Consider the following 57671-nt stretch of genomic DNA (forward strand, 5'->3'; position numbering starts at 1 on the left):
AGCCTTTTCTATTAACAATTTTCCTGCATTGGTTTCTATCATTACAGTTCCTTCGTTAATTTCTACTAACTTTCCATGAATTCCTCCTGTAGTAACTACTTTGGTTCCTTTTACCAAAGATTCCTTAAATTTTTTCTCGTTTCTAGATTTTCTTACTTGTGGTATAATCATAAAAAATACGATGAAAATTACCATTACAACTAAAAACATAGGACTCATTGGACTTTCTTGTAATACTATCATTTTAAATTTATTTTGTTTTATTATATGTTGCTATTTGTTTATCAAATATATGTAGAAAAGTAAAAAATTAATCTATAAAATTAATTTTATAACATTCCTCTTCCTATTTTATTCAACCTATTGTTTGCCTGAAATTCTTTCCAAATTTTATCTAAAACACCATTAATAAACACACTACTTTTTTCAGTTGAATAGTCTTTTGCAATTTCTAAGTATTCATTAATGGTAGCTTTTACAGGTATTGATGGGAATTTTAAAAATTCGCAGATAGCCATTTTAATTAAAATCATATCTAAATCTGCAATTCTATCTGTTTCCCAGTTTGGTGTTTTGTCTGTAATTTCTTCTTCGAACTGTGGTAAGTTTAACACTGTTTTTTTAAACAAATCAGAAGCAAATTCTTCGTCATCGCTATTTTTATACAACTTTCCTAAAACAAAAGTGCTATTTGCTTTTAATTCTTGAAGCGTTTTTACAACCCAAGTGTTTACAAAAGGAATGTCATCTGCCCAACTAATGTTTTCACCTTCGTAGTATTCTGATAATTTTTCGTTTGGAGCAATAAACTCTGCAAAAAACTTGACCACAAATTTTACATCGTCTTTGTAGTTTGTTTCTTCTTGTGCCATGTATTCTTTATACAAAGAACTGTCTATTAATTCTTTATAAATATTGGCTACATATTTATCATCTAAATACCAGTTATTTAACTTATTTTCTTCTATATAACTTTGTAAAGAAACACTCTCTTTTAAAATGTTAATTACAGCGTTGTTTATAAATTTTTTATTAGGGTTTAGCTCTTCGGCTGTGGCCAAATGCTTTTTTTTAGCCGCTTCTTGTGTTAGGGTTGCTAATTGATTAACTCTTACAATCATATCTAAAGACAATACATACAAGTCGTATAATTTGTCAATACTTTGTCTTAAGAATTTTTCTTCTTTTACAATATTATCACTTTTAGAATGGGTTATCGCATAAACTGATTGCATCACCTTTACACGAATATGTCTTCTGTTAATCATTAGAAAGAACTTATAGTTTTTATGGCTACAAAAGTAATACTTAATTAAGTTATGTGAAAAGATTACGTTTAAAAAATTAATTAAGTTTTAACATGCTTGGCATATAAATTGACAGTCTTAAATTATAAAATTCCACTATCTTCGTAAACACAAATACTACGCTACCTTTCCATGAAAGAATTAAAATATATCAATCAATTTTTTTACAAATACAGATATCGTCTTTTACTCGGTATTTTAATTTCTATAGCTTCTAGATACTTGGCTGTAAAAGTTCCTGAAATTGTTAAAAACTCTATTAATGCTGCCAGCGATTATCAAAAAGGAATTGTTACAGATTTAGATATTGTTAAAAAAGAATTACTTTTTAACATACTCCTAATTATAGGGTTGGCTTTTCTATCTGGTTTTTTTACTTTTTTAATGAGACAAACCATTATTGTTACCTCTAGATTGGTAGAGTTTGATTTAAAAAACAAAGTATATGAACAATACCAACGCTTAAGTTTAAACTTTTACAAAAAGAACAGAACCGGTGATTTAATGAACCGTATTAGTGAAGATGTTGGTAAAGTACGTATGTATGTGGGGCCTGCTATTATGTACACCATTAATATGTTGGTTATGTTTTCTGTTGCAATTTATAAAATGATACAGATAGACATTAAACTAACCTTGTACACCTTACTACCATTTCCTCTTTTATCGGTTTCTATTTTTGTATTAAGCAAACACATACATATAAAAAGCACCATTGTTCAAGAACAACTCTCTAAATTAACCACTTATACACAAGAAATTTTCTCGGGTATGAATGTGGTCAAATCATATGCTATTGAAGGCATTACCAAAAAAGATTTTTTTGAAATTGCCGAGGACAACAAAAATAAAAATGTAGACTTATTTAAAGTTCAAGCTTTGTTTTTTCCTTTAATGATTTTATTAATTGGAGCATCTAACCTAATTGTACTTTATGTTGGAGGAATGCAGTACATTAAAGGACACATTAGTATTGGTGTAATTGCAGAGTTTATTATGTACACCAACATGCTAACTTGGCCAGTAGCTATTGTTGGCTGGGTAACCTCTACCATTCAACAAGCAGAAGCTTCACAAAAAAGAATCAACGAATTTTTAAATCAAGAGCCAGAAATTACCAACCCTAGTAATGATATGATTCCTATACAAGGAGCTATTAAATTCAACAATGTATCTCTTACCTATCAAGACACCAATATTACAGCCCTAAATAGTATAAGCTTTAAAGTAAACCCTGGCGAAACCTTAGCCATTCTAGGAAAAACTGGTTCCGGAAAATCTAGTATTTTAAACCTAATTAGTAGACTGTACGATACTACTACAGGTAGCGTTTCAATTGATGATTTACCTATAAACAAACACAATATTTACAATTTAAGGAATCATATTGGTTTTGTTCCTCAGGATCCTTTTCTGTTTTCAGACACCTTAGCAAACAACATTCGTTTTGGAAAAGAAGATGCCACACAACAAGAAATAGAAAATGCAGCTAAAAATGCAGTTGTTCACGATAATATTATTGGGTTTAATAAAAAATACGAAACAATTTTAGGGGAAAGAGGGGTTACGTTATCTGGAGGACAAAAACAACGTGTTTCTATTGCAAGAGCAATTATTAAAAAACCTCAAATTTATATTTTTGACGATTGCTTATCGGCAGTAGATACAGAAACCGAAGAAAAAATATTGCGCAATTTAAAATCTATTAGCGCACAAAACACCACTATTATTGTTAGTCATCGTATAAGTGCAGCACAACATGCAGACAAAGTTATTGTGCTAGACAATGGTACAATTGCACAACAAGGAACTCATTCAGAACTAGTTAACAAACCAGGGCTGTATCAAGAAATGTACAAACAACAACTAGAAGAAAAAGAAATAGAATAATTTACTGTAAAATAATTATTTTTATATATTTGAGTAGATAACAGTAATCAATAAAAAATGAAAGAAAGAGAAGGGCAAGAAGAAATTTTTTCTCAAATCCTAAGAGCTGGAAGAAGAACCTATTTTTTTGACGTTAGATCTACCAAAGCAGGTGATTATTACTTAACAATTACGGAAAGTAAAAAATTTACACATGATGATGGTAGTTTTCATTATCAAAAACACAAAATTTATTTATATAAAGAAGATTTTGTTGAATTTCATGAACAACTAAAACAAGCTACTGATTTTATTATTAATGAAAAAGGGCTTGAAGTTATTAGTGAAAGACATCAAAAAGACTTTAAAAAAGAAGAAACTGAAAACGATACTTCACAAGAATCTGATATGGCAACAGCCGATTTTACCCAAGTAAATTTTGACGATATATAAAAAAAAACTCAACTTAATCAGTTGAGTTTTTTTTTGTCCCCTAATAAATTATGTTTGTAAAAAATTATACGCTATGAATTACAAATTAATCTTATTGGGATTGTTACTTTCTTTTAACACTGTAATTTCTCAAATTAAAAAAACGTACGTTCCTACAACTATTCTCCTTAATAATGGGGAACAGCTAAACGTGTTCACTATTCCTCTAAAACTAGGAAACAAAACAACTGTTTTAAACTTTAAAAATCAACTAGAAACTGAAACCACAAAAACACTAAACCTAAATAACATTAAGAGCTTTGTTATCAACTCAGAACAAGAATATTTCGTTATCAAAATTAAAAACGAAACTCTAGTTGACACTTTTATTGCAAAAATCATGATTAAAGGTAAAGCATCCTTATATCAAACATATATAGATGATAAGATTTCTTATATTGTTGTAAATGATGACAAAACTTGTTTGTTAAGAGAAGATAAAATAAAATTTGGAGACAAACAATTAACCAAATATAATTTTTGGGGTAAACTTAATTATGTGCTTGATGGCTTTATTAACAACGACAGAGACAATGCTTATTTTAGTGAATCTTATTTTAAAAAAGTAAAGGAAGCAAAAGCATTAGTAGCAATATTATAAAAAACAAAAAGTCTTTTTTGATGTTTACTGCTTTGGGAAACTTTTGGGAAAAAGATCAAAGTGAATTCAATTTTCAATTAATTTACAGAAAATATTTAATTGACGTTAGCGATAAAACGTCTATCAATATTGGATTTTTATACAGTAGGCACAACGCGATGGAAGTTCCTGTTTCTTATTATTACATCCCAAATCAAGACAAAAAAAAATCGTGGGCTAATACATATAACGTTCCGCTTATAATACAACATGACTTACTACAATTTAAAAAATTAAGAGCCAATATTTATTCTGGAATACAATTTTCATATATAGATGTAAATGGATATGCCAAAGAAAATGATTACTACGGAAAATTTACGAATAATAAAGGTTTACAAAAATCTTATGGTTTTTCTTTCTTATATGGTGCTGGTTTAGAATTTGACATTACAAAACACATTATGCTAAATATAATTTATAAAAAATCTTTATACGACCATTTACCTATGGTAGGTTTAACTTATTATTTTGAAAAAAAATAAACTACAAAACAACTATATAAAAAACTCAGTCATTTTGATTGAGTTTTTTTATGCCCTTTTTTGAAAGTTATTTTTATTGAAACGACGAAAACATTAGTAATTAAAAACACAATCATTATGAGCTTAACAAAACAATTATTAGATAAAAAACAAGATAGTGCTGCTAAAATTCCTGCAGAAATATACAATCAAATGACCCAAGCAACACGAAATTTAATTAACCAACACTTATCTGCAAAAGCTCCACAAAAAGGTAATATTCTTCCTAATTTTAATTTACCTAATAGCAAAGGAGAGTCCATTTCACTATCTAATATTACAAGTAAAGGAAATGCTGTTATATCTTTTTACCGAGGAGGTTGGTGCCCTTATTGCAATTTAGAATTAAAAGCTTTAAACAATATTTTACCTCAACTTAAAGAATTAAATGCAGAATTAGTAGCAATTACACCTGAAACACCAGACAATTCCCTATCTACATCTGAAAAAAACAATATAAATTTTAATATTCTTACAGACTACAACAATAGTTATGCAAAAGAACTAAACTTATCTTTTGAGCTACCTGATGAAATTAAAACTATTTACAACAATTTTAATATTGATATAGAAAAACACAATGGTAATACAAATTTTGAATTACCAATGCCAGCAACTTTTGTCGTAGATAATCAAGGAATTATCCTACATGCATTTGTACCCGAAGACTATACCACAAGACTAGATCCCGACAAGATTCTTGAAGTTTTAAAAAAATAACCACAAAAAAAGGCTCTGTTATAAAACAGAGCCTTTTTTATATGTAGTTTTTTATAAATATTATCCTACCAATACTTCTTGTACTTTTTCAGCAGCTTCTTGAAATTCTGTAGCCGATATTACATCTAAACCTTCTTGTGCATCTATCAAAGCTTTTGCTTCTACAGCGTTGGTTCCTTGTAAACGTACAATAATAGGTACATTAATACTATCTCCCATATTTTTATAAGCATCTACAACTCCTTGTGCCACACGGTCACAACGAACAATACCTCCAAAAATATTTACCAAAATAGCTTTTACTTTAGGATCTTTTAATATAATTCCAAAAGCAGTTTGTACTCTTTCAGCATCTGCAGTACCTCCAACATCTAAAAAGTTAGCAGGTTCTCCACCAGCTTGCTTAATTAAATCCATGGTACCCATTGCCAATCCAGCTCCGTTTACCATACATCCTACGTTTCCATCTAAGGCAACATAATTCAATCCTGCTGCTTTGGCTTCAACTTCTGTAGGGTGCTCTTCTCTAATATCTCTATAATCAACGTAATTTTTATGACGATACAAAGCATTTTCATCTAAAGAAACTTTTGCATCTACCGCTAAAATTTGATCATCAGCTGTTTTAAACACAGGGTTAATTTCAAATAAAGAAGAATCAGACCCCTCATAAGCTTTGTACAAAGCCATAGCAAATTTGGTCATGTCTTTAAACGCTGCTCCAGACAATCCTAAATTAAATGCTATTTTACGAGCTTGAAAAGGTAAAATTCCTGTTGCAGGATCTATTTCTTCTGTAAAAATTAATTCAGGTGTTTTTTCTGCAACCTCTTCAATATCCATACCTCCTTCAGGAGAATACATAATCATGTTTCTACCTGTTGCTCTGTTTAACAAAACAGACATATAGTATTCTTCTGGTTTAGAAGGACCATCGTAATAAACATTCTCAGAAATTAATACTTGGTGTACTTCTTTTCCTTCTGCAGAAGTTTGAGGTGTAACCAACATCATTCCGATGATTTGCTCAGCATACATTTTAACTTCTTCGATAGATTTAGCGATTTTTACACCACCTCCTTTACCACGTCCACCTGCGTGTATTTGTGCTTTAACCGCAAAAACTGTGCATCCTTTCTCTGCATGAATCTTATTTGCAGCCTCTAATGCTTCCTCTGGTGTTGTAGCAACAAGTTCCATAGGTACTTTTACTCCAAAACTCTTTAAAATTTCTTTTCCTTGAAATTCGTGTAAATTCATAAAACTCTATTCTTAAAATATATAAATGTTTTCCAAAAATATAAATAACGTTTTACTAATGGTCTTATTCATATCTTTTTTTTGTTAAAAAATAAGTATTTAACAAAAAAGCCAGAATCGTATCTTTTTTAGTACTTTCGTTTTGATACTTTACTGAGTTATGATAATTGCCAAAAACATTCAAAAATCTTTTAACAACACTTTAGTTTTAAAAGGAATTGATCTGCATATAAAAAAAGGAGAAATAGTTGCTATTGTAGGCCCTTCTGGAGCGGGAAAAACGACTCTTTTACAAATTTTAAGTACGCTAGACAAACCCGATAGTGTTCCTAGCGAACTGCTTATTAACAACGTAAACCCTGTAGGATTAAAGGATAAAAAAATATCTGAATTTAGAAATCAACACATTGGTTTTGTATTTCAATTTCATCAATTATTGCCAGAATTTACCGCTTTAGAAAATGTATGTCTTCCGGCATATATTGCCCATAAAAAAAATAAAGAAGTACAAACTAGAGCTTTAGAGTTGTTGAATTTTTTAGGCATAAAAAATAAAGCAGAAAACAAACCTAGTCAGTTGTCTGGAGGAGAACAACAACGTGTTGCCGTTGCTAGAGCATTAATCAATCAGCCTGCAATTGTATTTGCTGATGAACCAAGTGGTAATTTAGATACTGAAAGTGCCAACAATTTACACGATTTGTTTTTTGACCTAAGAGATCAATTCAATCAAACTTTTGTCATTGTTACTCACAATGAAAAATTAGCCAACATGGCCGATAGAAAATTGGTTTTAAAAGATGGAAATATTGTTTCTTAAAACTTATAAATCAACTTTTTAAAACAAATTAATTACGATTAAATACCCAAAGTTTAAAATATGATTGGAATAATTAGTGCCATGCACGATGAATTGGCAGAACTTTTACTAATTATAAAAGACAAGCAAACAATAGTTATTGGAAATAGAGACTATTATACAGGAACTTTACACAACCAAAAAGTTGTTGTTGTGTTTTCTAAATGGGGAAAAGTAGCTGCTGCCATTACAACCACTCAATTAATTAGTCGTTTTTCTCCTTCAGAAATTATTTTTACTGGAGTTGCTGGAGCCATTGATGAAAATTTACATATTGGTGATATTGTGTACGGAACTGAATTGGTACAGCATGATATGGATGCGTTTCCTTTATTTCCCAAACTAGAAATTCCTTTACTTAACAAAACTTATATTGGTACAAGTTCTAACTCTTCTCTTTATCTTTCGGTAACTAAGTTCCAAGAAAACTACTTTAAACACATATCGGTTAATCAAGCTCACTTGTTTGGAATTCAAAACCCAAAAATAAAAAAGGGAATTATAGCTAGTGGCGATCAATTTATAAGTGATGCTACAAGTGTTCTTTCTATCAAAAATAAAATTCCAAACGTACAATGTGTAGAAATGGAAGGTGCTGCCGTTGCTCAAGTTTGTGATGAATATAAAGTTCCTTTTTCTATTATTAGAATTATATCTGACAAAGCCAACCATACTGCTCCTATAGATTTTCCTGTATTTACTAAAAAAATAGCTAGTAAATATGCAAAAGGCATTCTAGAAAATTATTGCAGTTAATTTTTGTTTGCGTATCTTTGACCAATCCTTAAACAATGACAAGAAACGCTAAACCTCTTTTTGCGAATTACTGCACAACTCAACCGAGTACAATTGTTTATTTTGCTAAGTACAGCAACACAAAATTTCTTTTTTCAACTATCTTGAATCATTTTATAGCATGAATATTTTACTAAAATCGGCTACTATTTTTGACCCAAAAAGTAAACACCACAAACAAACTACAGATGTTTTAATAGAAAATGGTCATATTTCAAAAATAGAAAACAACCTTACTTGCCCAAGCAATTGTCAAGAAATAAAACTAGAAAACTTAACCATATCTAACGGTTGGTTTGACCCTAGTGTAAGTTTTGGAGAACCAGGTTATGAAGATAGAGAAACCATAGCTAACGGAATAGAAGTAGCGGCCAAGTCTGGATTTACTCAAGTTGGTTTAAATTCCAATTGCTATCCGTTTACCGATTCTAAATCCATCGTTAATTTCTTAAAAACAAAAGCTATAGGAACAGGAGTAAACATTCATCCAATAGCAAGTTTAACCAAAGAAAGTAAAGGACAAGATATTGCTGAATTATATGACATGCAACAAGCAGGAGCCATTGCTTTTAATGATTATAAAAAAGGAACTAAAAATGCCAATCTTATTAAAATTGCTTTACAATACACACAAAGCTTTAACGGACTAGTAATGAGCTACCCAAACAATTGCAACATTGCCGGTGATGGTTTGGTAAACGAAGGTATAAACAGTACCCATTTGGGTTTAAAAGGGACTCCTGCCCTAGCCGAGGAATTACAAATAAGTAGAGATTTATTTTTATTAGAATACACTGGTGGTAGACTACATATTCCTACCATTAGTACTCAAAAATCGGTAGCGTTAATTAAAGAAGCCAAAAACAAAGGATTAAATGTTACTTGTAGCGTTAGTGCAGATCATTTAACAATTACAGATGATGAACTTCATGCCTTTGATGCCAATTACAAAATAGCTCCACCTCTAAGAACTCAAAAAGACATTTTAGCATTAATAGAAGGGGTAAAAGATGGAACTATTGATTTTATTACCTCTGACCACGACCCTATTGATATTGAAAATAAAAAACTAGAATTTAGCAATGCTATTGATGGTTCTATAGGTTTAGAAAGTTTTTTCATCAGCCTACAAAACATTTTTGATTTAGATATTTTAATCGATAAAATAACAACAAGCCCGCTAACTATTTTTGGATTAGAAACTTCTAGTATTCATGTTGGAGAAAAAGCAAATATTAGCTTGTTTACCACACAAGGAGAAGGTATTTTTAATAAAAATGCTATTTTATCTATCTCAACCAACAGTGCATACATCGGAAAAAAAACAATAGGAAAAGTATACGGATCCTACAACAATAGTATTTTAACCCTAGCCTAATGACAGATTTATCTTTAGAATACATAGTTAGAGAACCTTTATTTACGAAAGAAAAAGCCCCATTAATTCTATTAATCCACGGATATGGTAGTAATATGGATGATTTATTTTCCTTTGCAAACGAATTGCCCAAAAAAGCACTAATTGTTAGTGTACAAGCACCTACTGCGTTACCTTTTGGCGGCTATGCTTGGTACAGTATTACTTTTGATGCTGATGAAAACAAATTCTCAGATCCTGAGGAAGGAAAAGAATCGGTAGAAAAACTAAATATTTTTATTGATGAGCTTATTGATAAATACAACATAGATAGTTCTAAAATATTTATGACCGGATTTAGTCAAGGAGCCATTCTAAGTTATGCCTTTTCTTTTACCTATCCAGAAAAAGCAAATTATGTAGTTGCTTTAAGTGGTTACTTTAATCATGATTTTTTACAAAAAAAAGCCACCACAAATAAAGTAGATTATTTTATTTCTCACGGAACCGTAGATCAAGTAATACCTGTAGACTGGGCGAGAAAAGCACCAACTTTGTTAAACTCTTTAAACATTAAGAATACGTATAAAGAATATCCGGTAGGACACGGAATACATCCTAACAATTTTTACGATTTTAAAAATTGGATTACAGAAAGATTATAAATTAAAAAAGGCAGTGTGTTTTACACTGCCTTTTTTAATTTATTCTTGAGTTACTACCCAAAGTGAATGAATCACCCCTGGAACGAAAAATACAATGGACAAAATAACATTGATAACAAAGTGTTTTCCAATTCCTCTTTTTAAGAAAACGGCTAATGGTGGTAAAAAAAATGATAATACAATTAATAAAAGCTTATTCGTCATTGGTTTGTTTTTTGTTGATTACTATTCTTTAAATATAAAGAATATCTTTTACAATGTTATTTCCAAACCATCATAAGACAAAAAAACATTTTTAGGCAACGTTTTGCTTACCTCTTCATGAAAACCTAATCGGTGACTAATGTGGGTAAAATATGTTTTTTTAGGTTGTAGAACCGCAACCAAATCTAAAGCTTCTTTTAAATTTAAATGTGTAGGATGCTCTTCTATTCTTAAAGCATTTACCACCAAAACTTCTAAATCTTTTAGTTTATTAATTTCTAATTCATCTAAAGTTTTTACATCTGTTAAATACGCAAAATCATCAACCCTATAGCCTAAAATAGGTAAGTTACCATGGTTTACTTGTATAGGTATTATCTGTTTTACTCCCAAATTAAAAGATTGATGATCTATAACTGTAGGCAAAACAGCTGCTGCCCCTGGATATCTATTTTTAGTGGTAAAAATATACTCATACCTTTTACTCAAACTATCCATTACTCTTTGCATGGCAAAAATAGGCATAGGACCTTTTTTATAACAATAAGGTCTAATGTCATCTAAACCCGCAATATGATCAGAATGTTCATGCGTAAATAGAATAGCATCAATATTTGTTACCTTATTATCTAGCATTTGCATTCTAAAATCGGCTCCGCAATCTATCAAACACGTAAAATCATCCCACTGTATTAATACAGAAGAACGCATTCTTTTGTCTTTAGAATCTGTAGAAAAATTTACAGGTTCATCAGATAACAACATGGGAATTCCTTGTGAAGTTCCTGTACCTAAAAAAGTAACTTTCATTCTTAAAAATCTTATGTCAAAAATACGAAAACAGCGCTACTTAAATGTCTAAATTTGGTATATTTGATTTGTAACATAGAAATCATCAACATGGCAGTATCACACAAAGGAGATATTCTGGTAGAAAACATTTTAACAAGCAAAACCAAAGCACTTAAAATTAACCTTAACAAAAATATTTACGGTACTTTTTCAGAAATTGGAGCCGGACAAGAAACTGTTCGTCATTTTTTTAGGGCTGGAGGTTCTTCTGGAACCATTGCTAAAGCTATGAGTGCTTACGATAAAGATTTTTCTGATGCTATTTATGGTATTGAAGATGACAAACGATATGTAACTGAAAGTCGTTTGAAAAAAATGTTACGCCACGAAATTCAATTGATTGAAAGTCGTTTGAACAGAAGCAAGCATCCTGATAAAATGTATTTTAGTTACGCCAACACCGTAGCTACTATAGATTTTGCCAAACAATTTAAAGGACATGGTTGGGTAGGTATTCACTTTCAACTATCTCCTCATGAACAATACAACGAAATTGTTTTACATTTAAGATTTAAACAAACTGATGCTACTTTACAACAAGAAACTCTAGGAAAACTAGGAGTGAACTTAATTTATGGAGCATTTTACCATAACGACAATCCTAAAGATTTAATTGTTTCATTGTATGACAATATAGAAAAAGATGAGATTGAAATTGACATGATTAATTTCTCTGGACCTAGATTTACTTATGTAGACAATAGATTGATGAGTTTACAATTGGTTAAAAATGGAATGACCAATGCAGTAATGTTTAACGATAGTGGTAAAAACCTACTGCCTGCTCAAGAATTGTATAAAAAAAACATATTAGCTTTACGTGGTAGATTTAGACCTGTAACTAAAGTAAATATGGATGTTTACGAAGAATCTCAAAAACTATTTTTTGCTGATAAAAGAGTAGATCCTAAAAGAACCAAAACCATTTTTGAAATTACACTCTCTAACTTAAAAAACGAAGGAGAAATTAACGAACGTGACTTTTTAGACAGAGCCGACTTACTTTGTTCTTTAGGTCAAATAGTAATGATTACCAACTTTCAAGAATACTACAAATTGGTAGAATATTTTGGTGAATTTACCAACGAACAAATTGGTTTTGCCATGGGAGCAGATAGTATTATGAATATTTTTGACATCAAATATTATCACAATTTAAAAGGTAGCATTTTAGAAGGAGTTGGTAAATTGTTCTCTCAAAATTTAAAAATATACCTTTACCCTATTCTTGGCGATTCTGACAACACTATTATAGATAGCAACAACTTAAAATTAAACCATAGGGTTAAAGAACTGTACAGCTATTTTAAAACTTCTAATAAAATAATTGACATTACCAATTACAGAATAGAACACATGAAAATTCAAGCACCAGATGTGTTCAAAAAAATACGTACTAACGAACCAGGGTGGGAAGCTATGCTTCCAGAAGGAATTGCAGAAACCATTAAATTTAAAGGTTTATTTGGTTACCAAAAATAGATAATGTAGGTAGATTTGACAGACGAAGAACAACTTATTGCAAACCTAAAAGATTCTAAAAAAGCCTCTAAAGCTTTTGATGAACTAGTAAAACTATACAAAGAACGTTTGTATTGGCATATCCGTAAAATTGTGATCAATCACGATGACACTGATGATGTTTTGCAAAACACGTTTATTAAAGTTTATAAAAACATAGGTGGCTTTAAAGAAGAAAGTAAACTTTTTTCTTGGATGTATAGAATTGCAACCAACGAAGCCATTACGTTTTTAAATAAAAATGCAAAAAAAACAAATTTACCTATAGAAGATTATCAGAAAGAATTAAGATCTAGTTTGCAAGATGATGAACTTTTTGATGGAGATAGCATTCAATTAATTCTGCAAAAAGCAATTGCTGAATTGCCCCACAAACAGCAATTGGTATTTAACATGAAGTATTTTGATGAATTAAAATACGAAGAAATCTCAGAAATATTAGACACTTCTGTAGGAGCTTTAAAGGCTTCTTATCATCATGCTGTTAAAAAAATAGAAAGTTATATTAAAAATTATTAAACCTTTCACACAAAAAAACATCTAAGGTTTAACATGAATAAAGAAAACCAACATAGCGAAGAATTTTTAAAAGAGATTGTAGGTCACAAAAATCCTTTTAAAACACCCGAAAATTATTTTAATAATCTTTCGGAAAGAATTGCTACAGAACAATTTAAGGAAACACTTCCTAAAACATCCGGATACAAAATCCCAAATCAGTATTTTGAAACATTTAAAGTTCAAAAGCCAAAATCTAAGCTTAGGGTTTTTATGCCTTATATAGCTACAGCTGCTGCAATTGCTTTTGGTTTTTTTGTTTTTAAATCAAATAATAACATCAATCAATCTGATGAGTTAAACAATAGCGATATTATTAATTATTTAGCCATTGAAGAAAACATTGATATTAATGACATTTTAAATAATACAGAAGAAAGTGACCTATCTTTTATGTATTCTAACCTTAACGACCTTAATCCAACAGTAGAGCAATTGTCTACAGAATTAAGCGAGTACGAAATTATTGACTTTTAACTATGAATTATAAAACTACCCTACTACTATTTTTGTTTCTAACAAGTTTTACTTTTTACGGACAAAACAAAAATAAAGACAAAACATATGCACAAAAAATTGCTGCTGCTAGAATTAGTTTTTTAACAGATCAATTATCCTTGACATCCAAACAAGCAGAAAAATTTTGGCCTGTTTACAACAAAGGAAAAAACGAAATGTATGTTTTTAATAGAGAAAGAAACACTTTACAAAAAAAAATAAATTTAGAAACAGTTACCGAAGCTGAAGCAAAAGCCTTGGTTGATAAAATTGACAGTCTTGATGCTTCTTTTTTTAAAAGAAAACAAAAACTAAATATTGAATTGACAAATGTTTTAAGTTTTAAACAAATTTTAAAATTAAAAGATGCAGAAATTAATTTTAAAAAGAAATTATTAGAAAGAATTAAGAAAACTAAATAAGTACATTTTTAATTGTTCTACTTTTTGCAACCGTTTCTAACCACTCTTTTTCAGGATTGCTATCTTTTGTTATTCCACCACCAACATACAAGCTTACTTTATTGTTGTGAATAGAAAAACATCTTAAATTAACAAACAAAGAGGTTTCTTGTTCCAAATTTAAAACTCCTAAATATCCTGTATAAAAAGATCTGTAATAACCTTCATTTTCTAAAATATAACTTTTACTTTCATTTTTAGGCAATCCACATACGGCAGGTGTAGGATGTAATAATTTTACAATTCTTTCTAAATCTTTTTGTGCTCTTAACTTCCCCTTTACTTTGGTTTTTAAGTGTAGTAAAGTTCCTGCTCTTACGGTTTCTACTTCTGAAAACTCCAAACCATCAACCGTATGTTGTAAGTTTTGTTTTATAAAATCAGAAACCATTTGTTGTTCTTCTAGCTCTTTTGTTCCCCATACTGGATTTAAATCACCCTTAAAAGATTGCGTTCCTGCTAAAGACATGGTTTTAAAAACTCCTTTTTTTACTGTTATTAAGGTTTCTGGAGTAGCCCCCATCCACATTCCAACTTTAGGATGATACCAAACATACACATATGCATTGGTATAAGTTGTTAGTAGTTTTTTAAAAACAGTAATGGTATCAAAACAATTTACTTCTATCTCTTCTTTTCTAGAAATTACAACTTTAGACAATTGTGTGCTTTTAATAGTAGCAATAGCTTTTGCAACTTTTTGCTCATGTACAAACTGTGCTTTTGCATCTGTTTTAAGATCATCATTCCATTGAGAAAACACACTTGTAGATTCTATTTTTTCTGTAAAAACAAAATCCGGTTTTAAAATATACGCATCTTTATTGCTATCAAAAGGAGCAAATACATAACCGCTTTCATTAAAATCTGTAAACACATGTAGGTTATTTGTGTTTTGACTTATAAATGTTAACGTATTCTCGTTCGGTTTTTTATAGGCAACAAAAGGAATTTTTGCTTGTTCTGCCTCTCTAATTTTTTCTAATATATTCAAACTTACAGTTTACTTAGGTAATAAAACATTTGTCATTTTGCACATAGAAATCAATTTTCCTCTTTCATCTGTAACAGCAACTTGCCATAAATGCATTGTGTTTCCTCTGTGAATTAAGGTCGCTTTAGCAGTAATTATTCCATCTTTTTTACTTCTGATGTGATTGGCCGAAATTTCTATACCTTTTACAATATATTTACTGTTATCTACAAACAAATAAGAGGCTGCACTCCCTACACTTTCAGCCAAAGCCGCTGTAGCACCTCCGTGTAAAATTCCTAAAGGTTGATGCACTCTTGAGTTCACTGGCATAGTTCCTACAAGGTAATCTTCACCTGCCTCTGTATACTCAATACCTAATGTTTCCATTAATGTATTTTTACTAATTTGATTTAATTTTGCAACTGCATTTTCTAAATCCATTGTTTGATTTTTAATTGATGTAAAATTAAGTATTTATTGACTTTTATAACTATTTTTGTGGCATTAAAGTACCTATTTGATGATATACAAAATAAGAGTCATTTTAGACACCAAAGAAGATGTAATTAGAACTTTATTAGTCGATTCTAAAATTACATTAGAAGAATTTCATAAAATTATAGCTCAAGTATTTGGGTTTAACGGACAAGAAATGGCTTCTTTCTTTAGAGCAGATGATGAGTGGAACCAAGGAGAAGAAATTCCATTATTCTCTATGGATGATGCTCCAGATGCTTTGTGCATGTCTACCACAACCTTAGAACAAAACATAGAAGATCCTGAAGAAAAACTTATTTATGTATATGATTACTTAAATATGTGGACCTTTTATTGCGAGTTGATTGAAGTGACCAAAACAGCAGAATCTGAATTGCCTAAACTAATTTTGTCTATTGGAGAAACTCCAGACAAAGCTCCAGAAAAAGAATTTGTAGCAGACAAGTCTAAAGATAGTTTTGATTTTGATGACGATGATTTTGACAACGATTATGACGAGTTTAGTGATTTTGAAAATTTAGACGATATTGATTTAGACAAATATTAATCTAAAATCATATGGGTATAAGGAACTATTGTTTTGTAATTTTTAGCCGTAAAATATTCCTGAACATAAGATTCTTCACCTGTTACTAGAACAAAATCTCCTCCCCAAGCACCTAAGCTTTTAACAGCTCCTTTAAAATCAGTAAACAAACGTTCTTTTACAGGTTTTATATTTAAAATTTGTGAAAGAACCGTTTCGTGATTACAAATAATAGTCTCAAAATCTTGTAACGTTTTTGCTTCCATCATTTTTTGGGTTAGCTGATTTACTTTTTCTATACAATCAGACTTATCAAGAGACAACGATTTATACATTTGAATCCCCTCCTTACTATCTTGCTTTTGATTTAAGTACACAAAAAACAACTTACTTTCAAAACTCGGATTAAAATTAACTTGTGTAATTACAGGATGAATTCCATTTCGCTGATAAGTAATAGCTGTATTGTATTTGGCACAAGCAATATCATAACCACTTCCTCCAAAAGATTTTTCTAACAACTCAAACGCATTTACTTGCCCCCAAGTTGCTATGCTATTAATTAAGGTTGATGAAGTACCCAAGCCCCATTGGTTTGGAAATGTTAAATGCGTACTAACATTGACTCCCGTAGAATTTAAAAGAAAATTTGAATTTAAATTTCTAGTGGTTTTTAAAATTGTTTGTAAAGTAGTGGCTATTTTATTTGCATCAACCTCATCGGAATTACAAAATTTAATTGCAAATGTTGCCATGTCAAAAGAAGCTGTAAACCAACACTTTTTATGTACATTAAAACTTTTCCAGTTTAAAAGTTGTTCATCAGTTGGTAAAACCTGTAAATCTTGTCCATATTTGGTTGGCAATGCCAAAGCCAATGCACCATCTAAAACCAAATACTCTGCAGAAATCAACAATTTACCATTGCTATAATAGTTTTCCATTAAGCTCTTATTTTATTTAGTGTTTCTTCTACACCACTATAACTAACTAATTTTCCTTTTAATTTTTGAGTTACTTTTTCTTTTTCTTGCTCAGTTGCCTCTAGTTGATTTAAAATATTTACCAGGTGCATTTTCATGTGTCCTTCTTGAATTCCCGTGGTTGTTAACGCTCTTAAAGCGGCATAATTTTGTGCCAAACCAGCCACTGCAATAATTTGCATTAATTCTTTAGCACTAGGATTTCCTAGCATTTCTAAAGATAACTTAGATAAAGGATGCGTACTTGTTAAACCTCCAACTGTACCCAATGCCAAAGGAATTTCTATAGAAAAAGTAAAAATTCCATTTTGAACCTTACAAGATGTTAAACTTTTATACCTACCCGATTTTGAAGCATATGCATGAACTCCTGCCTCAATAGCTCTAAAATCATTTCCAGTAGCAATAACCACAGCATCTACCCCATTCATTACTCCTTTATTATGCGTTACCGCTCTATAAGGCTCTACGTTTGCAATAGCCACCGCTTGTTCCATTTTTTTTGCAAATAAAGCACCATCTGTAGTGTGTAATTTTTCAACTTCACAACTCACCTCTGCACGCACAACACAATTTGGAACATAATTAGACAAAATACTCATTACTATTTCAACTCCATCTTTCTTAAACTCTTGTGCCATTGCCTCTAGACAAGAATTTATAAAATTGGCTCCCATAGAGTCTTTAGTTTCAAAAGTTACATGCAATTGATAGTAATTTTCTAACTCTAAAGTTTTATCTCGCAATTCAATATCTAGAATTCCACCACCGCGTTTGCGCATATTCTTAGTAATGCTTTCAGTTGCTTTGTATAAAGCTTCTTTTTTAACAATAAAATAATCTTCTAAATCTTTTTTATCTCCTGTAAACATAAAATGGACTTGTCCAACTTTTACCATATCTATAACAGTAGCTTTAAATCCACCTTTATCCGACCAAAATTTTGCGACTAAAGAAGCAGCTGCAACCACAGAACTTTCTTCTATAGCCATAGGAATGGTGTAATTCTTTCCATTAATCACAAAATTAGGAGCAATCCCAAAGGGCATGTAATAATTAGAGATAGTGTTTTCTATAAAATCATCGTGCAATTGCTGTAATTGTTTGTCAGAATTCCAATACAAACTTAGAGTTTCAGTGGCATTTTTATTTTCTTGTAAAAAATTGGAAACCAACCAATTTATTTTTTCTTGCTTGGTAAATTTGGAAAAACCTGAGACTAACTGAGACATATGAATTGTAAAATTGTTTTAAAAAGCAAATATACATTCATAAATCTTAATATTATCATAACGATTATTATCATTTTAACATTTGTTAATCGACATATATTTCCTATTTTTGGGACTCAACTATACAAAAACAATATGAAAAACTTTACCCACCGCATAGGTATTCACAGTCTTTTAGTTACCGGACTGTGTTTAAACCTAATAGGATGTTCGGAAACTTTCGATACTTCCTTCTATGAAAAAGAAATTAATGACCCTAGCATTGCTGTAGGATTAAAAATTGGTTACTCAGAATACTCTGCCAAAGAACTATTTGAAGAAATTGGTGACGACATTGAAGTAGGTACTATTGACGATAACGGAAAATCTTTAGTTAGTTTTTCTTACTCTGAAACACTTAGTGCTGCCGGAAACGAAAGTTTTGTAAGTGTTGATGACCAAACATTTGCTGGAGACTTTCAATTCTTTGATAATGATGACTTTTCTGGTGGAGCAACAGAATATACCTACGGATCTAATGATACAGCGGATGATAAACTAGATGCTGTCAGCAAAAAAAAGTTTAGAAAAATTCAAGAATTCACAAAAGAAGGAGGAGCTTCTCTAGACTTTGATTTAACAAAGGCTAATTTTTCAGAAGGTACTTTTACAATTACGCTAAGCTCTAACAATCAATCTGAGGTTGAAGTGTTTTTTACAATTCCATCTATAAAAAGAAAAAACCCTGCTGATCCAGCTCATTTATATACAAACCCAAATTTCCCTAACAGTTATTACCAAAAATTCACACTTCCAAGAGACCAGACTGCTAGTGATCAAAATCGAAAAAACACCTCAATTACAGTAAATTTAAATGAATATGACTTTAATTTTACTTATGACGAATTATCTCCAAATGTTACCAAAAATGGTTTCAATAATATAGCTGTAGAATTAGATGCAACTATAGCTTATACTATCGACGATGAAATTAAAATTACAGATGACTTAACCTATACCATTACACTTGCAAACCCTAAAGTAAACAGTGCCGAAGGAGACTTTAAACAATCTGATTTTAATGTAGAGAATAAAACATTTGATTTAAACTTTTTTGAAGAACTAGGAGAAGGTTCTATAGACTTTGAAAATCCTAAATTTACAATTACAGCTACAAATGAATATGGATTTCCTGTTGGATTAACTTTAGATGATATAACTACAGATGCTACTGCTAACAATAAATTAGCTATCTCTCAAACTTCTGCAAACATTGTAGACAATACAGATACTCCTGGAAACACTACCGATCATTATGCTGTTATAAACGCAGGGGCTTCTGGTGCTGGTGTTTCTACAAGTATTACTTTTAGTAACGAAAACTCAAACCTAGGAAACTTACTTAAAGAAAAACCAACTAAGTTTAACATCAATGTAAATGCATTTTCTAACCCTAACTCTCCTTCAGGAAACAATAATACATTTGGAATAAATGATGCCTTAACGGTTTCTTTAGATGTAGAATTGCCTTTATATGTTAGTTTTGATGGTTTGGCATTTACTCCAGACCCTTTTGAGTTTGACTTTGATGATATTGACGACTTAGAAGATAGCGTTAACTCTTTATCTTTAAACCTTTACACAAAAAACTCTATTCCTTTAAAAGGTTCTATAAAACTAGAATTTATGGAAAATAAAGGAACTGAAGCTAATCCAAATTATGTATTGGTACAATATACAGATGCTAATAATAACACTGTAGACTTTGTAAAGCCTGCATCATTAATGGAAGCAGCTCCTATTGGACCTAATGGTTTTTCTAAATATGTTATAGATGCTAACGGAGATTTAAAAGAAGGAACAACAACTATAGATGCTACTACTACCACTGTACAATTTAACAGCGAAGAAATTAGTGCTTTAACAAACGTAACTCACATTCAAGCAATTATTGAATTTGATACAACAAACAAAGGAGCTGCTAAAATTCAAAGCACAGACAAGGTAAGATTAGATTTATCTCTTATAGGAGATTTTACAGTTTCTGAAGACGAAGATGACGATAACAACTAAAAACAAGACAATGAAAAATTCAATAAAATTAATAGCAGCAACTGCTTTCACTGTCTTGTTAACAAACAGTGCCAAAGCACAAAGTCAAATTTCATTTTTCCATTTAGGAGATTATGTACAACAATCTACAGATGTATCTCCCGTATACATTCCAAAAAACTCTTTTTCTTTTGGTTTGCCTGGGGTTTCTTTATCATTTAGTAATGGTTTTTCTAGTTCTGATTTACTTACTGTAGAAGCAGGAACAGAAAACACAACAGATCAATTTGGTAACGATACAGAAAGATTAGATTACAACTTTCAAAACATATACGATCTAACTGATGGTGATTACAATGACCTATCACTAATACAAAGTGTTAATATTTTAAACCTTGCTTTTAAACGTAAACACGGATCGTTATCTTTCTTTGTCAATCAAAAAAGTAATGTAAATTGGCAAATGAGTAAAAACGGATTGTTAAATTTATTTAATGATGGTTTAGCCAAAACAGGAAACAGTATTATTATTGATGACAATGTAGACGTAACTTCTTATGTTGAAGGAGGAGTTGGTTTTACACAACAATTCTTGAAAGACAAATTAGCTGTTGGTGTTAGAGTTAAATATTTAATAGGTATTTCTAACGGTTCTACCGAAGAAGATGGAACGGCACAAATAGACATAAACAACGATATGTCTTGGACCGTTAACACAAACAATGCTTTCGCAAGAAGTGCTGGTTTAACAGGAGATGAAGACGAAGAATTTAGTACAGCTAACTCAGGAATTGGTTTTGATATAGGTGCGAGCTATGAGATCATTCCTAACTTAGTCATTGAAGCTGCTGTTAACGACATAGGTTCTATTACTTGGAAAGAAAATGTAAAAGAATACTATTTAGAAGACGTTACAGACTTAAAGCACGATGGTACAGATTTAAGGTCTGATAATGATGTACTTGAGGAATTAGAAGCCTTGGTAGAAACTGGTAAACTAGATGCTAGTGAAAGAGAAGGTTCTTCTTACAAAACTTCTTTAATGACCACCTCTTATTTATCTGCTAGTTACAAATTAGCGAATGTTCACCAATTTAGAGCTACTATGTACAACAACCATAAATTAGAGGATAGTGAAGCTATTCTTGCTTTAGGGTACAACCTTGCTTTAGACAGAACTACTTATGGTGTAGCAGGTATTAAAAATGATCAAGGAGATATTGATTTAGGAGTAAACTTAGCTACAAAAATAGGTCCTTTGCAAATTTATTTAGCATCAGACAACCTAAACAAATTATTAGGACCTGTAGAAGATATAAGACAAGCCAACATTAGATTTGGTTTGAACTTTGTATTTGGTTACAATAAATGGTTGTAAAAAATAATCAATTTATATATTTAAAAAAGCTGTCTTTAATTAGACAGCTTTTTTGCTTTTGATACCTAATAAATTCTAGGTAAAAAGTGTATTTTTAGCTTTCTAAATAATTTAATGTATGGAATTTATATACGGCGGTAGCAAAACCAACCAAAAAACTGTATTAGGACACCCCTCGGGATTGTTTGTATTGTTCTTTACAGAAATGTGGGAACGATTTTCTTTTTATGGAATGAGGGTTTTGTTGGTTAATTTTTTAACCATGGCCATTACAGGTGTAAACAATCCTGGTTGGGGATGGAGTGCCGAGCAAGCGGGAGCCTTATTTGGTACCTATGCAGGTTTATTATACATCACTCCTATTTTGGGCGGAATTATTGCCGATAAAATTACAGGTTACAAATGGGCGGTTGTTATTGGTGCTGGTATTATGACTTTAGGCCATGCTGCCATGGCTCTAGAAACAGAAGCTACCTTATACATTGGTTTAACATTATTAGTTCTAGGAACTGGTTTTTTTAAACCTAACATGACTTCTATTATTTCTGAAATGTACACTCGTGTTCCCGAGAAAAAAGATGGTGCCTTTACCATTTATTATATGGGAGTAAATGCAGGTGCTTTTTTTGGAATGATGCTATGTGGTTATTTAGCAGAAACACAAGGTTGGGCTTATGGTTTTGGTTTGGCCGGAATTTTTATGCTCTTTGGTACTTTGCAATTTTGGTTGGCATCTCCTCTTTTTGGAAAAATTGGAGAAGTTCCTTTAAAAGTTGAAAAAAACACCATCCATCCCGAAAAGACAAATCATTTTACCAATATTGATAAAATTTTAATTGTCATTAGTTCTGTTATTGGATTGCTTTATTTATTAAATGACCCTAGTTCCAAAATAGCAAATGTCAATTTACTACCTCAAGTATTTCTAGGAATTTCTGATCATATTTCCGGAGCTACAGAACTCATTATAATTGCCTTGTTTGCCTTTTTATTTTTGGTAATTAGTAGAATTGTTAGGTGTCAAAAAATAGTTAGAGACCGAATGATTGCTTTAATTGTTTTTGCTTTATTTACTGTTTTCTTTTGGATGTCTTTTGAACAAGGAGCTACCTCACTTATTATTTTTGCTAGAGATTATACACAAAGAGAATTAACAGGTAATTACGCTGTGCTTTTTAACATTGTTAATACCTTATTAACTGTAATACCATTACTTATTATTTCTTGGGTTTTATGGTTGCTATACAAACAAACTCACAAAACCATTAAAATATCTAACTGGATTTTAATCATTAGTTTTTTGGTTATTTGGGGAATTGTTGGAGGTATGTTGTATCAAGAATTTTCTTCGGATCTTACTGTGGTTACTGTAGCTTGGTTTAGTACCTTAAACTCCTTTTTTATTATTGCTTTTGCATCCTTTTTTTCTAAGTGGTGGGAAAGTAAATACAACCCAACCTCTGCTCAAAAATATGGTTTAGGATTAATTTTATTAGGAATTGGTTTTGCCTTTTTATCTTACGGTGCTAACACAATTCCATCAGATGCTGTTGCAGGTTCTATTAAAGTAAGCATGATTTGGTTAATTATGGCATACCTATTCCATACATTAGGAGAACTTTGTCTATCTCCTTTAGGATTGTCACAAGTAAGCAAATTAGTGCCTGCAAAAATGATTGGTTTTATGTACGGAATGTGGTATTTAGCCATTGCTATAGGAAATAAATTAGCAGGTACTTTAGGAGGACAAATAGAAACTATTACCAAGGCATACGATTTATCTACATTCTTTTTAATTTTTACCGCTGTACCAATAATTGCAGGTATTATTATAGCTTTGCTAAACAAAACTTTGGTACGAAAAATGCATGGTATTACATAACATATTGTAAGTTTTTCAAACAAATACAGACTTAATTTCTAAATTTTTAATCTATACCTAAAATGAAAAATATATTCTTAACCCTTTTCTTAATTCCAACTCTATTACTTGCAAACCCAGAACCCAAAGAAATTAATTGGATTACTTTTGAAGAGGCCATTGCTAAAAACAAAACCAATCCTAAACCTATTATAGTAGATGTATACACAGATTGGTGTCATTGGTGTAAAGTAATGGATAAAGAAACCTATACAAACAATGTAATTATAGATTATATTAATACAAACTATTATGCTGTTAAGTTTGATGCTGAACAAAAAGAACCTTTAACCTTTAACGGACAAACTTTTAATTATATTACAAGAGGAAGAAGAGGACATCATGAGTTTGCTGAAGTAATTTTAAAAGGACAACTTAGCTACCCTTCAACCGTATTTTTTAACAAAGAAGAAAAAGTTGTTTATGTTGCACCCGGTTATTTAAAAAAACCTATTATGGAAAAACTAATCAACTTTATGCATCAAGAAACTTATTTAACGAAGGATTGGGAAGCTTTTGAAAAAGATTTTAAAAGCAAGCTTTAGTTTACCATATAAAATCCTTCTAAACGCACATCATAACAAAGCACTTGTAATTTTTTACAAGTGCTTTTCCATTTTAAAATATTAGACAAATAATTATTAGCTCCAACTATCACAATTTTAGGTTGCAGTTTTTTAAGTACTCGTTCTATATTTACCTTAGGATTGTTAGCTATTATTAAAATAACTCCTTTGATATTTAATTCAGAATAAGCAACATTACTATCTACAAACAAGTAAGTGTCTCCTTTGAACTTAATTACTTTAGCTTTTGTTTGGTATACATTTTTAATTCTATTTTTAATTCTGTTCTGATGAACTTGACTATGAATCAGAGAATCTGTAAACACCCACAATTGCTTTTGTTTTTTTACACTAACAATTGTGTTTATTGGATTGTTGTATACAATTAATTCCTCTTTTTGATGGGTATTGTATGTAAAACATACATCTATTATTTGCAAACAAAGAACTCCTATTAAAAAAAACAAACTTGTTTTTATTGTTTTCTTCTGAAAACACCACCAAATCAGGAATAACAAAATATAATATCCGTAAACATGAATACTTGAAATACTTATGTTTTTTAAAATCAAGTGCTCTAAAGAAGAAAAATAATCAATAACATAAATATATAGTGCTATAAACTCATCAAAATAAAATTCTATCCATGTAAAGTTTTTTATGACTAAAACTTTCATCAACACTAAAAAACCACCATACAACACTACAGGTAATAAAGAAACAGCTACAAAATTAGCCATTAAAAACTGTAAGGGTAATTGATGAAAATAATACAAAGTAATAGGTAGCACCCCTAATTGAGCAACTACAGATACAATAATTACATCTACAAAATATTTGATAATCTTATTGTTTAATTTTATTTTTTTAGTTAATAACGGATAAAAAACCACAATGCTAATAACTGCTGTATAACTCAATTGAAAGCCAACATCAGATAAATAATTGGGGTTTAAAATTAAAAGAACCAGCATTGAACTTATAATGGGCTCTAACAACAGTCCTTTTTTTCTGATTAACTTGGCCATAATAATAAAGCTAAACATGGTTACAGATCTTACAACAGAACTAGACAATCCTGAAAAAACAGCAAAACCCCACAAACAAATTACAACGGTAAAAACATGTATAAAGTTTCCGTATTTAATTGTATTTAAAAACTTAAAGGTATAGAACAGTAATATGTACAATACACCAACATGCATTCCTGAAATTGCTATTAAGTGAACAACTCCAGCATTGGCAAAAGAAACTTGTAATTCTTTAGACAATTGTTCTTTATCTCCTAAAAGCATTGCCATTAACAAACTCTTTGTTTTAGTAGACAAAACTGATGCTTGTAATTTATTTACAATTGTAGTTCTGTAATTTTGTATGGAGTAGAGTAAATTTGTACTTACACCTATTTTAATATAGTTCTTAAGTTTAATTTTTCCATATACTTTTTTGAAAGACAAGTATTTTTTATAATTAAAATCATAGGGAGAGCTAGGCTTTTTTATACGTTCAATTTGGGTTTTACACAAAAACTTATCGCCAACGTTTAACTTGTTTTCTTGGACACAATCTTTATAAACTTCTACCAATAACAAACCTGTTAGTACTTCTTTATTTGCTGCATTTACCGCTGCATAGTATCTAAAAAATTTCTTTGAAGATTTTAAGCGTTTTACAACTGTAACTTCTAACGTGTAAACGTTGCTTGGTTCTGTTTTATGTACGTAATGATTTTCTTTATGTAACGGATTGTTTATTGCAATAGAAAGCCAACCTACAACAATTCCTCCTAAAATAGTTACCCCTAAAATGCAGTAATTTTTAACCACAATATTCCTTACTCTTGTTAAAAATACAAGCAAGAGCAAAAACACAATTGTTAATAATAAAGTGCGATTATTATGAGGAAATAAAATCCCCAATAGCACACCTATTAGCACCTGAAAAGGCACATAGGACAATAATAATTTCATAGCTACTTAAAGCTATAAAAAATTATGCATTTAAAATACTGTCTGCTAGTTTTTTAGAAGCCCCTACGTTTCCTAACTTTTCTGCTAGTTCTTCGTAGTCAGATAACATCATTTCTCTTCCTTCACCAGAAAGAATATTGCTTAACTCTGTAATTAAAGTTTCTTTGTTAAAACTATGCTGTAACAATTCTGTTACAACCTCTCTTTGCATTACCAAATTAACCAAAGAAAAGAATTCTATTTTAACCAATAAATTCCCTATAAAATAGGTCAATCCGCTAGTTTTATAACAGACTACTTGAGGCACTTTGAATAAGGCAGTTTCTAAAGTTGCGGTTCCAGAAGTAACCAATGCTGCTGTAGAAACAGACAACAAATCATACGTTTTATTAGCAATAAACTTAACATCGGTTTTAGCCATAAAAGGCATATAAAATTCTTTTTCTTTACTTGGTGCACCTGCAATTACAAATTGATAGTCTTTAAACACATCGACAACAGTTAACATTACACTTAAAATTTTAGTAATTTCTTGTGTTCTACTACCTGGCAACAAAGCTATTATGGGTTTGGTTCCTAAATTATGCTCCTCTCTAAACTCAGTTTCATTAATAGGCTCTCTTTGTGCAATTTCATCTAACAAAGGGTTTCCCACATAATTTACGTTGTAATTGTGTTTGTTCTTAAAATAATCTACCTCAAAAGGAAAAATCACATGCATGTGATCTACATTCTTTTTAATTTTATGAATTCTGTTTTCTTTCCATGCCCATATTTTAGGCGAAATATAATAATGAACTTTTATTCCGTTCTTTTTAGCAAACTCTGCTATTCTTAAATTAAATCCAGGGTAATCAATTAAAATCAATACATCGGGCTGAAAGTTTAAGACATCTTTTTTACAAAAATCAATATTTTTAAATATACTTCTTATGTTTTTTAACACCTCTAATAGGCCCATAAAAGCAAGTTCTTTGTAATGTTTTACCAAAGTACCTCCTACTTGTTGCATTAAATCTCCTCCAAAAAAACGAAACTCAGCATTTGCATCTTTTTCTTGTAGAGCTTTCATTAAATTTGCTCCGTGTAAATCTCCAGAGGCCTCACCGGCAATGATGTAATATTTCATTTAAATTGTATTGTAAATTATAAAAAAGAGAGCTATTAAAACTACAGCCATTAACACACCTCTAGCTTCGTAAAGTTTGTTTTTTTTAATAAAATATTGAAAAACCAATAAATTAGGCAAAGCCCCTAAAGTAATTACCTTAAACAGTAAGTTCTCTTTAATTAATACTGATAGCATATTAGAAACAGACGTTTTGGGCAAAGCTATTACAACATATAAAAAGGTTCCTAACAAACAAACCAATACACCTACAGCAACTCCTAGCAAAACATCTTTCTGAATACTATTCATTTAAGCTCCATGTATTTAATTTTTGAATCATATGATGGGCGGTTAAATCAAACTGTATAGGTACTAGCGATATGTAATTTTGAGCCAACCAATACTCATCTGTATCTTCTCCTGCATCTAAATTTTCAAACTGACCTGTTAACCAAAAATATTCTTTTCCTATGGGGTTTATTCTTTTGTCAAACTTTTCTCTCCAATTCGCTCTTGCTTGTCTACAAACTTTTATTCCTTTGTACGGATTTACAGATATTTTAGGAAAATTTACATTTAACACCACTCCATCTGGCAACCCATTTTCTAAAACTTCTTTGGCTATTTTGCGTACATAATATTTTGCTTGACTAAAATCGGCATCTTTAGAATAATCACACAAAGAAAAACCAATAGACGGAATTCCTTCTATTCCTGCCTCAATAGCAGCACTCATAGTTCCCGAATAAATAACACTAATAGAGGAATTACTTCCATGATTAATTCCCGATACGCATAAATCTGGTTTTGTATCTAAGACTTCATTAATAGCTAATTTTACACAATCGGCCGGAGTTCCTGTACAAGAAACTTCTTGAATGGCATCTCCCTCAACTTTTTGAGGCTTTAATTCTAAAATGGCATCAATGGTAATGGCATGACCTTTACCACTTTGAGGTTTGTCTGGAGCAACCACATAAACATCTCCAAGCTTACACATTTCTTTAATTAACGTTCTAATTCCTTTGGCAGTAATACCATCATCATTGGTTACTAATATTTTTGGCTTACTTTTTGTCATATCTAAAAATGTTGATAAACAAATTTAGCATATTATATTTAGCTTTGATAAGGATTTACACTGTTTAACGATTATTTAAATGATTTGATTGAATTATTTAAATTCCTATAAAAAAAAACTAATTTAGTAGCTCTTATTACAGAATACACCAAATTTAAATGAAAAAATACATTAAGCACTTATACATTCTTACCTTAATTATTGGGGTATCAGTATTTTACAGTTTTAAAGACCATCAATCAGAAAAAAATCCTGAAAAAGATCAGGTACTTATGGAAGCCTTGCGTTTTATTTTAGAAAAAGGGCACTATGAACCTAAACAAATTGATGACACTTTTTCTGAAGGAATTTTTAACAATTTTATAGAAAATTTAGATCCTTATAAAAGATATTTTTTAGCAAGTGATATTGCTCAATTCAAAAAATATTATCACGATATAGACAATCAAATTATTCGAAGAAAATTTACTTTTTACAACGAAGTTACCGAAACCTTTACTATTAGATTAAAGGAAACAGAAAGCATGTATGAAGAAATTTTAAAAAACAAGTTTGATTACACCCTTAAAGAAAGTATTAACCTTGATCCTAAAACGTCTGAATATCCAGTTAACAAAGATGATCAATTTAATATTTGGAGAAAACATTTAAAATTTTCAACCATCAACAAATTAAGTGATTACTTAAAAGAAGAGGAAAACAAAGCCAAAGAAGACAAAAACTATACACAACAAAGTTTTAATGCTTTAGAAAAAAAGGCCAGAGAAAAAACACTAGACAATATTAAAGATTTGTTTTACTACGAACATCAAACACTAGATAGTGAACGCTTTGCTGTGTTTTTAAATTGCATTACTGCACAATTTGATCCGCACACAAGTTACTTTGCTCCAGACATGAAAAAGAGATTTGACTCTAGCATGGCTGGTTCTATAGAAGGAATTGGAGCTCGTTTGTCTGACGAAAGAGGATACACAAAAATAGTAGAATTAATTCCTGGAGGTCCTGCCTACAAACAAGGAGATTTAGAAGTAGGTGATTATATTGTAAAAGTTGCACAAGGAGAAAAAGGAGAGCCTACAGATATTGTAGGAATGCGTTTATCTGATGCTATTGAACTAATTAAAGGTAAAAAAGGAACTACTGTTGTATTAACCGTAAAAAAGGTAGACAATACGTATAAAAAAATAGCCATTGTTAGAGATATTGTAGAGTTTGAAGACACTTTTGTAAAATCATCTATTGCTATTAAAAATGGTAAAAAGTACGGAATTATTCACTTACCAAAATTCTATATAGATTTTAGCAAGCAAGAGCAACGCAACTCTGCTATAGACATGCGCAAAGAAATTGAAGAGTTAAAAAAAGATGGTATAGAAGGTTTGGCTATTGATTTAAGAAACAACGGAGGTGGTTCTTTAAGCACCGCTATTGATATTGCTGGATTGTTTATAGAAAAAGGGCCTGTTGTACAAGTAAAATACAAAAACAACAAACCAGACATTAGAAATGATGAGGATAGCAAAATTATATGGAACGGTCCTTTGGTTATTATGGTAAACGAGTTATCTGCCTCTGCATCAGAAATATTAGCTGCAGCAATGCAAGATTATAAAAGAGCTATTATTATTGGTAGCAAGCAAACGTACGGAAAAGGAACTGTACAAAATGTAATTCCAATCAATCAATACTTAAATTACGGTGATGATTTAGGAGCTTTAAAATTAACCATTCAAAAGTTTTACCGAATTAATGGAGGTTCTACACAGTTAAAAGGTGTAAGTTCTGATATTGTTATGCCAGATAGATATAGCTATTTAGACATTGCAGAAAGCAAACTAGAAGCTCCTTTAAACTGGGATCAAATAGCCAAGGCCAATTACAAATCCACCAATTTTTACAGCAATTTCACCCAAGTTGTGTCAAAAATCCAACAAAGTATTGGCAGTAATAAACAGTTTAATAAAATTGACGAATATGCCAAATGGTTAAAAAGAAATCAAGAAAATTTATCTTATTCTTTAAACTTAAAAACATTTCAATCAGATCAGGAACAATTAAATTTAGAAGCAGAAAAATATAAAGATATTTTAAAATACGATTCGCCATACAAATTTACATTTCCTGGCTATGAAAATACATTAATACAAACCGACAGTATTTTAAAAGACAAACGTACTGCTTGGCACAAAAATTTACATGATGATATTTATGTAAATGAAGCTTTAGAAACTCTTAGCTTATTAAAAGTTGCTCAATAAGCACTAGCCTATGAAGTTTCTTAAAAACATTTTTAATTCTAAACATATACTAGCCAACCTTTGTGTTGGCTTTATATGTTTTGGTAGTTTGGTAGCATTGTTTGCTTACTTTATAGCACCAGACAACACCTCTAATGCCAACACCATGCATGTAACCATTCAGGCAAAACCTCCTGGTTTTACAACTTATATGCTACAAGAAACATCTAACACAACAAAACAAAGCCTGTGGAATAAATTTTTAAACGGAAGTAATGCTTACATAAAAGAAACTCCTATTCAACCCAATTACAAAATTACAGCCAACCATATTCACTACAAACCTCAACTACAAAATGATTTTTTAGCCATTGCCAAAACCGATCAAGTAAAAGTAATTCAAAAAACATTTTGGTTAGGGACAGATAAATACGGAAGAGATTTATTGAGTAGATTAATTGTAGGAGCTCGTATTTCTTTTTCTATAGGAGTAGTTGCTGTAACCATTTCTTTAATTATAGGTTTACTACTTGGAGCCATTGCTGGTTATTACGGCGGATTTATAGATAGTGTAATTATGTGGCTAATAAACATTACCTGGTCTATTCCTACCATTTTATTGGTTATTGCTATTACTGTGAGCTTAGGAAAAGGTTTGTGGCAAATTTACGTAGCCGTTGGATTAACTATGTGGGTAGAAGTTGCCAGAGTAGTTAGAGGACAAACCAAAAGTGTAAAAAATCTTCAATACATAGAAGCTGCAAAAGTTTTGGGCTTGTCAGATTTTCGAATTATTATCAAACATATTATTCCCAACATTATAGGACCTGTTATTGTTATTTCTGCTTCTAATTTTGCGGCATCAATATTAGTAGAAAGCGGATTGAGTTTTTTGGGCTTAGGGGCTCAACCACCCACTCCATCTTGGGGAATTATTATTAAAAATCACTACAACTACATTGTAACAGGAAAAGCTTATTTAGCTGTAATTCCAGGGACTTTAATTGTATTGCTTGTTCTTTCTTTTATGATTATAGGAAATCTTTTAAGAGACAAATGGGATGTTAAAAACAACTCTTAAATCTTAAAAAACCAAAATCAACAGTTTATTAAACATACGTTGCTTTGGTTGTTCTTTTTTAAGCATAATTTAGTTGTAAAATATTTTACACACTAAAAACATGAAACATCTTATTCTAAGTTTTTTTCTATTTTTTATAGGAATTCAACTACAGTCTCAGAACTTACCTAACGGATTTCCTCAAACAGATAGAACCAAAATCAATTTAAAAAATGAGTGGAAATTTCAATTAGGAAACCCCAAAGCTAAAAACTATCAAGCTGATTTAAATGATTCTAAATGGGAAACAGTAAGCATTCCGCACACGCTTAAATTAACCTCTTTAACCTTAGATGATTTAAATGATGATAAAGTACAGCTTGTTTTTCACAGACAAGTAGGTTGGTACCGTAAAAATCTATACGTTCAAAATTCTAACAAAAAAGTATTTTTAGAATTTGAAGGAGCTCATCAAGTTACCGATTTATGGGTCAACGGAACTCATGTAGGTCAGCATGCTGTAGGCGGTTACACTCCTTTCCATTTTGATATTACAAACTATGTAAACAAAGGAACCGAAAATCAAATTACCTTATTGGTAGACAACCGAAGAAACGAAGCAATACCACCAGATCCTGGACCATTTGATTATGTTAAATTTAGTGGTTTGTATCGTGATGTGTATTTGGTAGAAACCAACAATGTTCATATAACCTTTAACTGGGAAACCCTACATTCTGGTGTTAATATTACCACTCCTACTATTGATGTGGTTAATAAAAATGCTGTTATTGATATTAAAACAGCTGTAAAAAACGAAAGCAATAAAGATGTAAATTGTACTATAAAAACCCGATTGATAGACAAAAAAGGATTGGTGGTACTACACTTAAACACTTCATCTAAAATTCTTAAAAACCAAGAATATCAATTCAACCAAATAGGAAGTATTGAAGACAACGTTCATTTTTGGGACATTGATAATCCTTATTTATATAGCGTCAATAGCGTTATTTGCATTGATGGTAAAGAAGTAGATTTTGTAGAAACAAAAATTGGATTGAGAAAATTTGAATTAGATCCTGTTAGAGGTTTTATCCTAAACAACAAACCCATTAAATTAATTGGAGCAAACAGACACCAACAATTTCCATACATTGGAGATGCCGTTCCAAATGCTTTGCATTATAAAGATGTACTACAATTTAAAGAATATGGATTTAATATTTTACGTACAGCCCATTATCCGCAAGACAATGCTTTAATTGAAGCTTGTGACGAATTAGGAATTTTAGTTTACGAAGAAGCTCCTACCTGGGTTTCTATTTCTCAGAACGATGCTTGGTGGAACAACTTAGAAAAAACAGCTCGCACCATGGTAAGAAACCATAGAAACCATGCTTCTATTGTGATGTGGGGTGCTGGAGTAAACCACAGAGGTTACGTACCAAGAGTACACAACACTATTAAACAAGAAGATCCTAACAGACTAACTGCATCACAAGGTGCTAGATGGACAGGTTGGCAAGCTTCTGGATTAACAGACATTAACGCAAATATGTTATACGGACCATTTATTTGGGACAGATCAGAACCTATTTTTGCTATGGAAGGTAGACACGGAGCTACAGCTATTGGACCTTACAAAAGAGATCCTTTAATGTTAGGATTAATTTCTTGGACCGCCCATGCATACTACACATTTCATCCAACACATGCAAAATCTAAAAGCAAAATAGATAGAACTAGAAGTGGAATGATGACCATTTTTAGACAACCAAGACCAGAATTAGATTGGTACAAAACAGAGTTAAAAACCGAACCTTTTGTCAAAATTTTAGAAGATTGGAAACCTAACACAAAAGAAATTACTGTGTATAGCAATGCAAAAGAAGTGGAATTATTTTTAAACAACAAAAGCATTGCCAAACAGCAACCTAGCAAAGACACTATTTATAACGGATTAGACCATGCTCCTTTTCACTTTAAAAACATTCAGTACAAAAAAGGAAAACTGCTAGCCAAAGCTTATTTTAATAACGGTACAACTAAAGAAACCATTAAAATAACCCCGGAAAAACCACATAAGATTTTATTATCTATAGATGATAACGGAAGAACCTTTACTGCAGATAATAGTGATATTATAGTGGCTTATGCAACAGTTGTTGATAAGAATGGAACTGTAATTTCTGATTTTAAAGACAAAATTAAATTTACCGTAAACAAAGATGCTTCTATTATTGGAGATAAAATAGATATCAATGCCAATCCTATGTTTACCGAATACGGAGTTGCTCCTGTATTAATTAAAGCAGGTAAAAAAACAGGAATCATTACGTTAAAAGCTACTGCTAAAGGACTAAAATCTGCCAAAGCTAGCACTACGCTTGTAGAAAAAAACGACAACGAAATTCTTAAAAATGCAAAACCTATTTACGACTTTAAAAAGGAACGTATAGACCTAGGAGCACCTGACCAATTAACCCAATTTGGATGGAATTTTTGGAATGAAAAAGACAAATCAGACCACAACAAGTATACTTTTACAGAGTTTAAAAATGCAACCGCAGAAATTCAAAAAACAACCAATGATGGAGTTATTCGCTGGTTAGGAGAAATGAATGTAGTAGGTAAATATGGTTTTGCCTATGCAGATGGTGCATTGGCTATAGACAAAAATGGAGTAAACTTAGTACTTAACAACCTGCCAAAAGGTACTTACAAGTTAAAAGTTTGGCATCATGCCCCAAGAACCAACTCCGATTTAATGGATCCGAATAAGGAAAAATTAAAAACAACTAGCATTCACAAATTACCTTACGAAAAAAATATTACCGTTAGTTCTTTAAATGCCGTTACTTCAACTCCCGTAACTGCAAATGTAACCGAAGGAAAAAACATGCAATATCAACTTCCAGGTACTTCAGAAATTATAATTACATCTAACGGAATGAGCCCTGTTATTATTAATTACAAAGGAACAGAACACAAAGGTATATGGATCAACGCTATGGAATTAACCGAGTGGAACACCAACTTATAATTATACTATAATCACAAATGTAAAGTTGTAGAGCGTTAATGTTCTACAACTTTACATACACTACTCCTTTGTCATTAAAAGGTTAAAAAATTATAGTTATCCACAATGGATAAATTAAAAAATGCTTCTGTTTAAACCTCATTTCCAATTATTTAAGAATTATATTGTTTTAGAGCTTTAAACATATCAACCGTTACAGGTCATGTACCCTATTACAACAACGTTGTTTTGCACGAAAAAGATTGCTACATTTAAGTAAACTTAATTGCTTCAATATGGCTCAAAATCAACCAAAAAAAATATTTGTACTAGATACATCTGTATTACTTTTTGATCACAATTCCATTAAAAACTTTCAAGACAACAGTGTTGTAATTCCTATTACTGTACTAGAAGAACTTGATAATTTTAAAATTGGTAACGACACTAAAAACTTTGAAGCTAGATCGGTTATTCGTTTTTTAGATAAAATTTCTGAAAACAAAAACTTAAACGAATGGATTAGCCTAGGTGAAGGAAAAGGAAATTTGTTTATTTCTATGCACAATAATGCATCTGGAACCAATGCAAAAGATGCTTATGGCTCTAAAAAAAACGATCACCTTATTATTGATACTGCTTTATTAATCAAAGAATCTTATCCCAATTCTAAAGTAACCTTAGTTACCAAAGACATTAACCTAAGAATAAAAGCAAAAGCTTTAGAATTAAAAGCAGAAGATTATTTAACGGGTAAGGTAGAAGATATTAAAAAGGTTTCTAAAGGTTCTATCAATTTAGATGATTTAGAGTCAGATGTAATCAGAGAACTGTATCAAAACAATGCTATTGATGAAAACGGAATTTTAGGAGATCAAAAAATGGCCAATGGTTATTACATTATTAACAACAACCAAGATTCTGTTTTGGCTCGTTTTAACCCAGAAAGCAATCAAATAGAGCGTGTAGAAAAAAGTTATGCTTACGGAATTAAACCTAAAAACGCAGAACAAACCTTTGCCATTGATGCTTTGTTAAACGAAAACATAAAACTGGTTGCTTTGCAAGGAGTTGCCGGTACTGGTAAAACCTTATTAGCCTTAGCAACAGCATTGGAACAAAAATCACTATACAATCAAATTATTTTAGCTCGACCTATTATTCCGCTAAGCAACAGGGATATTGGTTTTTTACCTGGAGGTGCAGAAGAAAAAATTTCTCCTTACATGCAACCTTTGTTTGACAACTTAAAATTTATAAAGTCTCAATACAAAGCAGATTCTAGAAAAAGAAAAGCTTTGGATGAAATGGAAGAAAACGAAGACTTGGTATTAACAGCTCTAGCTTTTATTAGAGGTAGAAGCCTAGCCAATGTCATTATGATTATTGATGAGTCTCAAAACTTAACTCCACACGAGGTAAAAACGATTATTACAAGAGCTGGAGAAGGAACTAAAATTATTTTTACAGGAGACATTAATCAAATAGATACACCTTATATGGATGAGCACAGTAATGGTTTAACTTATTTAATAGATAAATTAAAAGGTCACCGTTTATTTGCACACATTAAACTAGAAAAAGGAGAACGTTCTGAGCTGGCCAACTTAGCCAACGATTTACTGTAACAACAAAAAGCTGTTGAGAAAACTCAACAGCTTTTTTAATATTATATACTAAGAATTTAAAATTACTTTTTAAACTTAGCGTATTTAGTCTTAAATTTATCAATACGTCCTGCAGTATCAACCAATTTAGATTTACCTGTGTAGAACGGGTGAGATGTTCTAGAGATTTCCATTTTTACAACTGGGTACTCTACACCATCTACTTCTAAAGTTTCTTTTGTGTTAGCTGTTGAACGAGTTAAAAATACATCACCATTAGACATATCTTTAAAAGCTACCATTCTATAATTTTCTGGATGTATTCCTTTTTTCATAATTATATGTATGTTTTAACTGTGTTTATTTTTGAGACTGCAAATTTAAGTATATTTTTGAATAATCAAAACATTAAAAAGAAATAATTTATCTAAATAACCTTTTTTTTTCAAAAGTCATGCAAATTAACAAAATTTTAGTCGCTATTAGCTTAATAATTGGAATAAGCTCTTGCAACAACTCCCCAGAATTTGAACTAAAAGCTCCTGAAACAATTCAGATTGATAAAAAATTAAACTTAAACATTGTTAGCAGCAATCAAAACTTAAAAGTGGTTTATTATTTAGACAATGTTAAAATTGGAGACACCCAAAACATTTCTATAAATATTAAAGATGCTAAATTAGGAAAACACACCCTAAAAGTAGAAGTTGGAGAACACGATGATATAAAAACTAAAGAAAAAATCATTACTTTTTTAAACACCAACAATCCCAAAATATACAAATACAAAGTTGTAAACAGCTATCCGCACGATAGAGAATCTTTTACACAAGGTTTAGAATTTTACAATAACGAATTGTACGAAGGAACTGGACAAAGAGGAAAATCTGTTTTAAGAAAAGTAGACTTAAAAACAGGAAAAGTGCTACAAGAACAGGCTTTAGCTAGTAAATACTTTGGAGAAGGAATTACTATTTTTAACCACAAAGTATATCAATTAACTTGGGAAAGCAAAATAGGATTTATTTATGATGTAGACACATTTAAAACCTTAAATACCTTTTCTTTTAAACAAAGTAGCGAGGGTTGGGGCTTGACACACAATGACACCCACTTAATTAAATCTGATGGAACTGAAAAAATTTGGTTTTTAAATCCTGAAACAGGAGCCGAAGAATCTTATATAGAAGTTTATACCAACAAAAGACGTGTTGAAAATTTAAACGAATTGGAATATATTAATGGTAAAATTTATGCCAACGTATGGACTAAAAATGCCATTGCTATCATCAACCCAAAAAATGGTGCTGTAGAAGCTATTGTAAACATGAAAGGCTTGGCCAATCAATTAGACAATAAAACAGTAACAGATTCTAGCAACAAAGTACTAAACGGAATTGCCTACAACCCCACAACCCAAAAATTATATGTTACAGGTAAAAACTGGGACAAAATTTTTGAAATAGAAATTGTAAAATAAGTGTATGAAATTGTTAAAAGCCCTTTTTAAAATAGGATTTGTACTATTGTTGCTCAGTCAATTTTCTTGTAGAAAAGATTTTGATACTATTGTTAGTAACGGAAATTTAAGTTTTTCTGTAGACACCTTATTTTTAGACACTGTTTTTAACAGTTTAACAACCACTACCCACCGACTTACCGTTTACAACAAGAGTAAAAACGACATTAGCATTCCTAAAATTAAACTAGCCAAAGACAACTCTAAGTACAGAATAAATGTTGATGGAATTGATGGAACTGAATTTGAAGATGTTTTATTATTAAAAAAAGACAGCATTTTTATTTTTGTAGAATTAACTGCCGATGCACAAGATACCAATAGCGAAATGCTATACTTAGACAAAATTTTGTTTGACCCTAATGGAAACCAACAAGATGTTGATTTGGTAACCTTAGTGCAAGATGCAAATTTATTATTTCCAACCACGGGTACCGATTTTGAATTGTCTGAAACAAACTTTACCAATACCAAACCCTACGTTATTTACGGAAATGCTATTGTTTCAGAAAACAGCAACTTAACTGTAGATGCTGGTAGCACTATTTATTTTAGTGACAATGCATCTTTAACCATTGCCAAAGGAGCTAGTTTAAACATTAATGGAACACTAACAGATTCTATTGTTTTTAGAAGTGATAACCTTAAACATGACTTTGATCAAATCCCTGGACAATGGCAAGGACTTAAAATTGAAGAGAATACAAATGTTGCCATTAATTATTTACAAATTTTAAATCCCTCTACAGGAATAGAAATTATAGAAAATACCAATTCAGTTAGTATTCATAATACAGAAATTTACAATGCATCCGATTATGGAATCTATACTCAAAATGCAAACATAACCGCTAGTAATTTAGTTATTGGGCAAACAGGTAAATCTGGATTGTATTTACAAGGAGGAACTTATACTTTTACTCACTGTACTTTTGCCAATTATTGGAGCAAAGGATTACGCTATAAAGACAATGTTGTTATTCACAATTATTATATTAATAATGATGTTACAGCAAATGCCCCTTTACAAAACGCTGATTTTATCAACTGTATTATTGCCGGAACTAGAACCAACGAAATAGATTTAGACAAAAGTGAAGACGAAGCTATTTTTAACTTTTCTTTTAAAAATTCACTTATCTATTTAGAAAAAGGTATTGAGTTTTATGATACCGACAATACAACTTATTATCAAAACGTATACTTAAACAAAAAAACAGATTTTAAAAATACTGGGGTTAATGATTTAAGAATAGGTTTAGATAACGAAGGAATTAACAAAGCAGATATTACTACAGCCAACACAATTCCTTTAGATATTATTGGTACTGATAGAACAACAGCTCCAGACATTGGTGCCTACCAACATATAGATTTTAAAACGTTAGAACCCAAAAAAGAAGATGAATAAAACCGTATTAATTACAGGAACTAGCCGAGGAATTGGATTTGAATTGGCTCAATTATTTGCCAACACAAATTATTCTGTATTGGCCATTTCTAGAAACACAAATACATTAGATGCTATCAACCATCCAAACATCAAAACTTTTGGAGTAGATTTAAGTCAAGAAAATGAAATTGATAGTGTGGTAGATTATATTGCAAAAAATAACATCCAAATAGTAGAATTGATTCACAATGCCGGAAAATTAGTTAACAAACCCTTTACCGAAATTTCTCAAGAAGATTTTAAAGAAGTGTATCAAGTAAATGTATTTTCTGTGGCTTTGTTAACTCAAAAAATAATTCCGTTTATGCCACCAAACAGCCATGTAGTTACCATTAGTAGTATGGGAGGAATACAAGGAAGTTTAAAATTTCCTGGGTTGGCAGCCTATAGCTCTTCTAAAGGAGCAGTAATTACTTTGTCAGAGTTATTGGCAGAAGAATACAAAGAACAAAAAATTGCCTTTAATGTATTGGCTTTAGGTGCTGTACAAACAGAAATGTTGCAAGAAGCCTTCCCTGGTTACGAAGCCCCTATACAACCTTTAGAAATGGCTCAATATATTTTTGATTTTACCACCACAGGAAATAAATTTTACAATGGAAAGGTTTTAGAAGTTTCTAGCACAACTCCCTAATTTTTATGATTGAGCAAGTTATTCCTTACATTCCCACAGCAGCAAAAGAACCTTTAAACAAACTACTTCAAAAACATTCTTTTACCTTAAAAATTGTCAATGGTAGAAAAACCAAAAGAGGAGATTTTAGAGCTACTCAACCACTGCCAACCATAACCATTAATAACAATTTAACAAAAGAGCAATTTCTAATCACTTTGGTACACGAAATTGCTCATTTGCACACATACATCCACTACCCTAGAGCAAAACCACATGGTACAGAATGGAAACAATGTTTTCAACAGTTAATGCTTCCGTTTTTAACTCCTATTATTTTTGATGAAGAATTGCTAAAGCCTTTGGCCAAACATTTAATCAATCCAAAAGCAACAACAGATTCTGACATAAAATTATCTGTAGTTTTACAAGAAAAAAAGAACCTCCACAATACTCATAATTATTATATATTTGATTTAAAACCAGGAACTTTATTTACCTTAAACAATAGGAATTTTAAACTTTTAAACAAACGCAGAACTAGATATGAATGTTTGGAAGTTGAAACCCAAAAAAGGTATTTAATCAAAGGAAATGCACCCGTAGAAATTGTTTAACAACAATGCTAAAAAACTATGACAACTCAAAACGATAACGATCAGGAATTAGAAAATAAAAAAAAGGTAGTTCAAAAAGAGTTCAAAGGCTTTTTTACAGCCATTAAAACATTTTTGAGCGATTTATTAAATATTAGAGAAGAAACCGACAAGGAACTAACCATTACCAAAATTAAAGCAGGTATTGCCGTAAAAAGCCACAATGCTTGGGTATTAATATTTTCTATATTTATTGCCTCTATAGGTTTAAATGTAAGTTCTACGGCCGTAGTTATTGGAGCCATGCTAGTATCTCCTTTAATGGGACCTATTTTAGGTTTGGGACTCTCTATTGGTATTAATGATATTGATACGTTGAGACGTTCTTTAATCAACCTAGGAGTTATGGTAGGATTAAGCATTACTACCTCTTTCTTATTTTTTAGCATTCCACTGTTTCAAGATGCTACCCCAGAAATTATAGCCAGAACTGCTCCCGATGTTAGAGATGTATTGATTGCTTTGGCTGGAGGTTTGGCTTTAATTATTGCCTTGAGTAGACGTACAGAAATGACCAACACCATTGCAGGTATTGCCATTGCAACAGCATTAATGCCTCCTTTGTGTACTGCGGGTTATGGATTGGCTACATGGAATTTTAAATACTTTGGAGGGGCTATGTTTTTGTTTATCATAAACGCAATATTTATAGCCTTAGCAACTTTTGCTGTGGTTAAATTTTTACGTTTCCCTGTAGTAAAATACATCAATCAAGCAAAAAGAAAAAGAATTGCGCAGTTGGTTGGTTTTATTGCCACCATTATTATAGGATTTAGTATCTATCAATTTTACCTACTATTTCAAGAAAATCAATACAAACTAAATGCAGAACACTTTATTTCTGAACTGCAAGAAAAAACAGGTGCAGGTATTATAAGCACTGCTATTAACTATGATAAAAAAACGATAAAAATTGTAGTTTTAGGAACCAATATAGATGAAGTTCAAAAGAAAATATGGTCTAATAAAATGGATGAATTTAACATTCCTAACTCATCTTTAATCATTCAGCAAGATGATAAAACATCGTTATTACAAGATGAAATTAACACCATTAAAAATTCTTATGTAAAAAACCAGAACTTAATTGCTAGCAAAGATGAAATCATTTTACAAAAAGAAGCATTAATTATAGAAAAAGACCATCAACTACAGCAACTGTACAAAAAACAAATACCATTTGTACAATTAAGTCAAGAAGCTAGAATTATATATACTGGTTTAGACAAATTAAGCTATGCTAGTAAGCTAGAAACCAATTTTAGCTCTATAGATACTATTGCTGTTTTTGAAGTAAAATGGAACGATTCTATTAAAAATACCAAAGCACTAAATACTAAGTTTAAAAACTGGCTACAAACAAGATTAAACAACAACCGTATTGAGTTGAAACAGATTTCTAAAAATTAACCATGGATGCTTTAAAAATCAGAAAAAACAGAAAAAAATTAGGATGGACGCAAGAAGAGCTTGCTAAAAAGATTGGAGTTAGCAAAACAACAATTTATAATTACGAAAGAGGAAAAGAAATTCCTGCTACTAAAAAATCATTATTGATTTCGTTTTTTAATTCTCATAACAACAATAATCAAGAAGATATACGATACATCGTTAATTCAAAAGGCAACAAGTTTTTAGAACTAGAAGACAGATCTGTGAATGTGGTTGCCAATATATTACCTTTTGATGCTTATGCAGCATATAAAGGAAGTTTACATGAAAATACTAAATCTTTAAATAATTATGAAGATATTACTTTTAATTTAGATAGGTATAATTCAGGTAATTACAAGGCTTTTAGAGTAAAAGGGCCGAGCATGGATGGTGGTATGATAAATGATACTCCAGATGGAAGTTTAGTTTTAGCAAAAGAATTAGGCAGGCATCATTGGTTAGATGGTTTTAATCCCACAAAATACGGATGGATAATATTATCTAATAAAAACATATTTCATAAAGATATTATTGAATTTAATAAAGAGGGCGGAATAATTACTTGTCATTCCAGAAATACAAGTCCAGAGTATTCAGATTTTGATTTAAACCTAAATGATGTTTATAAAATTTTTAAAGTTATTAAAAGAACTTTTTAAATTTTTATATGCGTTTATAGACGTTAGTATTCGGGAAGTTTTCGGACTACTTTCGTTTTAAAGCATAAAAAAACCCCAGCTTCACTGAGGTTTTAATTTTTAAAAGTTGTCCCACAAGGACTCGAACCTTGAACGACGGTACCAAAAACCGCTGTGTTACCATTACACCATGGGACAGTGCGTTTGCGGGTGCAAATATACAGCACATCTACAATTCTGCAAAATTTTTTCGCAAAAAAATTCACTTTTTTTTTCAAACACCTTCATATTTATTGAATATCAACCACTTAATAAAACAAGTTTTTTTATTTTTTTTAATTCTACTTAACATTTTTCTTCAATAACTCAATCAGCATGAATATTTAATTAAATTTGTGTCTAAAATTTTAGTTCAGACACTTCAAATGAAAGAAAACACCTATCAAAAGTGGAATACAATCCTTGGGTGGATTGTTTTTGTAATATCCTTAGCAACCTATACACTAACCCTAGAACCAACCGTAAGTTTTTGGGATTGTGGAGAATACATATCAACTGCAGTAAAACTAGAAGTAGGTCACCCACCTGGTGCTCCTTTATTCCAAATGCTGGGGGCTTTCTTTGCCATGTTTAGTAGTTCTGCTAGCAATATTGCACACATGGTAAACTTTATGTCTGGTTTGGCAAGTGCATTTACTATTTTGTTTATGTTTTGGTCATTAACCAACCTAATCAAAAGAATTGCAATTCAAAATTCAGAATTATCTGCAAACAAAACTATTGCTATACTTGGGTCTGCTGCCGTAGGTAGTTTAACCTATACTTTTTCTGATAGTTTTTGGTTTAGCGCTGTAGAAGCAGAAGTATATGCCATGTCTTCTTTTTTAATGGCTTTATTATTTTGGCTTGGTTTAAAATGGGAAAAATCTTTTCAACAACCTAGAGGTAATAAATGGTTAATCTTAATCTGTTTTGTTATTGGATTATCGTTTGGTGTACATATTTTATCTCTTTTGGTAATTCCATCTTTGGTGTTTATTTACTTAAATCATTACTATAAAAAATACACTCTTAAAAATTTTATCATTGCCAATGCAATTGCTATTGGAGCTTTAATTTTTATTTTTAAATTTTTATTTCCTTTTACCTTAAAATTCTTTAGTGCATCAGAATTGTTTTTTGTTAACACCTTAAACATGCCTTTCCATACAGGAACTGTAATTGCTGCTATTCTTATTGTTACTGGTTTTTATTTTGGACTAAACTATACCCGTAAACACAAAAAATACTTAGCCAACATAACTTTATTATCTGTGCTATTTGTAATGATTGGTTTTTCTTGCTGGTTAATGCTACCTATTAGAGCGAATGCAAACACTACTATTAACGAAAACAACCCTTCATCTGCTAGAGAACTATTAGCCTACTACAATCGTGAACAATATGGAGATTCTAATATTTTTTATGACACTTATTACTCCTCTAAATACGATAGAGAACCTGCTTTAGATGCTAGTGGAAATCCTATTATGGAAGACGTAAAGCCTAAGTATGAAATGGATGAAGAAAGCGGGAAATATGTAATTGTAAATGATTATAAAAATGCTCAAGAAAAAACATCTGACAAACACAAAGGTTTTATTCCCAGAATGGTAAACCCAGCATTGGAACAAAACTATAAATCTATTGTTGGAATTCCACAAAAAAGCAAAGCAAGACCTACCTTTTCCGAAAACATAGAATTTATGGTAAAGTACCAGTTTGGATACATGTATTTTAGATATTTGTTTTGGAATTTTATTGGAAAACAAAACGATATTCAAGGACGTATGGATCCTTTTAACGGAAACTGGATGTCTGGAATTACAGCTATTGATCAACTATTTGTAGGCACACAACAAAACCTACCTGACGAAATGCTTCATAACAAAGGAAGAAACCTATATTACGGTATTCCTTTTTTACTAGGAATAATAGGTCTAATTTTTCAATTAAAAAGAGATCCTCGTAATTTTTACAATCTTTTCCTATTTTTTGTTTTTACAGGTTTTGCCATTATTTTTTATACCAATCCTAAACCTTTTGAACCTAGAGAAAGAGATTACGCTATTGTAGGTTCTTTCTATATTTTTGCCATGTGGGTAGGATTTGGAGTTTATGCTATTTACAACAAAATCAGTAGCTATCAAAAATCTAAAGCAATTGCCATTGCTGTTCCTAGCTTGTGTTTGTTAATTTCACCTATTGTTATGGCCTCTGAAAACTGGGATGATCATGACAGATCTCACAAATACACAGCTTATTTTAACGCAAAAGCATATTTAGACTCTTGCAGTAAAAATGCAATTTTATTTACCATTGGAGATAACGACACGTTTCCTCTTTGGTACATGCAAGAAGTTGAGGGTTACAGAACAGATGTAAAAATTGTAAACACCAGCTTATTAGCTACTGATTGGTACATAGACCAAATGAAACGTAAAACGTACGATGCTCCTCCAATACCATCGCAATTAGTACACGACCAATACAAACATGGTACTCTTGATGTTGCTTACCACACAGGACAAGTAAAAGAAAGATGGGATATTGATAACTTTATGAAATGGATTAGCTCATCGGACAAACGTACTTATATAGAAGTTAACCCTGGAAAATTTGAAAAGTTTTATCCAACCAATAAATTAAGATTACCCGTAAACAAAGAAACTGTTTTAAAGAACGGAATTGTAAAAGCTAAAGATGCAGATTCTATTGTTGATTATATGGATTTAGACATAGACAACAGAGGACTTACAAAGAACAGAACACTTATGTTAGATATTTTAGCTAATAATAACTGGGAAAGACCTATTTATTTTACAGGTGGTTCTAATGCCGATGAAGAGTACTTATGGCTTAAAGATTATTTACAACTAGACGGAATGGCTTTTCAATTAGTTCCTATTAAAACCAAAAGCGAATATGGTATTTTAGGAATGGGTAGAATAGATACCGATAAAATGTACAACATGGTGAAATCTTGGAATTTTGGAAATCTAGGTCATGATTTTTACATTGATCCTGAATCTAGAAAAAATTCTATTTCCTATAGAAATAACATATCTAGACTTGTAGAAGCTTTAATGAATGAAAATCAATTAGAAAAAGCCGAAGAAATTTTAGATTTAAGCTACAACAAAATGCCTATTGAAAAATACCATCAATATGGAGTGTGTTTAGCCTTTCCAGAACAATACTACCTTTTAAACAAACCTGAAAAAGCAAGAGAAGCAGCCAATACTCTAATAAAAGTTTTTCAAGAAAAACTATTGTATTATTCGCAATTTAGTGCTGCCGATTTAGACTACCTATTCAGCGAGGTAGAACATGAATTTAAAATGTATCAAACCATTGCTTCTGATGTAAACAAATACGAAAAAGATGAAGATTACAAGAAAAAAGTAGAAACCGAATTTATAGGTCATATTAAGTTATTTGAAGATATTCTTAAATAACCAATGAGATTCTACCCAATTAAAACCAAACAACTTTTCAAATCCATTTTTAACAAATGGATTTGGAGTTTGGATTCATCTAAAAAAGAAATATACCTTACTTTTGATGATGGCCCTATACCTCATATTACACCTTGGGTTTTAAAAGAGCTAGAAAAATACAATGCAAAAGCTACTTTTTTTTGTATTGGCGATAATATTAGAAAACACCCAAACGTTTTTCAATCTATTGTACAAAATGGACATAGTGTAGGAAACCACACCTACAATCACTTAAAAGGATGGAACACAAATTCAGAAGAATATCTTAAAAATATTTTAAAAACAGAAAAACAACTGCAACCATTTAGTAGTTCAAAACTTTTTAGACCTCCCTATGGTAAAATCACAAGAAATCAATCAAAAAAACTATTAAGCCTAGGTTATAAAATTATAATGTGGGATGTTCTAAGTGCTGATTTTGACACAAATATTTCATCTGAAAAATGCACAAAAAACGTACTTAAAAACGCTGAAAACGGGAGTATTATCGTTTTTCACGATAGCAAAAAAGCATTCCCAAGACTAAAAGAAACACTTCCTATAGTCTTAAAAAAATTACATCAAAAAGGATATAAATTTAATAGTCTATGCTAAACGTATTGCTGAACCAAGCTAATTAACGTATTGGCATCTTGTTCTCCAGACTGCCTCCATTTCATTTGTCCATTTTTATAAATTACAAATGTAGGATTTGCCTTTACCTTTAATGCTGACGCTAAAATTTCATTCTTTTGAATATCAATCTTAATCACCTTTGCTTTATCCCCTAAAGCAGCAACAACATCCTTTAATATCATTCCTGTAGGCTCATCTTCTTCTTCACTCCATTGAGTGTAAAAATCAATCAGCACAGGAATTTCTACATTAATTAAATCACCAAATTTAGTCATACTATTCATGTATAATGTTTGAATAATTTATGCCATTTACCTGACAAACAGGCACAAATACGAACGCAATATAACTTTTTTACGAATTAAACAAAAAAAACAAGTTAATTTTTAACAAATTTTATCAATAATTTAACAAAAAAGCGCATAATTAATGCTCAATCATGTAAAAACTAAAACATCTGCCCTTTTAAATTAGTTGATTTTATTTACATTTACAACTCTCAAATTCACACTTATGACCACTCAAAAAAGACTTTTTTTACTTGATGCTTATGCTCTAATTTTTAGAGGTTATTACGCTTTAATTAAAAATCCTAGAATTAACTCTAAAGGGATGGACACCTCTGCCATTTTAGGATTTACAAACTCTTTATTAGATGTGATTCGTAGAGAAAAACCAGAACTATTAGCCGTAGCATTTGACAAAGGAGGATCTGTTAGCAGAACCGAATCTTTTGAAGCCTACAAAGCCAATAGACAAGAAACTCCAGAGGCTATTAAAATTGCCATCCCCTATATTCATGAGATATTAAAAGCCATGAATATTCCAATTATAGAAAAAGCAGGTTTTGAAGCAGATGATTTGATTGGAACCATTGCTAAACAGGCAGAAAAAGAAGGTTGTCAAGTATATATGGTAACCCCAGATAAAGATTATGCTCAACTGGTCTCTGAAAACATTTTTATGTACAAGCCAGCAAGAATGGGAAATGGTATTGAAATTTGGAATGTAGATAAAGTAAAAGAAAAATTTGAAGTAGAACACCCATTACAAGTCATAGATTATTTAGGTATGATGGGAGATGCTGTAGATAATATCCCTGGACTTCCTGGTGTAGGAGACAAAACAGCTAAGAAATTCATAAAACAATACGGTTCTATGGAAGGTCTTTTAGCCAATACACATGAGCTAAAAGGAAAAATGAAAGAAAAAGTAGAAGCAAACAAAGAACTAGGCTTATTATCTAAACAACTTGCGACTATTATTTTAGATTGTCCTGTAGAATATCATGAAGAAGATTTCACAATGTGTCCTCCAAATTTTGAAGAAGTTCATACCATATTTCAAGAATTAGAATTTAGAAGAATTGCAGACACTATTAATAAAATTTTTAACGTTGAAACCACTACAACAAGTATAAAAGAAGACACAACACCTAAAGCAAACAATTCAAAAGAACAACTAGATTTATTTTCGGAAACCCCACAAAATATTACTATTGATACTGGTTACGCTACCTTAAAAAGCTCCAAACCAATTTATCAATACATAAATTCCGAAACGGCTAGGCTGTTATTTATAAACAAATTACAACAACAACAAAAAGTAGCTTTTGAAATTATAAGTGAACGTAAAAATTTTGTTGATGAAATTGTTGGCTTTGGATTTTCCTACGAAAGCAACTCAGGATACTACATTCCTGTAAACAATAACAAACAACAATTACTTAACCAACTTACTCCTTTCTTTGAAAATCCTTTAATTGAAAAAATAGCTTATGAATTAAAAAGCAACATTAAAGTTTTAGCTCAATACCAAATAGAATTAAAAGGAGCTGCTTTTGATATTAGCTTAGCGCATTATTTATTACATCCAGATATGAGGCATCAATTAGATGTTCTTTCTGAAACTTACTTAAATTACCAGACAACTCATCAAGATGAACTACTAGGTAAAGGAAAAAACAAAACTACTTTGGTAGATTTGGATTTAAACTCCATTACTCCATACATCTGTGAGCAAACTGATTTATGCTTGCAATTAGAACATCAATTTAAAGAAGAATTAAAAGAAAACAACCTATACAAACTATACTCCCAAATAGAATTACCATTGCTAAAAGTATTGGCAAAAATGGAATTAGCAGGAATCAATTTAGATGTACCTTACTTAAAAGAACTCTCAATTGCTTTAGACAAAGACATTTTATTGTTGGAAAAAGAAATTCATGATCTTGCAGGAGAAGTTTTTAACATTGCCTCACCTAAACAATTGGGTATTGTACTTTTTGAAAAACTACAACTTGTAGACAAACCTAAAAAAACAAAAACAGGTCAATATGCTACAGGTGAAGATATTTTAAACAAACTTGCAGAAGAACACAGCATTGTAGAAAAAATATTAAGTTACAGAGGTTTGGTTAAACTAAAAAACACTTATGTAGATAGTTTACCAAACGAAGTTAACCCAGTTACACAACGCGTACACACTACATACAGTCAATCAACCGCAGCAACAGGCCGATTAAGCTCTAACAATCCAAATTTACAAAACATTCCTATTAGAACAGAAAGAGGAAAAATGATTCGTAAAGCTTTTATAAAAAAAGACGAAAACCATGTGTTGTTTGCAGCCGATTATTCACAAATTGAATTAAGGTTAATTGCCGAACTAAGTCAGGATCCAGAAATGTTAGCTTCTTTCCAAAACGGAGACGACATACACAAATCTACTGCTGCCAAAGTTTTTCAGGTTCCTTTAGAAGAAGTGACAAGAGAACAAAGAAGCCAAGCCAAAACAGTTAATTTCGGAATTATTTATGGAGTATCTGCCTTTGGACTAAGTCAACAAACCAACTTAAGCAGAAAAGAATCTAAAGAATTAATAGATACGTATTACAAAACTTATCCTACTTTAAAAAAATACATGTCAGATCAAGTAGACTTTGCCAAAGAACACGGTTATGTAAAAACATTATTAGACAGACGTAGATATTTAAAAAACATTAACTCAGCCAACGCTATAGTACGATCTGCCGATGAACGAAATGCTGTAAACGCACCTATACAAGGAACGGCAGCAGATATTATTAAAATAGCAATGATTGACATTCAAAAAGCATTGGAAGAAGGAAACTATAAAAGTAAAATGTTATTACAAGTACATGATGAATTGGTCTTTGATATCCACAAAAATGAACTAGATAAGTTAAAACCGATGATTGTTTCTAAAATGGAAAACGCATATAAACTAAGTGTTCCATTAGTAGTAGACACAGACCTAGGAGACAATTGGCTAGATGCTCACTAACAACCCAAAAACAACTTAAAATTCGTAAAAAAGAGCAGCATTAAAACATATGTGTTTTAACAAGATACAAATGTTTTAAAGTGTACCGTGTACTTTTTCTCAACATTAATCTTATGTAGTTTTGATTTCATAAATCATTTTTAAAACATATCAATATGAAATCAAAACTACTTAAATTAGCATTGTTCTTAACTTGCACAGTAGCTTCTGCGCAAATTACAATTACAGTAAATAGCCAACCTACCAAAATAAATGCTGATGGTGATTTGGACACTCCATTAGTATTTACGGTTTCTAACATCCCTAATGACACTTACGATGTAGTTAATGAAACAGGAGTAACCATCAATACAAGAGCATATGAAGCCGGAACTTCTGTTAGTGCTGGCGGTCATATTACTAGTTACTCAGCTCCGTTAGACTTTAACTTAGATCAAACAGACCCGGATACTAATAAAGCAAACATAGTTACTGTTACTACTTTAGAAACCCCTAATACAGGTACGTTCACAAGAAAATTCACCATCAACAATTACCCAGCATTAAGCTCTACCCCTACCAACATTTCATTAGCGGTAAGGTTTGTGGGAGCTTTTTCAAACGGTTTAACATTTACCAACACACCTGAAGCAGGTGGTAATGCAAACAACGCTTCTTTTATTGTAGCTTCATCTGTAGAATATGATGCTACATTAAGCACACCTTTGAACAAAAAAAACATAGCTGCTAATATTTCACCAAATCCGGTAAATAATGGTACACTATATGTAAATGTAAAAAATGCAAAAACATATACTGTTTTAGATATTACAGGAAAAAAATTAATTAGGCAACCTGCAAACGGATCTATTAATGTAAGCTTTTTAACTTCTGGTATTTATTTTTTAGTTACCGAAGCTGGAACTGCTAAATTTATTATTCAATAATTAGTATAACCATCAATTAGCTATCTACAAGCTTGTTAATTTTAAAATTAACAAGCTTTTTTTATTAAAAAACATGAATCAAAAAACATTCTTTTAAAAAAATAGTTATACTTTTGCAGTCCCTTGGAGAATCCAAGAAGAATTATTGTTTAATTATTACAAAAACTAATGTAAATGAACACATTAAGTTACAAAACAGTATCGGCTAACAAAGCGACTGTAGACAAGCAGTGGGTTTTAGTGGATGCGGACGGACAAACATTGGGTCGTTTAGCTTCTAAAGTTGCAAAACTTATTAGAGGTAAGTACAAACCTAGCTACACTCCTCACGTAGATTGTGGAGACAACGTTGTAATCATCAACGCTGAAAAAATTAATTTAACTGGAAAAAAATGGTCTGACAAATCTTACATTCGTCACACAGGTTATCCAGGTGGTCAAAGAAGTTTAACTGCTACAGAAATGTTCGAAAAAGATCCTACAAGATTGATTGAAAAAGCAGTAAAAGGAATGTTACCTAAAAACAAATTAGGAAGCGCTCTTTACAGAAACTTATACGTTTATGCTGGTGCAGAGCACGCTCAAGAAGCTCAACAACCTGCAGCAATTAACTTAAATGACCTTAAATAATTATGGAAACTATTCACAAAATTGGTAGAAGAAAAACTGCCGTAGCAAGAGTATATGTTTCTGAAGGACAAGGAAACATTACAATTAATGGTAAAGAATTAACAAACTACTTTACAACTGGAACTTTACAGTACAAAGTAAAACAAGCTTTATTATTAACAGAAAACTTAGAATCTTTTGACATTACAGTAAATGTATTTGGAGGTGGTGTAACAGGACAAGCTGAGGCAATCCGTTTAGCTATTTCTAGAGCTTTATGTGAAATTGATGCTGAAAACAGAGCTATCTTAAAACCAGAAGGATTATTAACTCGTGATCCTAGAATGGTTGAACGTAAGAAATTTGGTCAAAAGAAAGCAAGAAAGAAGTTCCAATTCTCAAAGCGTTAATCTTTTACAATTATATAATAAAATTAATCGATTGTTTAGCAAAAATAGTAGAGACTTCTACTCAGAACTACTCCACTATTGCTAACATCTAAACAAGATCACATATTATGGCAAATATTCAAGAATTATTAGAAGCTGGTGTACACTTTGGACACTTAACTAGAAAGTGGAATCCAAGTATGGCTCCTTACATTTACACAGAGCGTAATGGAGTACATATTATTGATTTGTACAAAACTTCGGCTAAAATTGACGAAGCTTCTACAGCTTTAGAAAAAATTGCTGCATCAGGAAGAAAAATCTTATTTGTTGCAACAAAAAAACAAGCTAAAGATATTGTAGCTGAAAAAGCAGGAGCTGTAAACATGCCTTACATCACTGAAAGATGGCCAGGAGGTATGTTAACAAACTTTGTTACAATTCGTAAGGCAGTTAAAAAAATGTCACAAATTGACAGAATGAAAACTGATGGTTCTTTTGATGCATTATCTAAAAGAGAAAAATTACAAATTGACCGTCAACGTGCTAAATTAGAAAAAAACTTAGGTTCTATTTCTGACATGACTCGTTTACCAGGTGCTTTATTTGTAATTGATGTGAAAAAAGAACACATTGCTGTTGCTGAAGCTAAGAAATTAAACATTCCTGTTTTTGCAATGGTAGATACCAACTCTGATCCTAGCGATGTAGATTTCGTAATCCCATCTAACGATGATGCTTCTAAATCTATTGATAAAATCTTAACTTTAACAACCGGAGCTATTGCAAATGGTTTAAGCGAAAGAAAAGCTGGTAAAGAAGCTACTACTGAAGCAAAAGAAACTCCAGTAGAAGAAGCAAAATAATCACATAAATTTAACATGTAACGGTACAAAAAATTTCTAGTTTTGTACCGTTCATTTTTATAAAAACTTTAAAAAACAATACTATGGCAGATATTAAGGCAGCTGACGTGATGAAATTAAGAAAATCATCAGGAGCTGGAATGATGGACTGTAAAAAGGCTTTGATAGAAGCTGAAGGAGATTTTGACAAAGCAATAGACGTATTACGTAAGAGAGGACAAAAAATGGCTGCTAAAAGAGCAGACCGTGAGTCTAGCGAAGGTGCAGCTATCTCTGTAGTAAACGATGATAAAACTGTTGGTGTTTCTATCGTATTAGGTTGTGAAACTGACTTTGTTGGTAAAAACGAAGATTTTGTTGCTTTGGCTAAAAAATTAGCTGCTCATGCTTTAGGATTTAATTCTAAAGAAGAGTTTTTAGCATCAGAATACGATGGAATGACTGTTTCAGACAAATTAGTTGAACAAACAGGTGTTGTTGGAGAAAAGTTAGAAATTAACGATTTTTCTAGAGTTGAAGCTCCTTTTGTTGGTTCTTACATTCACGTAGGAAACAAAATTGCTTCTTTAGTAGGATTGTCTAAAGCTATTGACAACGCAGAAGAATTGTCTAGAGATGTTGCAATGCAAGTTGCTTCTATGGGAGCTACTACATTATCTTACAAAGATTTTGATCCTGCATTTGTTGCTTCTGAAACAGAAGCTAGAATTGCTGCTATTGAAAAAGACAATATTGAATTAGGAAGATTAGGAAAAACGTTAAAAAACGTACCTCAATTCATTTCTAAATCTCAATTAACAGAAGAAGTTTTAGCTAAAGCAGAAGAAGATGCTAAAGCTGAATTAGCTGCTGAAGGAAAACCAGAGAAAATTTGGGATAGAATTTTACCAGGTAAAATAGAAAGATTTGTTTCTGATAACACTACTTTAGATCAAGAGCAATGTTTATTAGATCAAAACTTTATTAAAGACGAAAAGAAAACTGTTGCAGAATATGTAGCTGGGTTTGACGTTGAAGTTGTTTCTTTCTCAAGAGTAACTTTAGGTTAATCCAAGTTTTTAATACAATATTTAAAACCTCTCATTTTTATGAGAGGTTTTTTTGTGCATTTTAAATTAAATAAACCTTACATTAGTTTCTATAATTTTATCTCAAAATTTTATATTTGCACAACTTAAATAACAATCATGCAATACAAAAGAATACTATTAAAATTAAGTGGTGAAGCTTTAATGGGGAACAATCAATACGGTATAGACCCAAAAAGATTAGCAGAATATGCTCAAGAAATTAAAGCCGCAGTAGACACTGGTTTAGAAATAGCAATTGTAATTGGAGGAGGAAATATATTTAGAGGAGTTTCTGGAGCAGCCCAAGGAATGGACAGAGTACAAGGAGACTATATGGGAATGTTAGCAACATGTATAAACGGTATGGCATTACAAAGTGCAATAGAAGCTGTTGGTGTACAAACAAGATTGTTAACCGCCATTAAAATGGAAGAAATTGCAGAACCTTTTATAAAACGTAGAGCAGTTAGACATTTAGAAAAAGGAAGAGTGGTAATTTTTGGAGCAGGTACTGGAAACCCATACTTTACAACTGATACTGCTTCTGTGTTAAGAGCTATTGAAATTCAAGCAGATGTAATTTTAAAAGGAACACGTGTAGATGGAATTTACACAGCAGACCCAGAAAAAGATCCTAATGCTACTAAATTTGAATCCATTAGCTATCAAGATGTATTGCAAAAAGGTTTAAAAGTAATGGACTCTACAGCTTTTACTTTAAGTGAAGAAAATAGTTTACCTATATTGGTATTTGATATGAATACAAAAGGAAATCTTCAAAAATTAATTAATGGAGATAATATAGGTACAATAGTTACAGATAAATAATATACACAATGAACGAAGAAGTTACATTTATTATTGACACAACTAAAGAAGGAATGGATGCTGCCATTGCACATTTGGTTAAAGAATTTGGAAATATTAGAGCTGGTAAAGCCAGTCCAGCTATGTTAGGAAGCGTAATGGTAGATTATTACGGTTCTAAAACCCCTTTGAGCCAAGTAGCTAACGTTAGTACTCCTGATGCACAAACCATTACAGTGCAACCATGGGAAAAAACAATGATTCCTGAAATAGAAAAAGGAATTATGTTGTCTAACTTAGGATTTAATCCTATGAACAATGGTGAAAACATTATTATAAACGTTCCTGCTCTTACAGAAGAAAGACGTAAAGAACTTTCTAAAACAGCCAAAGCTGAAGCAGAACATGCTAAAGTTAGTATTCGTAACATACGTAGAGATGCTAACAACGACATCAAGAAATTAGACATTTCTGATGATGAGAAAAAAGTAGCAGAAGATGACGTACAAAGTTTAACAGACAAATACATTAAAAAAGTAGATGAACTTTACAATGTAAAAGATGTTGAAATTATGAAAGTATAATTTCTCTTGTAATTATATTTAACTTAAAAAAAGCTATCTAATAAAGTCATTTATTGCTAAATTAGATAGCTTTTTATATTACCATTTATCATATCTCACATTTCATGAATTTTTGGAACAACCTTGCCAGAACTATCCTAACACATAGAGTAGCAACACTAATTTTAATTGCTGTAGTAACATTTTTATTAGCATTGCAATTTAAAAACGTACAATTTTCTTACACAGAAGCAAACTTACTCCCTGAAGACAATCCTGTTAATAAAGAATACAATCAATTTCTTGATATTTTTGGAGAAGAGGGAAACATTATTGTGCTAGCCGTTAAAGATTCTACCTTATTTAGCAATGCTTCTAAATTTAACAATTGGATAAGGCTAGCTGATGATATTTCTAAATTTAAAGATACTATAGAAGGAGTAATTTCTTTTAGTAACATACAGGAACTTAAAAAAAATGTACAACAACAAAAATTTGAATTGCAACCTTTATTCCGTAAAAAGGAATTCAATCAACATGAAATTGACAGTATAAAAACACACCTTTTTCAAAACTTACCCTTTTACGACAACTTACTATTCAATAAAAAAACAGGAACTATACAAACTATTGTGTACGTAGACAAAGGTGTAGTAAATACTAAAAAGCGTTCAGATTTTATAAAAGAAACCTTTAATCCTTTAATTAAAAAGTTTAATAAAGACAATAATGTACAAGTAAGAGTTTCTGGAATGCCTTATGTAAGAAGCATGAATGCTGCTAGTGTAAAATCTGAAATGGGAATGTTTGTCGTTTTAGGATTAGCTGTTACAGGTTTTATATTCTTTATTTTTTTCAGATCGTTTAGAGCCACTCTAATCACTTTAGCAGTGGTCATTATTGGAGTTGTGTGGTCTTTTGGAACTATAGGGTTGTTTGATTATAGAATTTCTATACTAACGGCTTTAATACCTCCGCTTATTATCGTAATTGGTGTACCCAACGCTATTTTTTTAATACACAAATATCAACAAGAGGTACACAAACACGGAAACAAAGCAAAATCTTTACAAAGAGTAATTACCAAAGTAGGAAATGCTACTTTAATGACCAATGTGACTACTGCTGCTGGTTTTGCTACTTTTATATTTACCAAAAGTCAAATATTAAAAGAATTTGGAGTTATTGCAGCTATTAACATTTTAGGAATTTTTATTCTATCTATTTGTTTAATTCCTATTCTTTATAGTTTTATGCCATTACCAAAGGCTAAACACCTTAAACATTTAGAAAAAAAATGGGCCGATAATATTATAAACGGAATGGTTCAAATTGTACGTCACAAAAAACCATACGTTTACCTTTGTACTTTTATATTGGTTATTGTTGCTTTGGTTGGTGCCGATAAAATTAAAGTTTCTGGAAGTTTAATAGAAGACATGTCTAAAAAAACACAATTTTATAAAGATATTGTGTTTTTTGAAAAAGAATTTGGTGGAATTTTACCTCTTGAAATATTAATTGATACTAAAAAAGAGAAAGGGGTTATGAAGTTAAGTACGCTAAAGCGTATTGAAAGAATGGAAGAAGAAATTTTAAAAATTCCTGAACTCTCAAAACCTATATCTATTAACAACCTTGTTAAATTTTCTAAACAAGCTTTCTACAATGGAAATGCAGATTTTTACACCTTACCTACTTCTCAGGAACAAAACTTTATTTTAAGCTATGCTCAGAACTCTGGAGGGAATACCAGTGCTTTGAATAATATGGTAGACAAAACAGGACGTTATGCCCGTATTACAACCTTTATGAAAGATATTGGTACTGAACGTATGGAGCAAATTTTAAATAGATTGCAAATTATTATTGATGATC

At 31.1% G+C, this 57671-nt stretch carries 54 protein-coding genes and 1 tRNA gene (2 of these 55 only partly in view); 39 read left to right on the plus strand and 16 right to left on the minus strand.

The features are described 5' to 3' along the window. Together yajC and nusB are read right to left on the minus strand one after the other, a co-directional pair. A protein-coding gene (gene yajC / locus ACY2IJ_RS05205; protein ID WP_476726094.1) for a preprotein translocase subunit YajC crosses the window boundary here: on the minus strand, positions 1-243 show its 5' portion. The gene continues 51 nt to the left of window position 1, outside the view; the window shows 243 of its 294 coding nt (coding positions 1-243); the start codon lies at positions 241-243; its stop codon lies beyond the left edge, outside the window. Between the two features lie 86 nt (positions 244-329). After that, positions 330-1268, minus strand: a complete 939-nt coding sequence (nusB, locus tag ACY2IJ_RS05210) for a transcription antitermination factor NusB (protein ID WP_476726095.1) — start codon at positions 1266-1268, stop codon at positions 330-332. Positions 1269-1439: 171 nt separating this feature from the next. Between nusB and ACY2IJ_RS05215 the strand changes: the two genes are divergently transcribed. The 5 genes from ACY2IJ_RS05215 to ACY2IJ_RS05235 all read left to right on the plus strand — a co-directional run bounded on the left by ACY2IJ_RS05215 (position 1440) and on the right by ACY2IJ_RS05235 (position 5552). Further along, positions 1440-3197, plus strand: a complete 1758-nt coding sequence (locus ACY2IJ_RS05215; protein ID WP_476726096.1) for an ABC transporter ATP-binding protein — start codon at positions 1440-1442, stop codon at positions 3195-3197. Between the two features lie 57 nt (positions 3198-3254). Continuing rightward, positions 3255-3629, plus strand: a complete 375-nt coding sequence (locus ACY2IJ_RS05220) for a PUR family DNA/RNA-binding protein (RefSeq protein WP_476726097.1) — start codon at positions 3255-3257, stop codon at positions 3627-3629. Positions 3630-3702: 73 nt separating this feature from the next. Then, positions 3703-4269 (plus strand): hypothetical protein, encoded by a 567-nt coding sequence (locus ACY2IJ_RS05225; protein WP_476726098.1) that lies wholly within the window; start codon positions 3703-3705, stop codon positions 4267-4269. Between the two features lie 20 nt (positions 4270-4289). Further along, a complete protein-coding gene (locus tag ACY2IJ_RS05230) occupies positions 4290-4793 on the plus strand; it encodes a porin family protein (protein WP_476726099.1) in 504 nt (167 codons plus the stop codon). A gap of 117 nt (positions 4794-4910) precedes the next feature. Next, on the plus strand, positions 4911-5552 hold the full coding sequence (locus ACY2IJ_RS05235) for a peroxiredoxin-like family protein (protein ID WP_476726100.1): 642 nt from the start codon (positions 4911-4913) through the stop codon (positions 5550-5552). 60 nt (positions 5553-5612) lie between these two features. On the opposite strand, the gene sucC is transcribed toward ACY2IJ_RS05235, so the two are convergent. Continuing rightward, positions 5613-6812, minus strand: coding sequence for an ADP-forming succinate--CoA ligase subunit beta (gene sucC, locus ACY2IJ_RS05240; RefSeq protein ID WP_476726101.1), 1200 nt, complete (start codon positions 6810-6812; stop codon positions 5613-5615). Positions 6813-6972: 160 nt separating this feature from the next. Here sucC and ACY2IJ_RS05245 point away from each other — a divergent pair, with 160 nt between their 5' ends. The 4 genes from ACY2IJ_RS05245 (at position 6973) to ACY2IJ_RS05260 (ending at position 10488) form a co-directional block, all read left to right on the plus strand. Next, positions 6973-7632, plus strand: a complete 660-nt coding sequence (locus tag ACY2IJ_RS05245) for an ABC transporter ATP-binding protein (protein ID WP_476726102.1) — start codon at positions 6973-6975, stop codon at positions 7630-7632. Between the two features lie 60 nt (positions 7633-7692). Continuing rightward, positions 7693-8427, plus strand: coding sequence for a 5'-methylthioadenosine/adenosylhomocysteine nucleosidase (locus ACY2IJ_RS05250; RefSeq protein WP_476726103.1), 735 nt, complete (start codon positions 7693-7695; stop codon positions 8425-8427). 160 nt (positions 8428-8587) lie between these two features. Further along, complete coding sequence (locus ACY2IJ_RS05255; RefSeq protein ID WP_476726104.1) at positions 8588-9844, plus strand: dihydroorotase; 1257 nt, start codon at positions 8588-8590, stop codon at positions 9842-9844. Then, entirely contained in the window at positions 9844-10488 is a 645-nt protein-coding gene (locus tag ACY2IJ_RS05260) for an alpha/beta hydrolase (protein ID WP_476726105.1), read from the plus strand. Before ACY2IJ_RS05255 ends, ACY2IJ_RS05260 begins: the two co-directional genes overlap by 1 nt. 39 nt (positions 10489-10527) lie before the next feature. Here the strand turns inward: ACY2IJ_RS05260 and ACY2IJ_RS05265 are convergent, their stop codons facing one another. Both ACY2IJ_RS05265 and ACY2IJ_RS05270 read right to left on the minus strand, forming a co-directional pair. Next, entirely contained in the window at positions 10528-10692 is a 165-nt protein-coding gene (locus ACY2IJ_RS05265) for a YqaE/Pmp3 family membrane protein (protein WP_476726106.1), read from the minus strand. 48 nt (positions 10693-10740) lie between these two features. Continuing rightward, positions 10741-11502 (minus strand): MBL fold metallo-hydrolase, encoded by a 762-nt coding sequence (locus ACY2IJ_RS05270; RefSeq protein ID WP_476726107.1) that lies wholly within the window; start codon positions 11500-11502, stop codon positions 10741-10743. Between the two features lie 90 nt (positions 11503-11592). On the opposite strand from ACY2IJ_RS05270, the gene ACY2IJ_RS05275 reads away from it, so the two are divergent. Genes ACY2IJ_RS05275 through ACY2IJ_RS05290 form a run of 4 tightly spaced genes read left to right on the plus strand, consistent with a single transcriptional unit; the run spans position 11593 to position 14543 of the window. Continuing rightward, positions 11593-13026, plus strand: coding sequence for a TonB-dependent receptor (locus ACY2IJ_RS05275; RefSeq protein WP_476726108.1), 1434 nt, complete (start codon positions 11593-11595; stop codon positions 13024-13026). A 15-nt stretch (positions 13027-13041) separates the two neighbouring features. Next, a complete protein-coding gene (locus ACY2IJ_RS05280) occupies positions 13042-13584 on the plus strand; it encodes an RNA polymerase sigma factor (protein ID WP_476726109.1) in 543 nt (180 codons plus the stop codon). A 33-nt stretch (positions 13585-13617) separates the two neighbouring features. Beyond that, complete coding sequence (locus tag ACY2IJ_RS05285; RefSeq protein ID WP_476726110.1) at positions 13618-14100, plus strand: hypothetical protein; 483 nt, start codon at positions 13618-13620, stop codon at positions 14098-14100. Positions 14101-14102: 2 nt separating this feature from the next. After that, positions 14103-14543, plus strand: coding sequence for a hypothetical protein (locus tag ACY2IJ_RS05290; RefSeq protein ID WP_476726111.1), 441 nt, complete (start codon positions 14103-14105; stop codon positions 14541-14543). Here ACY2IJ_RS05290 and ACY2IJ_RS05295 read toward each other — a convergent pair. Both ACY2IJ_RS05295 and ACY2IJ_RS05300 read right to left on the minus strand, forming a co-directional pair. Next, positions 14536-15576: a chorismate-binding protein gene (locus ACY2IJ_RS05295; protein WP_476726112.1), complete on the minus strand. Its 1041-nt coding sequence runs from the start codon at positions 15574-15576 to the stop codon at positions 14536-14538. The two genes, ACY2IJ_RS05290 and ACY2IJ_RS05295, sit on opposite strands and share 8 nt — an antisense overlap. 9 nt (positions 15577-15585) lie before the next feature. Further along, positions 15586-15999, minus strand: a complete 414-nt coding sequence (locus tag ACY2IJ_RS05300) for a PaaI family thioesterase (protein WP_476726113.1) — start codon at positions 15997-15999, stop codon at positions 15586-15588. 79 nt (positions 16000-16078) lie between these two features. Between ACY2IJ_RS05300 and ACY2IJ_RS05305 the strand changes: the two genes are divergently transcribed. Further along, the gene (locus ACY2IJ_RS05305) at positions 16079-16603 is read left to right on the plus strand and encodes an IS1096 element passenger TnpR family protein (RefSeq protein ID WP_476726114.1); all 525 of its coding nucleotides are present in this window, start codon (positions 16079-16081) and stop codon (positions 16601-16603) included. On the opposite strand, the gene ACY2IJ_RS05310 is transcribed toward ACY2IJ_RS05305, so the two are convergent. Continuing rightward, a complete protein-coding gene (locus ACY2IJ_RS05310) occupies positions 16600-17526 on the minus strand; it encodes a GYDIA family GHMP kinase (RefSeq protein WP_476726115.1) in 927 nt (308 codons plus the stop codon). The two genes, ACY2IJ_RS05305 and ACY2IJ_RS05310, sit on opposite strands and share 4 nt — an antisense overlap. Then, positions 17526-18797 (minus strand): hydroxymethylglutaryl-CoA reductase, degradative, encoded by a 1272-nt coding sequence (locus tag ACY2IJ_RS05315; protein ID WP_476726116.1) that lies wholly within the window; start codon positions 18795-18797, stop codon positions 17526-17528. Before ACY2IJ_RS05315 ends, ACY2IJ_RS05310 begins: the two co-directional genes overlap by 1 nt. A 135-nt stretch (positions 18798-18932) precedes the next feature. Here ACY2IJ_RS05315 and ACY2IJ_RS05320 point away from each other — a divergent pair, with 135 nt between their 5' ends. From ACY2IJ_RS05320 to ACY2IJ_RS05335, 4 genes are all read left to right on the plus strand, one after another. After that, positions 18933-20849: a hypothetical protein gene (locus tag ACY2IJ_RS05320; protein WP_476726117.1), complete on the plus strand. Its 1917-nt coding sequence runs from the start codon at positions 18933-18935 to the stop codon at positions 20847-20849. 10 nt (positions 20850-20859) lie between these two features. Beyond that, positions 20860-22206, plus strand: a complete 1347-nt coding sequence (locus ACY2IJ_RS05325; protein WP_476726118.1) for a DUF5723 family protein — start codon at positions 20860-20862, stop codon at positions 22204-22206. A gap of 118 nt (positions 22207-22324) precedes the next feature. After that, complete coding sequence (locus ACY2IJ_RS05330; RefSeq protein WP_476726119.1) at positions 22325-24088, plus strand: peptide MFS transporter; 1764 nt, start codon at positions 22325-22327, stop codon at positions 24086-24088. Positions 24089-24150: 62 nt separating this feature from the next. After that, complete coding sequence (locus tag ACY2IJ_RS05335; protein WP_476726120.1) at positions 24151-24672, plus strand: thioredoxin family protein; 522 nt, start codon at positions 24151-24153, stop codon at positions 24670-24672. Here ACY2IJ_RS05335 and ACY2IJ_RS05340 read toward each other — a convergent pair. The 4 genes from ACY2IJ_RS05340 to surE are packed head-to-tail and all read right to left on the minus strand — an operon-like array spanning position 24669 to position 28855. Beyond that, the gene (locus ACY2IJ_RS05340) at positions 24669-26663 is read right to left on the minus strand and encodes a ComEC/Rec2 family competence protein (protein WP_476726121.1); all 1995 of its coding nucleotides are present in this window, start codon (positions 26661-26663) and stop codon (positions 24669-24671) included. The two genes, ACY2IJ_RS05335 and ACY2IJ_RS05340, sit on opposite strands and share 4 nt — an antisense overlap. Before the next feature lie 22 nt (positions 26664-26685). Beyond that, positions 26686-27792: a lipid-A-disaccharide synthase gene (gene lpxB / locus ACY2IJ_RS05345; protein WP_476726122.1), complete on the minus strand. Its 1107-nt coding sequence runs from the start codon at positions 27790-27792 to the stop codon at positions 26686-26688. Next, a complete protein-coding gene (locus ACY2IJ_RS05350) occupies positions 27793-28083 on the minus strand; it encodes a hypothetical protein (RefSeq protein WP_476726123.1) in 291 nt (96 codons plus the stop codon). Beyond that, positions 28076-28855, minus strand: coding sequence for a 5'/3'-nucleotidase SurE (gene surE / locus ACY2IJ_RS05355; RefSeq protein WP_476726124.1), 780 nt, complete (start codon positions 28853-28855; stop codon positions 28076-28078). Before surE ends, ACY2IJ_RS05350 begins: the two co-directional genes overlap by 8 nt. Positions 28856-29013: 158 nt before the next feature. Between surE and ACY2IJ_RS05360 the strand changes: the two genes are divergently transcribed. The 4 genes from ACY2IJ_RS05360 (at position 29014) to ACY2IJ_RS05375 (ending at position 36808) form a co-directional block, all read left to right on the plus strand. Continuing rightward, on the plus strand, positions 29014-31116 hold the full coding sequence (locus tag ACY2IJ_RS05360; protein ID WP_476726125.1) for a carboxy terminal-processing peptidase: 2103 nt from the start codon (positions 29014-29016) through the stop codon (positions 31114-31116). Positions 31117-31126: 10 nt separating this feature from the next. After that, positions 31127-32176, plus strand: coding sequence for an ABC transporter permease (locus tag ACY2IJ_RS05365; RefSeq protein WP_476726126.1), 1050 nt, complete (start codon positions 31127-31129; stop codon positions 32174-32176). Positions 32177-32276: 100 nt separating this feature from the next. Then, positions 32277-35201: a glycoside hydrolase family 2 protein gene (locus ACY2IJ_RS05370; protein WP_476726127.1), complete on the plus strand. Its 2925-nt coding sequence runs from the start codon at positions 32277-32279 to the stop codon at positions 35199-35201. A gap of 275 nt (positions 35202-35476) precedes the next feature. Next, positions 35477-36808 (plus strand): PhoH family protein, encoded by a 1332-nt coding sequence (locus tag ACY2IJ_RS05375; RefSeq protein WP_476726128.1) that lies wholly within the window; start codon positions 35477-35479, stop codon positions 36806-36808. Between the two features lie 62 nt (positions 36809-36870). Here ACY2IJ_RS05375 and ACY2IJ_RS05380 read toward each other — a convergent pair whose 3' ends face one another. Then, positions 36871-37122, minus strand: coding sequence for a type B 50S ribosomal protein L31 (locus ACY2IJ_RS05380; protein ID WP_167189520.1), 252 nt, complete (start codon positions 37120-37122; stop codon positions 36871-36873). Positions 37123-37241: 119 nt separating this feature from the next. On the opposite strand from ACY2IJ_RS05380, the gene ACY2IJ_RS05385 reads away from it, so the two are divergent. From ACY2IJ_RS05385 to ACY2IJ_RS05410, 6 genes are read left to right on the plus strand one after another with little or no spacing between them, the layout of a single operon-like run. Beyond that, complete coding sequence (locus ACY2IJ_RS05385; protein WP_476726129.1) at positions 37242-38267, plus strand: glutaminyl-peptide cyclotransferase; 1026 nt, start codon at positions 37242-37244, stop codon at positions 38265-38267. A 4-nt stretch (positions 38268-38271) separates the two neighbouring features. After that, positions 38272-39717 carry a hypothetical protein gene (locus ACY2IJ_RS05390; RefSeq protein WP_476726130.1) on the plus strand — a complete coding sequence of 482 codons (1446 nt, stop codon included), beginning with the start codon at positions 38272-38274 and terminating at the stop codon, positions 39715-39717. Next, positions 39710-40393: an SDR family NAD(P)-dependent oxidoreductase gene (locus tag ACY2IJ_RS05395; protein WP_476726131.1), complete on the plus strand. Its 684-nt coding sequence runs from the start codon at positions 39710-39712 to the stop codon at positions 40391-40393. Before ACY2IJ_RS05390 ends, ACY2IJ_RS05395 begins: the two co-directional genes overlap by 8 nt. A gap of 5 nt (positions 40394-40398) precedes the next feature. Then, positions 40399-40989, plus strand: a complete 591-nt coding sequence (locus tag ACY2IJ_RS05400) for a SprT-like domain-containing protein (protein WP_476726132.1) — start codon at positions 40399-40401, stop codon at positions 40987-40989. An 18-nt stretch (positions 40990-41007) separates the two neighbouring features. Continuing rightward, on the plus strand, positions 41008-42438 hold the full coding sequence (locus ACY2IJ_RS05405; RefSeq protein ID WP_476726133.1) for a DUF389 domain-containing protein: 1431 nt from the start codon (positions 41008-41010) through the stop codon (positions 42436-42438). 2 nt (positions 42439-42440) lie between these two features. After that, complete coding sequence (locus ACY2IJ_RS05410) at positions 42441-43121, plus strand: helix-turn-helix domain-containing protein (protein ID WP_476726134.1); 681 nt, start codon at positions 42441-42443, stop codon at positions 43119-43121. A gap of 106 nt (positions 43122-43227) precedes the next feature. Here ACY2IJ_RS05410 and ACY2IJ_RS05415 read toward each other — a convergent pair. Continuing rightward, positions 43228-43298: transfer RNA gene (locus ACY2IJ_RS05415), tRNA-Gln, on the minus strand. A 227-nt stretch (positions 43299-43525) separates the two neighbouring features. Here ACY2IJ_RS05415 and ACY2IJ_RS05420 point away from each other — a divergent pair. Further along, the gene (locus ACY2IJ_RS05420) at positions 43526-46597 is read left to right on the plus strand and encodes a glycosyltransferase family 117 protein (protein ID WP_476726135.1); all 3072 of its coding nucleotides are present in this window, start codon (positions 43526-43528) and stop codon (positions 46595-46597) included. Positions 46598-46600: 3 nt separating this feature from the next. Beyond that, entirely contained in the window at positions 46601-47233 is a 633-nt protein-coding gene (locus tag ACY2IJ_RS05425; protein ID WP_476726136.1) for a polysaccharide deacetylase family protein, read from the plus strand. On the opposite strand, the gene ACY2IJ_RS05430 is transcribed toward ACY2IJ_RS05425, so the two are convergent. Next, positions 47230-47529, minus strand: a complete 300-nt coding sequence (locus tag ACY2IJ_RS05430; RefSeq protein WP_476726540.1) for a thioredoxin family protein — start codon at positions 47527-47529, stop codon at positions 47230-47232. The genes ACY2IJ_RS05425 and ACY2IJ_RS05430 overlap by 4 nt on opposite strands. 238 nt (positions 47530-47767) lie before the next feature. Between ACY2IJ_RS05430 and polA the strand changes: the two genes are divergently transcribed. The 9 genes from polA to ACY2IJ_RS05475 form a co-directional block, all read left to right on the plus strand. After that, complete coding sequence (gene polA, locus ACY2IJ_RS05435; RefSeq protein ID WP_476726137.1) at positions 47768-50563, plus strand: DNA polymerase I; 2796 nt, start codon at positions 47768-47770, stop codon at positions 50561-50563. A 155-nt stretch (positions 50564-50718) separates the two neighbouring features. Then, the gene (locus ACY2IJ_RS05440) at positions 50719-51489 is read left to right on the plus strand and encodes a T9SS type A sorting domain-containing protein (RefSeq protein ID WP_476726138.1); all 771 of its coding nucleotides are present in this window, start codon (positions 50719-50721) and stop codon (positions 51487-51489) included. Positions 51490-51663: 174 nt separating this feature from the next. Next, a complete protein-coding gene (gene rplM, locus ACY2IJ_RS05445) occupies positions 51664-52119 on the plus strand; it encodes a 50S ribosomal protein L13 (protein ID WP_476726139.1) in 456 nt (151 codons plus the stop codon). Between the two features lie 2 nt (positions 52120-52121). After that, on the plus strand, positions 52122-52508 hold the full coding sequence (rpsI, locus tag ACY2IJ_RS05450; protein ID WP_476726140.1) for a 30S ribosomal protein S9: 387 nt from the start codon (positions 52122-52124) through the stop codon (positions 52506-52508). A gap of 107 nt (positions 52509-52615) precedes the next feature. Next, on the plus strand, positions 52616-53353 hold the full coding sequence (rpsB, locus tag ACY2IJ_RS05455) for a 30S ribosomal protein S2 (protein ID WP_476726141.1): 738 nt from the start codon (positions 52616-52618) through the stop codon (positions 53351-53353). 83 nt (positions 53354-53436) lie between these two features. Beyond that, complete coding sequence (tsf, locus tag ACY2IJ_RS05460; protein WP_476726142.1) at positions 53437-54402, plus strand: translation elongation factor Ts; 966 nt, start codon at positions 53437-53439, stop codon at positions 54400-54402. Between the two features lie 138 nt (positions 54403-54540). Then, positions 54541-55251, plus strand: coding sequence for a UMP kinase (gene pyrH / locus ACY2IJ_RS05465; protein ID WP_476726143.1), 711 nt, complete (start codon positions 54541-54543; stop codon positions 55249-55251). An 8-nt stretch (positions 55252-55259) separates the two neighbouring features. Continuing rightward, positions 55260-55814, plus strand: coding sequence for a ribosome recycling factor (gene frr, locus ACY2IJ_RS05470; protein ID WP_476726144.1), 555 nt, complete (start codon positions 55260-55262; stop codon positions 55812-55814). Between the two features lie 104 nt (positions 55815-55918). Continuing rightward, positions 55919-57671: the 5' portion of an efflux RND transporter permease subunit gene (locus tag ACY2IJ_RS05475; RefSeq protein ID WP_476726145.1), read on the plus strand. It continues 575 nt past the right edge of the window; only the first 1753 of its 2328 coding nucleotides appear in the window; it begins with the start codon at positions 55919-55921; its stop codon lies beyond the right edge, outside the window.

It is taken from the genome of Wenyingzhuangia gracilariae (assembly GCF_056387575.1).

Excerpts from the sequence above, each read along its gene's own strand:
- nusB (WP_476726095.1), bottom strand. The coding sequence starts at position 1,268 with ATGATTAACAGAAGACATATTCGTGTAAAGGTGATGCAATCAGTTTAT.
- ACY2IJ_RS05215 (WP_476726096.1), top strand. The coding sequence starts at position 1,440 with ATGAAAGAATTAAAATATATCAATCAATTTTTTTACAAATACAGATAT.
- ACY2IJ_RS05220 (WP_476726097.1), top strand. The coding sequence starts at position 3,255 with ATGAAAGAAAGAGAAGGGCAAGAAGAAATTTTTTCTCAAATCCTAAGA.
- ACY2IJ_RS05225 (WP_476726098.1), top strand. The coding sequence starts at position 3,703 with ATGAATTACAAATTAATCTTATTGGGATTGTTACTTTCTTTTAACACT.
- ACY2IJ_RS05230 (WP_476726099.1), top strand. The coding sequence starts at position 4,290 with ATGTTTACTGCTTTGGGAAACTTTTGGGAAAAAGATCAAAGTGAATTC.
- ACY2IJ_RS05235 (WP_476726100.1), top strand. The coding sequence starts at position 4,911 with ATGAGCTTAACAAAACAATTATTAGATAAAAAACAAGATAGTGCTGCT.
- sucC (WP_476726101.1), bottom strand. The coding sequence starts at position 6,812 with ATGAATTTACACGAATTTCAAGGAAAAGAAATTTTAAAGAGTTTTGGA.
- ACY2IJ_RS05245 (WP_476726102.1), top strand. The coding sequence starts at position 6,973 with ATGATAATTGCCAAAAACATTCAAAAATCTTTTAACAACACTTTAGTT.
- ACY2IJ_RS05250 (WP_476726103.1), top strand. The coding sequence starts at position 7,693 with ATGATTGGAATAATTAGTGCCATGCACGATGAATTGGCAGAACTTTTA.
- ACY2IJ_RS05255 (WP_476726104.1), top strand. The coding sequence starts at position 8,588 with ATGAATATTTTACTAAAATCGGCTACTATTTTTGACCCAAAAAGTAAA.
- ACY2IJ_RS05260 (WP_476726105.1), top strand. The coding sequence starts at position 9,844 with ATGACAGATTTATCTTTAGAATACATAGTTAGAGAACCTTTATTTACG.
- ACY2IJ_RS05265 (WP_476726106.1), bottom strand. The coding sequence starts at position 10,692 with ATGACGAATAAGCTTTTATTAATTGTATTATCATTTTTTTTACCACCA.
- ACY2IJ_RS05270 (WP_476726107.1), bottom strand. The coding sequence starts at position 11,502 with ATGAAAGTTACTTTTTTAGGTACAGGAACTTCACAAGGAATTCCCATG.
- ACY2IJ_RS05275 (WP_476726108.1), top strand. The coding sequence starts at position 11,593 with ATGGCAGTATCACACAAAGGAGATATTCTGGTAGAAAACATTTTAACA.
- ACY2IJ_RS05285 (WP_476726110.1), top strand. The coding sequence starts at position 13,618 with ATGAATAAAGAAAACCAACATAGCGAAGAATTTTTAAAAGAGATTGTA.
- ACY2IJ_RS05290 (WP_476726111.1), top strand. The coding sequence starts at position 14,103 with ATGAATTATAAAACTACCCTACTACTATTTTTGTTTCTAACAAGTTTT.
- ACY2IJ_RS05300 (WP_476726113.1), bottom strand. The coding sequence starts at position 15,999 with ATGGATTTAGAAAATGCAGTTGCAAAATTAAATCAAATTAGTAAAAAT.
- ACY2IJ_RS05305 (WP_476726114.1), top strand. The coding sequence starts at position 16,079 with ATGATATACAAAATAAGAGTCATTTTAGACACCAAAGAAGATGTAATT.
- ACY2IJ_RS05310 (WP_476726115.1), bottom strand. The coding sequence starts at position 17,526 with ATGGAAAACTATTATAGCAATGGTAAATTGTTGATTTCTGCAGAGTAT.
- ACY2IJ_RS05315 (WP_476726116.1), bottom strand. The coding sequence starts at position 18,797 with ATGTCTCAGTTAGTCTCAGGTTTTTCCAAATTTACCAAGCAAGAAAAA.
- ACY2IJ_RS05320 (WP_476726117.1), top strand. The coding sequence starts at position 18,933 with ATGAAAAACTTTACCCACCGCATAGGTATTCACAGTCTTTTAGTTACC.
- ACY2IJ_RS05325 (WP_476726118.1), top strand. The coding sequence starts at position 20,860 with ATGAAAAATTCAATAAAATTAATAGCAGCAACTGCTTTCACTGTCTTG.
- ACY2IJ_RS05330 (WP_476726119.1), top strand. The coding sequence starts at position 22,325 with ATGGAATTTATATACGGCGGTAGCAAAACCAACCAAAAAACTGTATTA.
- ACY2IJ_RS05335 (WP_476726120.1), top strand. The coding sequence starts at position 24,151 with ATGAAAAATATATTCTTAACCCTTTTCTTAATTCCAACTCTATTACTT.
- ACY2IJ_RS05340 (WP_476726121.1), bottom strand. The coding sequence starts at position 26,663 with ATGAAATTATTATTGTCCTATGTGCCTTTTCAGGTGCTAATAGGTGTG.
- lpxB (WP_476726122.1), bottom strand. The coding sequence starts at position 27,792 with ATGAAATATTACATCATTGCCGGTGAGGCCTCTGGAGATTTACACGGA.
- ACY2IJ_RS05350 (WP_476726123.1), bottom strand. The coding sequence starts at position 28,083 with ATGAATAGTATTCAGAAAGATGTTTTGCTAGGAGTTGCTGTAGGTGTA.
- surE (WP_476726124.1), bottom strand. The coding sequence starts at position 28,855 with ATGACAAAAAGTAAGCCAAAAATATTAGTAACCAATGATGATGGTATT.
- ACY2IJ_RS05360 (WP_476726125.1), top strand. The coding sequence starts at position 29,014 with ATGAAAAAATACATTAAGCACTTATACATTCTTACCTTAATTATTGGG.
- ACY2IJ_RS05365 (WP_476726126.1), top strand. The coding sequence starts at position 31,127 with ATGAAGTTTCTTAAAAACATTTTTAATTCTAAACATATACTAGCCAAC.
- ACY2IJ_RS05370 (WP_476726127.1), top strand. The coding sequence starts at position 32,277 with ATGAAACATCTTATTCTAAGTTTTTTTCTATTTTTTATAGGAATTCAA.
- ACY2IJ_RS05375 (WP_476726128.1), top strand. The coding sequence starts at position 35,477 with ATGGCTCAAAATCAACCAAAAAAAATATTTGTACTAGATACATCTGTA.
- ACY2IJ_RS05380 (WP_167189520.1), bottom strand. The coding sequence starts at position 37,122 with ATGAAAAAAGGAATACATCCAGAAAATTATAGAATGGTAGCTTTTAAA.
- ACY2IJ_RS05385 (WP_476726129.1), top strand. The coding sequence starts at position 37,242 with ATGCAAATTAACAAAATTTTAGTCGCTATTAGCTTAATAATTGGAATA.
- ACY2IJ_RS05390 (WP_476726130.1), top strand. The coding sequence starts at position 38,272 with ATGAAATTGTTAAAAGCCCTTTTTAAAATAGGATTTGTACTATTGTTG.
- ACY2IJ_RS05395 (WP_476726131.1), top strand. The coding sequence starts at position 39,710 with ATGAATAAAACCGTATTAATTACAGGAACTAGCCGAGGAATTGGATTT.
- ACY2IJ_RS05400 (WP_476726132.1), top strand. The coding sequence starts at position 40,399 with ATGATTGAGCAAGTTATTCCTTACATTCCCACAGCAGCAAAAGAACCT.
- ACY2IJ_RS05405 (WP_476726133.1), top strand. The coding sequence starts at position 41,008 with ATGACAACTCAAAACGATAACGATCAGGAATTAGAAAATAAAAAAAAG.
- ACY2IJ_RS05410 (WP_476726134.1), top strand. The coding sequence starts at position 42,441 with ATGGATGCTTTAAAAATCAGAAAAAACAGAAAAAAATTAGGATGGACG.
- ACY2IJ_RS05420 (WP_476726135.1), top strand. The coding sequence starts at position 43,526 with ATGAAAGAAAACACCTATCAAAAGTGGAATACAATCCTTGGGTGGATT.
- ACY2IJ_RS05425 (WP_476726136.1), top strand. The coding sequence starts at position 46,601 with ATGAGATTCTACCCAATTAAAACCAAACAACTTTTCAAATCCATTTTT.
- ACY2IJ_RS05430 (WP_476726540.1), bottom strand. The coding sequence starts at position 47,529 with ATGACTAAATTTGGTGATTTAATTAATGTAGAAATTCCTGTGCTGATT.
- polA (WP_476726137.1), top strand. The coding sequence starts at position 47,768 with ATGACCACTCAAAAAAGACTTTTTTTACTTGATGCTTATGCTCTAATT.
- ACY2IJ_RS05440 (WP_476726138.1), top strand. The coding sequence starts at position 50,719 with ATGAAATCAAAACTACTTAAATTAGCATTGTTCTTAACTTGCACAGTA.
- rplM (WP_476726139.1), top strand. The coding sequence starts at position 51,664 with ATGAACACATTAAGTTACAAAACAGTATCGGCTAACAAAGCGACTGTA.
- rpsI (WP_476726140.1), top strand. The coding sequence starts at position 52,122 with ATGGAAACTATTCACAAAATTGGTAGAAGAAAAACTGCCGTAGCAAGA.
- rpsB (WP_476726141.1), top strand. The coding sequence starts at position 52,616 with ATGGCAAATATTCAAGAATTATTAGAAGCTGGTGTACACTTTGGACAC.
- tsf (WP_476726142.1), top strand. The coding sequence starts at position 53,437 with ATGGCAGATATTAAGGCAGCTGACGTGATGAAATTAAGAAAATCATCA.
- pyrH (WP_476726143.1), top strand. The coding sequence starts at position 54,541 with ATGCAATACAAAAGAATACTATTAAAATTAAGTGGTGAAGCTTTAATG.
- frr (WP_476726144.1), top strand. The coding sequence starts at position 55,260 with ATGAACGAAGAAGTTACATTTATTATTGACACAACTAAAGAAGGAATG.